We start from the raw sequence: 57,671 nt of genomic DNA, 5'->3' as shown, positions 1-57,671 counted from the left end.
CACGTGCTTTTTCATCTAACATAAGAACGCGAGAAGATTGTTGTGCATTTGATTTAGATGCACCGTGTTCAATCTTACCAATTCCGTTAAAGATAGATGTTGCACTATCTTTTTGTACACCGTGTTTTAAAATCCAACCTTCAGAGTGTTTACCGAAGTGAACAACTTTAGTTGTAAAGTTTTGTGTTTGGTTACCACGGCCAATTGTTACTGTTTTCGTATCAGCATATGAACCGTCGCCCATTAAGTTCGTAACGTTCTCTGAAATTGTGTTTCCATCATTCATAAGGCCTAGAGCCCAATCAATACGGCCGTCGCGTCCTACAACGCCGCGGCGGTTAACGTAAGTTGTTACGTCTTTTGCTAATAGATCAACCGCACCGAATTTCACTTGTGCGCCTTGTTCCACGATTACTTCTGCCACGATATTTGCAATACCTTTAGCATTTTCATTTGCAACGTAGTTTTCTACATAAGTTGCAGTACTGTTCGCATCAGCTACGAATAGTACGTGATTATATACGTTAGCTTCTTCGCCATCTACTAAGAATACAGCTTGAAGTGGAGTTTCAAGAACAACGTTTTTCGGAACATATACGAATGCACCGCCGTTGATTAATGCAGCATGAAGTGCAGTTAGACGATGCTCGTCTACCTTCACGCCGTCTTTCATTAAGTACTTTTGTACTAGTTCAGCGTGCTCAGTTGCTGCTGTTACGATGTCTGTAAAAATAACACCTTTTTCTTTTGCTTCGTCTGCTAAAGAAACGAATGCAGTTGTACCAGTACGTTGCACTAATACGCTGTTATTTTCATCGATTAAGTTTTTCACTGCTTCTGGAAGTTCAGTTAAAGAACTTACAGGCTCTTGCTTAGCAGCGTCGCCTTTTCCGATAAAGTCCCATTTGTCAATTTTCGTTTTATCAGGCGTTGGCATTGGAAGTTCAGTTGCTTGTGCAAGAGCTTGTAAGCGGAACTCAGTCAACCAAGCTGCTTCGTTTACTTCGCTTGCGCGTTGACGGATTGTTTCTTGATCGAAAGGTAATGTACCGATTGTCATGTTTATGCTCCTCTCTTACGCTTCTTGCTCTGTTGTTTCGTCTTCAATACCTAATTCTTTTTTAATCCAGTCGTAACCTTCAGCTTCTAGACGTTGTGCAAGCTCAGGGCCACCAGATTTAACGATACGACCGTTCATCATAACGTGAACGAAGTCTGGAGTGATGTAGTTTAATAAACGTTGGTAATGCGTAATCATTAGGCAACCGAACTCTTCGCCGCGCATTTCGTTAATACCTTTAGATACAACTTTTAATGCATCGATATCAAGACCTGAGTCGATTTCATCTAAGATTGCGATTTTTGGCTCAATCATCATTAATTGAAGAATTTCGTTACGTTTTTTCTCTCCACCAGAGAAACCTTCGTTTAAGTAACGTTGTGCCATTTCTGGATCCATTTCTAGGAATTCCATGTTTTTATCTAATGTACGGATAAATTTCATAAGAGAAATTTCATCGCCTTCTTCACGACGTGCATTAATTGCAGAACGTAAGAAGTCAGCGTTTGTTACTCCGCTAATTTCGCTTGGATATTGCATTGCTAGGAATAGACCCGCTTGTGCGCGCTCGTCTACTTCCATTTCTAATACATCTTCACCGTCGATGATGATGCTACCTTCTGTTACTTCATACTTTGGGTGACCCATAATTGCAGAAGATAAAGTTGATTTACCTGTTCCGTTAGGTCCCATAATTGCGTGGATTTCTCCACCTTTTACTTCAAGGTTTACACCCTTTAAAATTTCTTTGCCATCAATTGATACGTGTAAGTCTTTAACCGTTAATGTAGAACCAGCCATCTCAATACCTCCATTAATCCTATATATACATTTTAAAAATTCCTAAAACGTTCATATTCTCATTTTATTCTCATTCTAATTTTATATCAAATAAAATGATATCGCAAACGACGAAAAAAAGTAACCGTTTTTTCACAAATGTATATAAGTATTTCCTTCACATCTTTCTATGATACACCTTTCTTCTTATTTATATAAAGAAAAAAGGACTGGTAATTTTCCAGCCCTTTCCTTATATTTATTCACTTACCGGAAGTACAGCACCTTTATATTCTTTATTAATAAAATCTTGAATTTCTTTTGAATGTAGCACTTCTACTAGCTCTTTAATTTCTTTTTTCTTCTCATCACCTTTACGAACTGCAATGATGTTTGCATACGGAGAGTCTGATCCTTCAATCGCAATTGCATCCTTTGTTGGATTTAATTTTGCATCAATTGCATAGTTTGAATTAATAAATAAAGCATCTCCCTCATTATTTTCATACAATTTCGGTGAAAGTCCAGGTTCAACATCTGTTTTAAATTTTAAGTTTTTCGGGTTTTCTACAACATCTTTTACTGTTGCTTTAACAACATCTACTCCGTCTTTTAATTTAATAACGCCACCTTTTTGTAACAGCGCTAGCATGCGGCCACGCTCCGCTACGTTATTACTCATAATCACTGTTCCGCCATCTGGTAGGTCTTTTAAGCTTTTATATTTCTTAGAATAAATGCCCATAGGTTCTAAATGGATTTTTCCTGCGTTTACAATTTTATATCCCTTTTCTTGAATTTCTTTATCTAAGTAAGGAATGTGCTGGAAGTAGTTCGCATCAATTTCTTTATCCGCTAAAGCCTTATTCGGCAACACATAATCTTGGAATTTTTTAATTTCTAATTTAATACCCTTTTTCTCTAAAATCGGCTGTGCCTTTTCTAAAATAACAGCGTGTGGCACGTTAGAAGCTCCCACAACAAGCTTATTCTCCTCTTTTCCTCCGCAAGCAGCTAATGTAAATACAGACAACGCTGTAACAATTGACAGTAGAACCTTTTTCATATGCTTTCCCCTTCTCCCCAATAGTTATGTAGTTATAAAAAGAGCCGGCATACACCAGCCCTTTTCAGCAATTATTCTTTTACAGGAACAACCGCCCCTTTATATTCTTTATTAATGAAGTCTTCAATTTCTTTAGAATGCAATACTTCTACAAGAGCTTTAATCTCTTTCTTATCTTTATCGCCTTTACGAACAGCTACTATGTTTGCGTATGGTGAATCATTTCCTTCAATTGCAATTGCATCTTTTTCCGGATTTAACTTTGCATCAATTGCATAGTTAGAATTAATTAAAACAGCGTCGCCTTCTTTATTGTTATACACTTGTGGCAATAAACCAGGCTCGATATCCGTTTTGAATTTTAGATTTTTCGGATTATCTGCAATATCTTTTGGAGTTGCTTTAACTGGATCTATTCCGTCTTTAATTTTTAAAATACCTTCTTTTTGTAAAATTGCTAAACCACGTCCGTGGTCAGCAACTGAATTACTCATAATAATTGTCGCACCATCTGGAAGCTCTTTTAAACTCTTATACTTTTGAGAGTACACACCAATTGGTTCTAAATGAATCTTTCCTGCTACTTCAAAGTCATACTTTTTATCTTTAATTTCTTTTTCTAAATACGGAATATGCTGGAAGTAGTTTGCATCTAATTCCTTATCCGCTAACGATTTATTTGGTAATACGTAGTCTTGGAATTTTTTAATTTCTAATTCAATTCCTTTTTTCTCAAGTAACGGTTTTGCCTTTTCTAAAATAACAGCGTGCGGTACGTTAGAAGCACCAACAACAAGTTTCTTTTCATCTTTATCTTTCCCGCCACAAGCAGCTAATCCAAAAATTGAAGTTGAAATAAGTGCCGTAAGTAATAATTTTTTCATTTGAAACATCCTCCCGTTTTTCATTATCGTTTATCTATTCGAGTCGTTAAACTATCACCAATCCACTGAATTAAAAATACAACTAGTAATACACAAATTGTCGCAACGATTGTTACATCGTTATTCCCTCTTTGGAATCCTTCTAAGTAAGCAAGTGTTCCAAGGCCACCAGCACCAACAACTCCTGCCATTGCTGTATAGCCTACTAAAGCAATTGTCGTAACCGTAATACCAGATACTAATGCTGGTAACGATTCTGGAATTAACACCTTCAAAATAATTGTGCTTGTTTTTGCTCCCATCGCTTTTGAAGCTTCAATTACACCTTTATCAATTTCGCGAAGTGCGATTTCAACCATTCTCGCGTAGAATGGTGCTGCTCCAATAATTAAAGCCGGCAAAGCTGCACTTGCTCCAAGAATTGTTCCAAGAAGAATCTTTGTGAATGGGATTAACAAAATAATTAAAATGATGAACGGTATAGAACGGAATATATTTACGAATGCTCCAATCACCGTATTAATTGATTTGTTTTCCCATAAATTATCTTTCGCTGTCATGAAGAGTAACAATCCTAAAATGAGTCCTAAAACAAATGTCGCAAGAGCTGCGATTGCCGTCATATATAACGTTTCACCAGTTGCTTCTAGCATTTGATTCCAATCAACATTTGCGAGTAACTTATCCATGTGCAATCACCTCCAGCTCTACTTGATCTTGATGAATTCCTTCTATTGCTTGCTGGATCGCTGTTTCCTCACCATTTAAATGAACAACTAAGCTACCGTAAGAACCGTTATTCGTTTGTGCGATATTTCCTTGCAAAATGCTAACTTCTATATCACTGCGTTGCATTAATCGTTGAAGCACTGGTCTTTCTACAGCCTCACCGATAAACTGCAAACGAATTACTTTTCCATCTGGATATTTTTCAATTAAATTTTCAATCGTTTCATTTGTATCTTCAGAATCTGTTAACTGCTGTACAAATCGTTTCGTAATATCTTGCTTCGGATTACGGAATACATCAAGTACTGGACCCGTTTCTACAATCTTTCCTCTCTCCATTACCGCCACACGGTTACAAATCTTTCGAATCACGTGCATCTCATGTGTAATGAGTACAATTGTTAAACCAAGGCGCTTATTAATGTCTAATAGTAAATCCAAAATTTGATCTGTCGTTTCTGGATCAAGAGCTGACGTTGCTTCATCACATAAAAGCACTTGTGGATTGTTAGCCAATGCTCTTGCAATCCCAACGCGTTGCTTTTGTCCTCCACTCAGCTGAGACGGGTACGCGTCTCCTCTTCCTTCTAATCCAACAAGATGAATTAATTCATCAACACGTTTTCTTCTCTTCGCTTTATCAACACCTGCAATTTCAAGTGGAAACTCTATATTTTCACGTACAGTTCGTGACCAAAGTAAGTTGAAGTGTTGAAAAATCATTCCGATTTCTTGCCTTGCCTTACGAAGTTCACTTCCTGTAATTGCTGATATAACACGATTCGCAATTGTAATTTGACCAGAAGTCGGTTTCTCTAACTGATTAAACAATCTGATTAAAGAACTTTTCCCAGCGCCGCTATATCCAATAACACCAAATATTTCACCTTTTTCTATTTTTAAATTGGCGTTATCTACAGCAGTGACATCACCGCTTTTCGCCTTATATATTTTCTTTACGTTCTCTAATAGAATCATGATGTTCACCCCTTTTTTAAATAAAAAGCGCAAGCGGATCGTTTAGAACAAGAGGGCGTTTGAATCCCTGACGTAGAGGCGCTTTTTGCCTCATAGGAAGGGATGACACGACCGACTGTTCTAGCCGCTGGAGCTAGATTTCATAAAGATTTTAGGTCGACTCCGCAATTTTTTATTTTTAATGCGTGTAGTCCACTATTATCATTACTTTTATTATTTGAATGTCCTCCACATTCAAACAATAAAAAAACCTTTCTGCTTTAGAGAAGCAGAAAGGTTTTTATGCGTATATAACAACATTATCCCTCTCTCTCATCTCTCAAAGCATTTGCTTTGCAGGAATTGGCACCATTTCAACATAAGTTGACGGTTGCCGGGCTTCACAGGGCACAGTCCCTCCACCTCTCTTGATAAGAGAAATCAGATTCAATTTTCGTCTGATTTGAAATTTATGAAATTGTCTATATTTTATGACTTGAATTGTATCAATATACACTCACCATGTCAACAGAAATTTTCGCAAAAAATGAAACTTCAGAATTTTAAGCACCTACTGACATCGGTTTACATATATGAAACATCGATTCCACTAATAACATCGTTCGGTACGTTCCCGAATATTGTACACGTCCATCATTCATTAGCATTTGCAATCGTACATTTCCATTCACCAATTGTTCTATATCCTTTTCATCTAAGCAAATGATTTGTTCCGTTCCTCTTTCTTCATGTACCAGCTCTATATAATCTCTTGAAATTTGTAACGAACAACTTTCATCTCCAAAACGAAAATTAACAGTTTTTTCTTCTTGTCTTAAAAGCGGTTCTAAATGATATTGAGCATTAGCGTAATTTACAAATGATTGAAGCAAAGAATATAATCTCACCCTAAATCACATCCTTCATATCACTTTCTATTACATACCATTCCCTCTCACTAAAGAGCAATCCTGTTATTTTCGCTCGACAAATACTGTATCCACCCTGCATCTCGACATATTTCCCAAGAAATATGTCGAGGCGGCAAAAATTTTGCCGCCTACTTTAATTCCGTATATAAATATTCAACCGAATGAAATGCGTATATCTTCTTCATCAGTGTCCCATTTTCAAAAACAAGTAAACAAGGTACACTTTCAATCCCATACTCTTTCGCTAAATGCGGAGCATAATTTAAATCTAACATCCCAATTTTGAGGCCTTCAATTGTCATCTCAACGACTGTTAACATCTTTTTTGCTAATTGGCATGTTCCACACATTGGAGTATATACATATAATACTGTTTTTTCTTCGTTCTCTATTAGGGCTGTAGCTTCGGCTCCTGTCCAATCAATCACTTCTATCATTCCTTACCGTAAATATTCTGTATAAACGTCAATGTCGGCTCCCCATAATACATTTGCTAAGTGTGTAGATGGCGCAGTTGCCACTTCTCGGTACGAGCGATCAATATAGATATGCTCGGCTTGCGGAAATTCTTTTCGAAATTGTTTCCTTAACTTTTCTCCAGCATCATCAGCATCCACTAGCACATACACTTCCTTATCAAAAAACTGATCAACGAGCTCATCCATTTTCGACAAACCAATTGTACCATTTGTACAAACAATTTCCACCGGTTCACGAATAATAGATTCAATCTTTCTTCTATCTGATGTACCTTCTACAATAATGACTTTTTCTACATAAATCATATGCCATCACCCGATCACCATATACTATACAACCTTGAACTTAGTATATAGTATATTCGTTATTTTCATGTTGTTTCCTGTTTATTTTTGCAAAAGAAAAGCGGAACCGACTGCTTAGCCCTGTTGGCTAAGGTTCTTTCGTACAGAAGACGCTTTTTGTCTTCTCGTGCGGAAGGTTCTTAGACATGAAGGGCTAGGAGGTGGAGCTAGACAACGAAAAGCGCAAGCGGCTCGTTTAGATTGTGAAGACTTATGAAACCTTACCACAAAACAGTTTTTCTCATAATAGCTTATTTATTTACATATAACTTAAATTTCATTATTTCACAAAAAATAAAAAAGGACAGCACAAAGGCTGTCCTTTAGTCGACTATAATTAGTCTTGGTTTGTCATTTCTGCATATTTTTCTGCAGTTAATAACTTCTCAACTTGGCTTGCATCAGAAAGTTCAACTTTAACCATCCATGCACCCTCGTATGGAGATTCGTTAACAAGTTCTGGTTGGTCACTTAATTCTTCGTTTACTGCTACAACTTTACCGCTTACAGGTGCGTATAACTCAGAAACTGTTTTAACAGATTCTACGCTTCCGAATGGCTCGTTAGCTTCGATTGTTGCACCTACTTCAGGAAGTTCAACGAATACGATATCGCCTAGCTCACCTTGTGCAAAGTGAGTGATACCGATAACAACTTCATTACCTTCAGTTTTTACCCATTCGTGTTCTTCAGAGTAACGTAAATTATTTGGAATGCTCATGACTGTACCTCCAGTGAATGTATTAATTATGTAAAAATACCTTATTGGTACTTTTTCCACACACTTTCAAACTGCTCTTCGTTAAAACCAAGTGTTACATTCGTTCCATCTGTTACAATTGGACGTTTAATCAACATGCCATCAGATGCTAAAAGCTCATACATTTCGTCTTCGCTTGCATCTTTCAACTTATCTTTTAGACCAAGTTCACGGTAACGCATTCCACTTGTATTAAAGAATTTTTTTAATGGTAATTCACTTTTTTCATGTAAATTACGTAAATCTTCTTTTGATGGTGGATTTTCAACAATATGAATCATCTCATATGCTACATCGTTTGCCTCAAACCATTTCTTTGCCTTTTGACATGTGCCACACTTTGGATATGAATAAAATGTTACTGTCATAAATTCACCTACTTTTTTACTAACCTTTACCTTTATCATATAGAAAACGTTTTATTATTTCAAACCATTATTCGCTAAACTTTTACTTATTTCGTGATAATTTTTAATAATCCTGCGAATTTTTCTTATTTTTCCGCCATTTGTTAAGAAAAAATAAATATATAAATTTTTTAGATTCTGCACCAAACATATATTTTAAACAAGCGTTTGATTAATTCTCCATTTTCTTTCTTAACCTTTGAACTACAGGAGTTTCTTTCTACCGAACATACAGCTTAAACAAACGTTTGATTAATTCTCTATTTTTCTTTGTTAACCCTTGAGTTACATCGGTTTCTTCCTACCGAACATACAGCTTAAACAAACGTTTGATTAAAAAAATAAGAAGCCTCTTTTGTAGGCTCCTTCATTATCTATTTAAATAATCTGCAATTGTTTGAAATACGACGATATACATATTATGAATACTTTCTTCTGTATTTCCACCATTCGATAAACCAATTGCCCATTGTTGTCCTTCACCACTTCCGATATTCGCAAACCCTTGCGTATACATAGCATTTACATCTTTTCGGGCACTGTTATACTCTATCCCTTTTGTAATAAAAATCGAATATGATTTATCTTGTAAACCGATAAAAAACACTGGTTTCTTTAGTGATGAAAATACATTTTTATATTGCTCTGTTGAGGCTTCTTGAAAGTGATCTTTCATTATTAGAAAACCATCTACTTCCTTAGATTTCTTTTCCAGTTCCTCTAACTTCATTTCCTCAAACTTTACATTCCTAAACGTATCTTTCGGCTTTTCTCCAACAACTCCAATTACGAGTGCTCTTCCGTTATATTCTAATTTTTCTCCTTCGTTATTCTTTGCACACCCAGCACCTACTAGGCATAACAATATAAAAACTAAAAAATATGATAAACGCTTCATTTAGCACCCTCCCCCTTCTTTTTAGTCAAGTGACAAAAACGTAAGGTTAATTCAAGAAAATGTAAGTAAAATCGATAGCCCAATTCACGTTTCTATATTATAATCAATTGAATTTACTTACATTACTAAACATAGGAGATCAACATGAAGAAATTTAAACTTTCATCTTTTCTTCCGTTAAGTTATATACTTCTACTCGTACTCGTAAGTCCCCTTTACGACGTATTAAATAAATCGACTGTTCACGCAGTAGACGTTACAACTGTAGTAGATGATTGGATTCCATTTGTAAAAGCATTTATTATTCCTTATTTACTTTGGTTTCCATACTTATACGGCGCACTTATTTATTACTGCTTCGCTGACCGAAAGCAATATTATGTCACTTTAAGTAGTGTTATTTTTGGAAAGCTTGCTTGTTTTTCTATTTATTATTTTTGGCAAACAACTGTACCGCGTCCGACTGTCGTTGGAACAGATGTATTTTCTGAACTAGTTCGCTATATTTATAGTATCGACCAGCCAGTAAACTGTTTCCCTAGCATTCACGTTCTTACTACATTTGTAATTATGTTAGCTGCCTTTAAGCGTAGAGAACAACATGCTTTTGAATATTACATCCTTACTTTCTTCGGTACACTTATTATTTTATCAACGCTATTTACGAAGCAACATGCCTTTGTAGATGCCGTCTCTGGAATGACACTTGCAAGCATACTTTACTTCGGCGTTCAACTCTTATTGGCCAAAGAACCAATAAGAGTTCCAGTAAAACAAAATCATAGAATGTAACATGACAAAAAAGCAGACTGTGGCTTCTCAGTCTGCTTTTATCTATTATTAAGGAGATTTTCAATTTAAGATTGCGGTACAGTCATATCACCAGAATGAATACGACCTGCTTTTTTAAGAGCAATGTAAAGTATATAAGAAACAGCTACTGGAATGACGATATAAGTAATTACCATCGCCGGGAGAACTTCCCATCCTTGGCTGGAAATTAAATTAATTGGTGCGATAAGAGAACTTAATCCAAGACCTGCAATTTCTTTTCCTGCTTCCAGTTGGAAAATTAATGCGGATACCGGACCGACTATAGCACTGGCGACGACAGTTGGGACGAGAATCATTGGATTTTTAGTGATATTTGGCAACTGTACTTTCGGAGTACAAAGAGCTTGAGCTAATATGCCACCTAAATTGTTTTCTTTTGCTGAGATGACAGAGAATCCGATAAATTGAGCGACGCATCCGGCAAGAGCTGCCCCACCTGCAACACCGTCTAAGCTAAGTGCGATCGCTAACGCAGCTGATGAAGCTGGAGAGATAAGTAATAGTCCCCAAACTACTGCAATGACGATAGAAGCGATAAACGGGCTACCAGCTGAGCTATCTTTAATGAACGCTCCAACTGCATTTAAAACAGGAGTAATATTATGAGATAACCAAATACCAACTAAACCAGAACCTAATATGGCCGCAAATGGAACGAGCATCATATCTAAAGCAGTTTTTCCGCTTAAACGTTTACCAATATATACAGCTAAAGTTGCTGTTAATAATGCACCGATTGGCTCACCTGTTTTAATAATTAGACCAGCTTCAGTAATTGAAATGGATCCGGCACCAATCGCTCCGGCTACCATCGCCGAGAAGATTACAAGACCGTTTGCACCGAGCATAAAAGCAATGCCGGCACCAATTGCCGGTGCCATTAGTGATTTTGCAACAACTCCGATTGTAATAAGTAATGGTATATCAACAATTCTTCCTATATTTTCGATCAGTAAACCAATTCCGAGGGATACGAAAATACCTTGTGCGATTCCAGCAGATGCTTTAAATACACGAGACATTATATATTCCTTCATTTGTTTCACCTTCTTCTATAAGTTAGTAACCAATTGTTTTCATATAATCACGTAAAATATCGTTTGATTTTGCGAATCGAGATTCTTCATCCTCTGTTAAATTGAGTTCTACAACTTCTCTTATACCGTCTCTAGTAATAATAGCTGGTACTCCTGTACAAATATCATATTCACCATACTCACCATCTAAAATGGCTGATACAGCAATGACACGGTGATCATCATTAAAGATTGAACTCGCAATATATGCTAGAGAATTTCCAATCCCGTAATAAGTAGTTCCTTTACGTTTATAAATTTCCCAGCCAGCTTTTGCAGTCTTCTCAACAATTTCATCTAAATCTATTTCACCAAATCGTTCTTTTTGTTCTTCTAAAATTTGCAGAATTGGCTTTCCACCAACAGTTACATGAGACCAAGCAACCATTTGAGAATCACCATGTTCTCCTAATGAATACCCATGAATACTACGAGGATCTACATGTAGCATTTCAGATAAAATTGTTCTTAAGCGAGAAGAATCTAGTGATGTACCAGTACCGATTACGCGATTTCTAGGTAATCCAGATAATTTCCACACTTGATATGTAATAATATCAACTGGGTTCGATGCAAGTAAGAAAATACCATCAAATCCACTTGCCATTACACCACCAACAACACTTTCCATAATCTTCGCACTCGCTCCTAAAGTATCTAAGCGACTTTGTCCAGGTTTTGGTGCTGGCCCTGCTGTAATAATAACAATGTCCATATCTTTGCAGTCTTCATAGCTTCCTGCATATACTTTTGTTCTTGTATTTGTAAAGTTAATGCAATGTGATAAATCCATTGCTTCCCCAACTGCACGTTCATGATTTATATCAATTAATAATAGCTCTTCGCAAATACCTTGATTCACAATAGAATACGCACAACTTGATCCAACTAATCCAGTACCGATAATTGCAATTTTTCTTGTATGTCTTTTCATAGCAATCTCTCCTAATTGATCATATAATCTATTTCTTTTGTTCTTTACAATCCTAATTATAGAGGTTCTCACGATAGAAACCATGGATACTTTGTGAAATATTGAACAAAGTTTTTGTCCTTTTTGTGAATTGTTATATTCCATTTTCGTCATATTTGTTACAACTGGAAAAATATTTATTATGTATTTATTGACATATACAAAAAGAAAACGAGCGAATAAATTCGCTCGTCTTCTTTTTCCTGTTATTCCGCACTTAATTGACTTTTTAATTGCTGTACAATCATTGGATTAGCAGGTGCTGCCGGTTTGTAATAACTCTTTTGCTTTGCATACTCATACATATTACGTTGGCGCGCCTCGTCTTGATTACGAATTTGAATTAACGTTTGATGTAACTGTTCATTATCAGACTGAGCAATATAATTTGCATAGCTTGTTAAACTTGCATTCAATCCTGCTAAATAATCATTTACCATATCTTTTTCATTCATTTTCCGCTTCCTCCTATCCTAGGAAAGTCATTAATTGCTGTTTCGTATTTCGTGCATCTTGCGCATCTTTTTGTAGCATTTGTTTCAGTTGTGGATCTGTACAAGCCTGTGCATACTGGTCTAACTTGTTAATAATGGTTGCGTGTCCACCAATCAAATGACGTAAATTTTCTACTTCAAGCTCTGTTAAGTTTTGCATATAACATACCCGCCTTTCTTTGTTCATTCATCATTAGTATTTGGTTCTTTTTGGATTGTATTCATCAACTTTTCCCACATATAAACAAAATAAAAGATGAATAGCTAGGCCATTCATCTTTTATGCTGGTTATGTATTTATTTTTATAGAGATACAATCATACTTATACTCACAAGTAAGTTCCATATAATGTGTAAAATAATACTAGGTATAATAGATTGCGTCTTTTTGTATAACATAGCAAATACAATCCCCATAATCATTGCCGTAACCGGAAAACCACCATGAAGAATCCCAAAGATAAAGGAAGAAATAATGATACCAACTAGAAAACTATATTTCTTTTCAAAAAATCGATACAAAATACCTCTATATAAAATTTCTTCTTTAATTGGTGTAATTATAGCAACACTTAACACATATATAATACTTTGTAGACTATTTTGAAGTCCTAAGCTCCCTAATTGATCTCGTTGCTGCTCTGCACTTTCAAAGCTAAACAACTCTAACATTACATACTGAGTTAATGCAATGATGATAAAACCTATTAATAAATACAAGTAGGTTTTCCCATTTTTTAAAATAGATACATCCCATATGTTCTTAATAAAATGAAGCACTGGTTTATACGCAAATAAAACAATAGTAACAACAGCTGCATCAAATAGAAGTAAATAATAGCCCTCTAAATTAGCACGTAATACCTCTTCTCCAAAAATTCCAAGGGCTAAAGCAAGGAATAATCCCCCTAAGAGTGAGAACCCTAGAATGCTTGCAATCGTTACAACTAGATTTTTATATGTTATGTTATCTACTTCTCTTTCTGCATTATACGCGTCTAATACTGTTTTTCTCATACTATTCCTCCATTTGTTTTCATTACCTTAACAAAAACCCTTTAATACAAATATATAGATAATATAACAAATTTTTCAAAAAGAATAATATGCAATTTTACATATCATGAAAGCTTTGTATTATATAGTTTTTGGAATTAGATTACTATAGAATAATTATTAGATGAAATTCCAAAAATTTCTTATCTATCCACCATAACCCTCGCATCATATAAATTTTATTAGTTAAAGGAGCAATGAACATGAAAACACATGACTTCCTTACAGAAATCCAGAAGGGCTCTGAGCCTAGTCCATATCAAGATCCTACCGTATTCAGTTTCGTTTGCTTTTTCTTAGCCATATACACATTTTTCAAACCTGCTAAATAATATCATGTAATGAGAAAAAGCCTACCGCTCTTTTCGAATTATATGCACTAAAAAACCTTAGAATCACTTCTAAGGTTTTTGTTTGCCTCGCTTCTTATTCACGTAACCCTTTAATAAACGTTTCCAACAATACATGTAAACTTATATCTAAATCTAACGGCAAACCAAATCCGCCCTGTTGTTCAATCGAAGCAAATCCATGACAAATACTTCTGAATCCGCGTGTCGCATGAAGTGCATTCTCTCCTTCTAAGCCATACTGTTGTAAAACCTGAAGACAAAGCTTTACAATTCCGTCACCTGCTTTTCTTACTTCTTCATCTCGTAAAAAAGTTGCTTCATATAGTCCAGGATGTTTTCGGACAAATGCTACATATGCTTCTCCTAATGCATGAATTGCTTCATCCATACGTTTATCCTCGGCTGCTTCTTCCAGTTTGTTATGCAGATGTTTTATTCCGTAAATACCAAGATGTTTCCGTACATCTTGTAACCCTTTTACATGATTATATAGTGAGGGCGAACGTATCCCTAATCTTTGCGCTAATGAAGCTAACGTTACTTCTTGTATTCCATTTGTATCTGCAATTTCTGCAGCTGTTTCTACAATTTTCTGTAATGTAAGTCCGATTCTCGGTGACATAAATTAACCCTCTTTCTTACTTTCTATATTCCGCTTCGCTTCCTTAATAGCAAGCTCTATGACAGCCCCTGGATCCTTTATCATTTTTCCGTGCCCTGCTGCAAGCAAGGAAGGCTCATATTCGCTTAGCTTCTGTGCACTTTGTAATGATATTTCTTTGCTCCACGTTGCCATCGCCGGAAACGGAAACCAAAATTTTATTTGTCCCGAAACGGCCATACCTCCTCTTGTTTGGAATGCATCCCCAACAATAAGAGCTTTATTTCTTACATCAAGAAACGACATGGAGCCCGGCGTATGTCCCGGTGTCATAATCGCAAGAAGCGATCCAACTCGGTCGCCATCTTCCAATAAAACATCAGGTACCGTTTTTAATTTTTTAGGTACACCGCCTTTTATCGGTATATTCGGTTCATCCTTTTGTAACGTCGTATCTCCTTCTAACAGCTTTGCGTCCCGCTTAGAAATATGGACTGGAACTTGAGGAAGTACTTCCTTTAATGCATCTAATGCACCAATGTGATCATCATGCGCATGTGTTAATACAATTTTAGTAATTGGTTTTCCTATTTTCTCAGCCGCCTGTAAAATACCTTTTGCGCTATATGGCAAAGCCGCATCAATTAAAGTTAAACCATCTTCTTCCTCTACAAAGTAACAATTTACAGGAAACGCTCTTGGCAAAAATGACAATTGATATACCGTTTGTTCATGTATCATTCTCATATTTCCATCTCCCTTTTCACGAAAACTAATACTATTAGTTTTATTATACTAACGGTATTAGTTTTGTGTCACTAAAAATTTCTTTTTTTCAAAAAAAATAACAGTAGTCGTTTATACGACTACTGTTATTTAAAGATATTAAACTGTGTAACGCTCATCTTCTAAAATTTTCGCAGCGATTTCACGTTTCTTCGGAATTACGTTAAGTGGTGTGTGGCGAGTTAATTTACGTAATGATGATAACATCATGCGCAGCATGTCGCCGTTTTCAACTGCGATAAGTGTTTCTTTCGCATCTGCTTCGATTTCGTTAAATGCTTCTTGGCAGAATACTTCAGTGTATAACACTTTTTGTTTATTCTTTTCAAGACCAGTTGTTTTGATTGCTTTTTCTGTACGAAGAACAGCTGATTCCATTGCGTATAGATTGCTTACGATGTCAGCGATATTCACAAGAATTTCTTGCTCTTTATCTAATGCTTTACCGTATTTTTGAGCCGCTAATCCAGCTACCATTAAGCCGATTTTCTTCGCATTAGTTACTAAATACTTTTGAAGTGCTAATGGCTCATCGCCTACTTCTTCTGGCATCATCATCATTAACTCTTCTTGTAATTTTTGTGCTTTTTGAAGAAGTGGTAATTCACCTTTCATCGCTTTACGTAAGAACGTACCTGGTACGATTAGGCGGTTAATTTCGTTCGTTCCTTCGAAAATACGGTTAATACGAGAATCACGGTACATTCTTTCAATCTCGTACTCTGCCATAAATCCGTAACCACCGTGAATTTGAACACCTTCATCTACTGTATAGTCTAATACTTCAGAACCGAATACTTTGTTTAAAGAGCACTCGATTGCATATTCAGCGATAGAAGCTGCTACTGCTTTACCATCTTTTACTTCTTCTTCAGATAATGTGCTCATGCGGCTTTCGAATAAACCTACTGTACGATATACAGAGCTTTCAGCTGCATATGTTTTTGCTGCCATATTCGCAAGTTTCTCTTGAATTAATGGGAAGCGAGCGATTGGTTGTTTGAACTGTTGACGTTGGTTTGCATATTGTGCTGAAATTTCTACTGCACGTTTCGCAGATCCAACTGTACCAACACCTAATTTATAACGACCAATATTTAAAATGTTGAATGCGATAATATGACCTTTACCGATTTCACCAAGTAAGTTTTCTTTCGGTACTAACGCATCTTCTAAAATTAACGTACGAGTTGAAGAACATTTAATACCCATTTTCTTTTCTTCTGGGCTTGTAGATACGCCAGCGTAGTCTTTCTCTACGATAAATGCTGAGAAGTGCTCTCCATCGATTTTTGCATATACAATAAATACGTCAGCGAATGCAGAGTTTGTAATCCACTGTTTTTCACCGTTTAATACGTAATGTGTACCTTCTGCATTTAAACGTGCAGTTGTTTTTGCACCTAATGCGTCAGATCCTGAACCTGGCTCTGTTAATGCGTATGCAGCTAATTTTTCACCAGTTGCAAGTAATGGTAAATACTTTTTCTTTTGCTCTTCGTTACCGAATAATACGATTGGTAAAGATCCGATACCTACGTGAGCACCGTGAGTAATTGCAAAGCCACCAGCGCGAGAGAATTTCTCTGCGATTAACGCTGAGCTTACTTTATCAAGACCAATTCCGCCGTACTCTTCTGGTACGTCAGCGCCTAATAAACCAAGTTCCCCAGCTTCTTTTAAAAGACGAACTGAACGATCAAATTCATGTTGCTCTAAATATTCAAGCTCTGGAAGAACTTCATTTACGATAAAGTCCTCTGTCGTTTTTGCAATCATTTTATGCTCAGATGAAAAATCTTCTGGCGTAAACACTTGATCAATCGTAATCTCATCTACTAAAAAGCTACCGCCTTTAACCGCATTTCCTACTGTTTTTTCCATGAAAATTTCCTCCTTCATATTTTCATGAGCCGCTTCTCTCTTTTTGAAAGAAGCTGGCTCTCCCTTTTTTTATAAACCTTTGTTGCTTCCATTCTTTGCTTTAGCGTCGTCTCGTTCTGAGCGAACCGCTTCCACTTTTTTTATAATCCAGTTCCAGTGGCTAAAACAGTCGGTCGTTTCACCCCTTCCTTTGAGGCAAAAAGCGCCTCTTCGTCAGGGCTTCCAACGCCCTCCTGTTCTAAACGAGCCACCTGCACTTTTTTTATAATTCAGTTCCAGCGGCTAGAATGTTCGGTGGCTTCGCTTCTTCCTGCGAGGCAAAGAACGCCTCTACGTCTGAAGCTCCATCCCCCTCACATTCTGAACAAGCCGCTTCCACTTTTTTTATAGTAATTCAAATACTCCCGCTGCTCCCATTCCGCCGCCGATACACATTGTTACGATACCGAATTGTTCGTTGCGGCGTTTCATTTCGTGAATAAGAGATAGTGTTAGTTTTGCTCCTGTACAGCCAAGTGGATGTCCAAGTGCGATTGCACCACCGTTTACGTTTACTTTTTCTTCATCTAAACCAAGTTCACGAATAACTTGAATTGATTGAGAAGCGAATGCTTCATTTAGTTCAAATAAGCCAATATCAGATAGCTCTAAGCCAGCTAGTTTTAGCGCTTTTGGAATTGCAGCGATTGGGCCGATTCCCATTACTTCTGGTGGTACGCCAGCTACTGCAAATGAACGGAATTTCGCAAGTGGCTTCATGCCATCGCTCACTGCTTTTTCGCGATCCATTAATAGTACAGATGCTGCACCGTCACTCATTTGTGAAGAGTTACCAGCTGTTACAGAACCGCGAACGTTAAATGCTGGACGTAATTTCCCTAAAATGTCTAGCGTCGTCTCTGCTCTTACACCTTCGTCTTGTGCGAAAGTGATTGTTTCTTCTTGCAGTTTATTATTTGATCCAACAGTACGTAACGTTACATCTACAGATACTGTTTCATCAGCAAAGTTTCCTGCAGCTAATGCTTTCGCAGCACGTTGATGACTTCTTACTGCAAATGCATCTTGCTCTTCACGAGAAATTCCATATTTCACAGCAACTTGCTCTGCTGTATGTCCCATACCCATATAATATTCTGGAGCCGCTTCTACAAGGCGACTATTCGGACGAACAACGTGTCCCATCATTGGAACTAAACTCATTGATTCTGCTCCACCTGATAATACAGCTTCAGAGTGACCAAGCATAATACGCTCTGCTCCGTAAGCGATACTTTGTAAACCTGAAGAACAGTAACGGTTAATCGTAATAGCTGGAACATCGTAAGAAAGTCCTGCTAATCCGCCGATATTACGAGCCATATTTAAACCTTGCTCTGCTTCTGGCATCGCACAACCGAAAATTAAATCATCGATTGGTCCTTCATAATTCGCACGCTTTAACGTTTCCTTTACTACTAACGCCCCTAGATCGTCAGGACGAACTGTTTTTAATGAACCCCTCTTTGCTTTTCCAATTGGTGTTCTTGCTCCCGCAACAATGACAGCTTCTCTCATGAACGATATCTCCCCTCGTTATTAGTTACGTAATGGCTTTCCTTTTACAAGCATGTGCTGCATTCTTGCTTGTGATTTCATCTCACTTACTAAGCTAATAAATGCTTCACGTTCTACATCTAATAAATATTGCTCATCAACTTCTGTTCCGTACGGTACTTTTCCGCCCGCAATGACATATGCAAGTTTCTTAGCAATGTGAAGATCGTACTCTGAAATGTAACCAGATAAATGCATTGCTTCCGCACCAAGTGCAAGAGTTGCATATCCTGTTTCCCCAACAACTGGTATCTTTTTGCGGATCGGCGCTTTATAACCAGCTTCATATAAAGCAAGTGCTTTCTGTTTCGCATCGTATAGTAAGTGATCACCATTCACACTAATACCATCTTTATCACCTAAGAAGTTATGAGAAACTGCTTCTTGTCCTGAAGTTGAAACTTTCGCCATTGCGACTGTTTCGAACACTTTATTTGCAACTTTTTGCAGATCAAACTCTACACCGTTTGCCATTTTGTTTAAGTGTTTAATGTATAGCTCTTTATTACCGCCTCCGCCAGGGATTAAGCCAACACCAACTTCTACTAAGCCCATATACGTTTCACTAGAAGCTTGAATGCTCGCTGCTGGTAAGCAAACTTCTGTACCTCCGCCAAGCGTCATACCATATGGTGCTGCTACAACTGGCTTAGAAGAGTACTTAATTTTCGTCATTGCATCTTGGAAGTTTTTCACAACCCACTCAATTTCAAAGTAGTTGTCGTCTTGTGCTTCCATTAAGATCATTGCTAGGTTCGCACCAACGCAGAAGTTCTTCGATTGGTTACCGATAACAAGACCTTTATAATTCTTTTCTACTTCATCAACAGCGTAGTTAATCATTTGCGTAATATCCATACCGATTGCATTGCTCTTCGAATGGAACTCTAAGCAAAGGATACCGTCGCCTAAATCAATTAAGCTCGCTCCGCTATTTTTCTTTAATACACCATTTTTCGCTTTTAATTGCTTAAGAGAAATTGCTTTTTTATTACGCTCGATTAGCTTATATTCGCCATTATCGTAATAGTAGCTATCGCCGTTATCATGTTTATAGAAAGTAGTGAAACCTTTCTCTAACATTTCTTTCACCCAAGTAGGAACAACTACGCCGTTTTCTTCCATCTTTTGAACAGATTTTTCAACGCCGATTGCATCCCACACTTCAAATGGCCCTTGCTCCCAGCCGAAGCCCCACTTCATCGCTTGGTCAATTGCAACGATATCGTCAGCAATTTCTTTATGAAGTTTTGCAGAGTATAAAAGAGTTGGTGTAATGATGTTCCATAATAACTCTCCTGCGCGGTCTTTTGCGTATACAAGCGCTTTCAATTTATTCGCTAATCCTTTTTCTTGTTTACTTAACTCTACGGATGCAGCTTTTAATTTTTTACGCGCTTCATATTCCATCGTTTCAGGATTTAGTTCTAAAATTTCTTTTCCTTGTTTTAAGAAGAAGCCTTGCCCCGTTTTACTTCCAAGCCATTTTTTCTCCAGCATGTCATGCATGAAAGCTGGTACTTTAAATACATCACGCTCTTCTTCTTGCACATTTTCATATACGTTATTTGCAACGTGTACGAATGTATCTAAACCGACAACATCTAATGTGCGGAACGTTGCGCTCTTCGGACGACCAATAAGTGGGCCTGTTACAGAATCAACTTCCCCAATGCTATAGCCGCGTTTTACCATCTCTTGAAGAGTAACAAGTAAACCGTACGTACCGATGCGATTTCCAATAAAGTTTGGTGTATCTTTTGCGATAACAACGCCTTTTCCAAGAACGTCTTCGCCAAATAGTTTCATGAAGCTTAATACTTGTGGATCTGTTTCTTTCGTCGGTATTACCTCTAGAAGTTTTAAATATCGTGGTGGGTTAAAAAAGTGTGTGCCTAAGAAGTGTTTCTGGAAGTCGTCTGAACGACCTTCTGCCATTTTTTCAACTGAAATACCTGATGTATTCGAGCTTACGATAGAACACGGTTTACGAACCGCATCTACTTTTTCAAATAGTTTCTTTTTAATATCTAAGTTTTCAACTACTACTTCAATAATCCAATCTACATCAGCTAGACGCTCAAGGTCATCTTCTAAGTTACCTGCTTCAATCAGTGCTAAATTTCCTTTCACTGTCAGAGGAGCTGGTTTTTGCTTTAATAGTTTTTGCACAGCCGTATTACTAAAACGATTTCTCACACTTTTATGTTCTAATGTAAGTCCCTTCGCTTCTTCTTCTTTCGTAAGCGCAGGTGGTACAATATCAAGCAATAATGTCGGAATACCAATATTAGCTAAGTGTGCCGCAATTCCCGAACCCATTACGCCTGAACCTAGAACAGCAGCCTTTTTAATTTGGAACATCCAATTCTCCCCCTATTCTTGAATGAATGCTCATTCAATTTTTCGACATAAGTCGCAATCAATGAGTGAGCCTCTACTAATAAATATATGATACTGTTTAAATTTTCGCAATATATTTATTGATAAAATTTTCTGAAATAAATATTTTTCTTTTATTTGCCCATGCTATATATGTATTTTCTTCACTAAAATACACTTTCCCTTTTTATAATCTGACGAAACTGGAGGAATATATATGGCAAAACTTAAGAAGAACCCTTCAAAGGCTGGAATTAGTGCAGCTAGTGTAACTGGAAACGCAGGTCCGCATAACCACGGCGTGGAAAAAGGACGTCAAGGTAATAACCAACAATATAAAAAGCATAATATGGGCGAAAAATAACGCTATATTTTTGGGCAGAGAACGTGGCATAATGATTAATGGCTGCTTTTTCTGCCCAATTTATTTGTAACAAATGAGGGAATTATAATGAAACGAACAATAGTTATGATTGTAATGATTGCCACACTATTTACAGGGATGATTTTCTTCTCTTATGCACAAAGGCAACAAGCTGTAAGAGCTGATCAACCTAATATTACTGGGCAATATGGAGTTACAATCGATGCAGACACAGGTGAAGTTTTGTATGGAAAACGCAAAGACGAACGCTCTTATCCGGCTAGTATAGCCAAAATGATGACAACCCTTCTTTTACTAGAGAATGTAAAAGAGGATGAAGAAATTACAGTTACAGAAAACGCAATTAAAACAGAAAGTCAAAGCAAGAAAATTAAACTTCGTGCTGGGGAAAAGTTAAAACGTGATGAGGCATTAAAACTGATGCTTATCATTAGTGCAGATCCAATAGCTGAATCCATCGCAGAACATATTGCAGGATCAAAAAATGAATTTGTAAAAATGATGAATGCTAGAGCGAAGGAACTCGGTACAAAGCATGCGACTTTCAAGAACGCAAGTGGTGCTGATGCACTTGGAAATAAAGTATCGCCATATGACATTGCTATTATTACGAAAGAAGCATTAAAGTATCCAGTTGTTTTAGAATATATGAATTCAACACGTACAACTCTACATACTTCAGAACGCTCTCCAAACATCGCAAACTACGGACGAGAAGAACTATATGACGATCCATATGCGATTGGAAGTAAAAGCGGTCTATCAGCACTTGGCAAATATACAGTCGTAACAGTGGATGAAAAAGACGGTAAACGCGTCATTAACGTCGTATTATCTTCTACTCGCGCGCAACTATATCCTGATACGAAAAAAATGGCACATTACGCATTTCAGCAATTAAAATAACCAAGGAGTATTTTCTCCTTGGTTATTTTTTAACCATACCTTTTAATACGAACGCAACGTTTGCTGGACGCTCTGCTAGACGACGCATGAAATATCCATACCAGTCGTTTCCATAAGGTACGTAAACACGCATTTTGTAGCCTTCTTTTACTAGCTCAAGTTGACGCTCATTACGAATACCATATAACATCTGGAATTCAAATTGATCCCTTGGAATATTGTGTTCTTCAGCAAGTTTTTTTGTATATTCAATAATCGCTTCGTCATGTGAAGCAATTGCAGTATAATTTCCATTTAATAAGTGCATTTTAATAATCTTTTTATAATTGTCATCTACATCTTTCTTGTCTGGGAATGCCACTTCTTCAGGTTCTTTATAAGCACCTTTTACAAGACGTAAATTAGGATTATAAGCATTTAAATCTTCAATATCTTTTTCTGTACGATATAGGTAAGCTTGAATAACAGTACCAATATTATCGTATTCAGATTTTAATTGTTTAAAGATATCAATTGTTTTACCACAGCGTGTATAGTCTTCCATATCAATGGTAACGAACACACCATTTTCTTTTGCAGCTTCTAAAATACGGCGCATATTGTTCATTACGATTTCATCAGAGATATCTAATCCCATAGAAGTCATCTTTAAAGAAAGCTGCGAATCAAGACCTTCTCTTCCAATTGCACGGATCGCTTCAATCGATTGGTTAGCCATTTCATTTGCTTCCGCTTCATTATCAACGAATTCACCTAAATAATCGATTGTTACACAAAGTCCTTGCTTGTTCAATTGCTTAATAGCAGCTGTCGCTAATTCAATCGTCTCCCCTGCGACGAAGCGACCTGCCCCAAAGCGTAAACCGTACTTTTTAGCCAGTTTTGTTAGCGCTTTATTTTTAGATAAGAAAAGAAACGAATTTCGCATTAATTGTTCCATGTAATTCACCCCTATGACTGTAATTTATCTGTTTTTTACCCCTCTTCAAAATTATATCATTGTTTAAAATTATTGGATACAAATAATTATTTAGATAATTTATAAAATACTATAAAAACATTTAAAAACCTATATTTCTGCTTATAAATATACCCGAAATATTTTTCGACATTTAGAAAAATGGAGTTTACTAGGCATAAAATAGGCATGTCGAAAATATTCGACATGCCTATAAAATCCTTTATATTCCATGTAAATTATATAAGGATATTAATACAGAAAACTTGCGATTATATTTACCTCAAGTTTTTTTATTGCTCATTTCGCTTCTCTTCATTCAGCCTTTTAATATCTGTAATTAACTGTACCATCTCTTCTTTCGCATCTGGATAAGTTTCATTCCAATGCTTTACTAAAGCTGGCATCGTCTTAGCTATGTAAGAATACAGTGCCCACTTCTGTACCTGTTCTTTTCTCTCTTCATTGCTCTCTCCAAGTAACAGCTCAGTATATTTCTCCAGTAAACCATCAAACTGCTCGTTAAACTTTTCACTCATTTTATTTACCTCCTATATGAAAAAAGCAGCGAAGATCGCTGCTTTTTCTTATAATTTTGATCGAACAGAGTTTAATTTTTTCTCCATTGTGCTTACTTTATCACGACGATCATCAATACGAATAGTTGTTGCAACACGCTGTGCACCTTTCGTATATGGAACTTCATGCATTTGTTGTATTACTTCTAGAATGACAGGAAGATCTCCTTCAATAATTGTATTCATCGGTGTTAATTGATACTTCACGCGATCCGCATTTTTCTCTAGCACCTTTTGTACTTCTGCTACATATTCACTAACACTTGGATTACCTGTTCCTACTGGAATAATCGATACATCAACAATTGCCATAGTAGTCTTCCTCCTATAATCGTTTCTTATATATCCATTGTCTATTTTACCGAAATCCTCATCATTTTACTAATATGTTACTCTTCCACTTTAAACTGCTCGACTAATCTTTCTAAATCTCTCATATGTTCTGTCAAACTTTCCATCGTGTGAGCTACCTTTTCTAAATGATTCACCTGTGATTCCGTTGCAGCATGTACCTCTTCAGAAACAGCTGCACTTTCTTGACTCGTACCAGCAATTGTATGCATTACCGCTGTAATTTCCCCTTGCTCATAACCTATGTTATGTACCTCTTCTACAATTTTTTCAACTGAAGTACTAATCGTATTTACAACTGACATAATTGTACGGAACTCCATTTCCGCCTCTGTCGTCACTTTATTTTGCACATCTGCAATGTCTTTCAATTTACTTACAACTTCTACAACCCTTTTTACTTCTAATTGTACATCACCAATCATCATTGTGATTTCTCCGGTTGCCTCTTTTGATTGTTCCGCTAATTTCCGAACCTCTTCAGCAACAACCGCAAATCCCTTACCTTGCTCACCTGCACGGGCAGCTTCAATCGATGCATTTAAAGCAAGTAAATTTGTTTGATCCGAAATACCTTTTATAAGCTCAACAACATTTTGAATCGATCCAACTCTTTGTTCTAACTTATCCGATGCTTCTTCTGTATGAACAACAATCGAAGATGATTGTCCCCTCGTACGGATTAAATTCCTCATTGTATTTAATCCTTGCTTAGATGCCTCTTCCGCTTTGCCAGCCACACCTTTTATTTCACCAACGGAGCTATTCATTTGTTCCACTGACTCCGCCATATTCTCGAGCTGAGCTGAAACTTCATCCACACTATTCGCAAGAGTAGAAGCTCCTCCGCTCACATCATCCATCGCTCCTGAAACTTCTCTACTAGCCGCTACTGTTTCGTTCGTTAAATAATGTAAACTATTCGTTGATTGTTGCACCGTTGATACGCTGTTTTTAATTTTACTTACCATTTCATTCATTTGTTCAACCATATCATTAAAGTGCTTCGTCAACTCTCCAACTTCATCTTCACTTGTCACTTTCATTCGCAGCGTTAAATCGCCTTCTGCTACTTTTTGCACGTGATTTTTTAATAGTTGCAGTGGTCTTGCTAATCTTCTTGAGAACAAGTAGGAAGCTACAATTCCAACTAATAAACTAATACATGCCATTATAATAACTGTATTTCTCGTACTATTTAATAGCCCATCAATCGTTTCTTTCGGATAAAAGATTCCTATCGTCCATTTCATCGTATCAAATGATTGACTGTAAACAACTACATCTTCACCTTTTATTGTAGTGACCGCATATTTTGTTCCCTCTTTATTTAAGCTCTTTATAAGCGGCTCTTTAGAAACATCTTTCCCTATCTTTTCTGGATAAACAAGAGCCATATTTTTATCATTTATAATAAACATTTCTCCGTCATTATTGTATTGAATATTGTGAAGCAACTTCTGAATCGTCCCAAGCGATACATCCATCGCAACAACGCCTAATACAGATCCATCTTGAGCTGTAATTGCTTTAGAAACACCTACACTTAACTTTCCTGTTGCAATTTCATAAGAAGGTTGTCCCCAATGGACCTTTTTTACATCAGCCTCTGAATCTTTATACCATGGTCTTGTCGTTGGATCATATCCTTCTGGCACTTGCCCACCTTCAGCAAGATTGGCACTTAATGTTTTTTTATCTTTCGTACCAATATATAAATCTAAAATACCAGGATGATTCTTTTTATACTCCGCAAACTCTTTCGTTAAAAACGCTTCCTCTTCCGGAGTAACCCCACCTTGAAGCATATTACGAATCATCTCACTGTTCGCGTAATACCCCATATCTTCATCCGTTCTTTGAACAAATGTCGTAAGTTGCTCTGTCACAAGATCCATCGCATTTTGAGAATACTCGTCTAAGGAACGCACTTCCTTTTCTTTCTGTAATTGATACACAGCTGTACCCAATATTACGAACATCATAGAAATAAGTACTGAAAACACTACCGCAATTTTTAAACGTAAACTTCTTAACATTTTCCCCCAAGCATCCCCTTCGTATTAAATTAAAATCTTATTAATCATTATATTAAGTATAATAGATAAAATTAAAAAATTGAAATTAATTCTCACCTTAATACAATTAGAAAAAGGACTACCACTTGTGCAAAAACAAATAGTTCATTATCCTTAAAATATAATCTCATTCGTTCGGAGGGAACTATGTTACAAAAATTCGGTTTCTCACAATATGAAAGCCAGGCTTATGAAGTTGTCGTATCAAGCAATGAACCATTAGATGCTACAACAATTGTGAAGCATTCAGGTGTTCCAAAAGCAAAAATATATGAAGTACTAGCACGCCTAATCGATAAAGGAATGGTAATGGATTCTGTTTCAGAAAAGAAAAAATTGTATACAGCATTACCACTAAAACTAGCAATTGAAAAATTAACGACTGAATTCCAATCAAATATTAAAGAACTGGAAACAAATATATCAAAAAAATCATTTACAGATGACCGTGTGTGGAGCTTAAAAATGCAATCTTCTATTCGAGTTCAAAGTAAAGAACTCATTGAAAGTGCACAAGAATCAATCCGTATTTCAGCTTGGAATGATACTCTTTTAGAATATCTCCCTTTACTAGAACAAAAAGCAAAACAAGGTGTTCAAATTGAATCCCTTATTGTTGGAGAAGTAGAAACAGACTTAGAAAACATGCATTTTCTAATCCCAGCTGAAGAACCTAATGCATTAGAGCGCTACTTGCTACTTATCGTTGACGATCGTGAAATTTTATTTGCTGGCGTAGAACAAGAGTCATGGCAAGCGATGAAAACAATGTCACAACCTTTCGTAAAGTTCTTTACAGAATTTTTCTATCACGACGTTGCACTTGCAAAGATTACCCAGAAGCACCACGATCTCTTTATGAAAGATGATGAAATTAAGAGTTTGTTAATGAAATTAAGATACTAATTAAATAATAAAAAGGAGTCTAGTTTTTCACTTAGACTCCTTTTTATTTTGTTCCTTTATCTCCATCAACAGCTCAATGATTTTCTCATTTTGCTCTACCTGTTTCTCTGAATTTTGATAGATGAAACGAACCCATCTAAGTGCAAGAATAATAAGAAACAACGGAAGCATTGAAATTAGAAGACCAATAATTGAAAAATTCGTATACATATACCTCACCTCGCTATATACACCTTCTCCATCCTTCTACTAAAACCTGCAATTTTTTACAAATAAAAGAAGAATCTATCAAATGATAGATTCTTCTTTTGCGAACTCATTAGAACGTCCTCTCGTAATCGAGAAAATCGCACAAAGCAACGCTAATATAATAAAGCCGCCGCCTACCCAAGCATTATATATAACAGATGATTTCTCAATAACAACTCCGCCTACTGTTGAACCGAGTGCAATTCCTAAATGAAGCGCAGAGTTATTTAAACCTTGCTGAATACCAGCTGATTCCGGTGCAATTTCAATTAAATAATTTTGCTGTGCTGGTGAAATCGCCCAGCTCAGCATACTCCAAAGTCCCATCATAATGATGAAGAGCGGGAATGAGAATGTCATTAATGGCAGTATGAAGATTGCACACGCAAATACGATAATGATAGAAATAATACTTTTCTTCGATCCCCATTTATCAGCAAGCCAGCCACCGAATCCGCCACCAATTACTGCTGCGATTCCGAAAATAAAGTAAAACACACTAATCCAGTTTGCTTCCACATGCATGACATCTTTTAAAAACGGTGTTAAATATGCATACAATGTTAAATGCCCCGTTAAAAACAAAAATGATGTTAACTGTGCACTTACAATTTTTTTATCTTTTAAAGTAGCAAGTTGTTCTTTTATTGATAATACCGATGTCGGTGGTACTTTCGTTAAGAACAATGAAATACAAGCTATTGCCATAACTGTTAATACAGAAATTAATACAAATGGTGCACGCCATCCGTATGCATTTCCGAGCACAAGACCGAGCGGTACTCCAAGTACGAGTGATCCGCTAATTCCCATGAAAATGATTCCAATTGCACGCGCACGAAAATGCGGTTCTACAACACTAGAAGCAAGTGTTACCGATAGTGCAATAATTAATGAACCACTCGCCGCACAAATAACCCTTGAGAACATTAGCATTCCGTAATTCACACTAAATGCCGAAATAATATTTCCGATTAAGAAAATCGATAATGCTCCAACATACAATGTTTTTCTTTCAAACTTCCCTGTCACAGCTAATAAAACTGGACCTGACAAAGCAAATACTACCGAAAATATTGTTATAAGCTGACCAGCTGCGCTAATAGATACTCCTAAATCATTGGCAACTAAATCGAGCGTTCCTCCTATAATTAACTCAACCGTTCCGACTACGAAAGCCGCGATAGCTAAAATATAAACACGAAAATTCAAGTCTTTCCCCACGCTTTCTATTTTGGTTACTACGACTATAGTAACCAAAACAGAAAGTGGACGCAAGTATAATTTTTTTACAGTAAAAAAGGTAGGCGTATTATACGCCTACCCTTCCATCATTCTGTTTCTTTCTTCTTATTTAAATACCAATACACCGGAAGTCCCGTAAAGACAATTCCAATTGATAAGAAACAACTTACCGGATCATTGATAATTGCACTACCAATTACAAAGAACGAACCTAAAATCGCTACGATTGGTACGATTGGGAATAACGGCACACTATATGCACGCTCTTTATTCTTATTACGTTTTCTTAAAATGAAGACACCAATAAACGTCATTACATAGAAAATATAAATAATGAATACGGAAATCTCAGATAGCTTATTCGGATCACTAATAATCATTAAAATAATTCCTAAAATGATTTCAACAGTAATCGCATTTGCTGGTGTTTTAAATCTTGGACTTTCCTTTGCAATAAACTTAGCAAATGGAAGTTGTCCACGTTCTGCCATCGACATCGGGATACGTGGGAATGTTAAAATCTTTCCATTTAAACAACCGAAAATAGAAACGATAATACCGATACTAATAATTTTCCCGCCATATTCTCCAAGTAGCATTCCTGCAGCTGTCGCTGTTGCATTTTCTCCAAGTTCTACAATTTGCGTTGCTGGTAATACATTCAATAACGCCAAATTAATTAATACGTAAGCAGCTGTTACAATTAAAATCCCAACTGTCATTGCTTTCGGTAATAGCTTTGTTGGATTCTTCATTTCTCCACCAATTGACGCAAGTAGAATCCAGCCGTCATAAGCAAATAATGTTGCTAAAATTGCCATACCGATACTTTGATTTTCCGATATCGGCACAACTACGTTAAAGATATCGCTATTCCCTTTCCAGAAACCTAGCACAACAATTAACACAATCGGAATCATCTTCCCAATTGTCGTGATTGTTTGAACGATACCTCCGTATTTTGTTCCCATACTATTTACAACGCCAAGGAACACAACCGTTCCAATTGCGATTGGTAAATTCCACACTTTATCTAAATAGAAAAAATTAATCATTAAAGAACTAAAGTATAAACCTAATGTTCCGATAATAGCAGGTCCATAAACAATTGTTTGCATCCAACCTGATAAATATCCCCAAAAACTTCCGTAAATCTCCTCTAAATACGTATACAACCCACCATTTTTCGGGATTTGCGCTCCAATTTCAGCTACTGTTAAACCACTTGCTAACGTCAACAGACCACCAATTACCCAAGCAAGAATGGCCATATTAGAACTCCCCGAGTAATCTAATACGCTCCCTGGTTTCATAAACACACCAGATCCAATAATCGTTCCTACTACGATAGAAAGTGCTACCGTTAAACCAATTTTGTTCTTCTCATCATGATGCATGCTGCGTATCCTGGTTTAAAATTCTTATAAAAATCTATAAATTGTTGGCGAACCAAGTCAAATGCCAACTACCGAAAAGGAATCTCACCTTTTTCCTGTCCGTAAGGGTTGTGACCTTTTCATCCACCTATTGTGAAAGAATGACGGCAGGTTCCTGTTAGGAACGATCTGTCCTTGCATACTACCATTCATCCAAGTCAGTAGTATGCAAGAGGTTATAAGAAATAAACCAGTACCCCCCCTTCTCATTTAAATTTTAAATACGAATTGTTGATTGCTCATATAAACAGTTTTATGAAGAATGCTCCACAATTTCCAATTGTGATATTCTTTCCACGTTTGAATTGTTTGTAACCATTTTTTATATACTTTTTGCGTATTCTTTTTACTTTCTTCCATGGAAGCAACAAGAATACGCAGTTTTGTTGTAATTTGGTTTTTTAATAATAATATAATCTCTTGTGGTACTTGTTCTTGCAATTCTAATCCACGTCTTGCGATCGCGAATGCGGCTGCTTCATGAACGCTAATACCGAAATTTTTACTGTATTTTAATTTTCCAATCACACTTGTATAAGCGGGGTTTACTGTTTTAACAGAAAATCCGTTACGAAGAGACATACGAATTAAACTGTTCAACATCTTTTTATACGTAAATTGATGGAAATTACGATTACTGTATTTATCAGTATCATGAGATTGTTGAAACTTTAAATCTTCTAAAACAATTCCACCTACATTGTTTTCCAATAACCATGTTTTAATTTGTTGTACGATTTGTCCAATTATCGTTGCGCGTTTGTTTGTCGAAAACGCATTCAGATTGTGTAGATAAAAAATTTTTGAACCTTTAAAATTACCTTGTTTTGTACATAAACTAACTGCAATACGGTCCGGATTTACATCAATTCCTGCAATTACATCTGATTGTGGTGTTTCCTTGAAATCTAGTACACGACCTATTTCTGTTTCATCAAACGTAATATTTACATAAAATTCATTTTGTTTACGAATGATTTCTACACTATATTTTTGATGCTCTATAATCGGTTTTCCTTTTGGATTTACACCGATTTGCTTTCCCATAACGACATTTGTGATTTGATGATAAAAATGATATGGAATGATAATCGGAACTTTGATTCGTGGGCTTTTTGTTTTTCCATTTGTTCGTCCTAATGGATTTGCAATTTCTAACCATCCTTGCCCACAATCATCAACTGTAATGCGCATGTTCAAATTCCCTTTTTTGCTTTTATCTCCGCGAGAATATAATTGTCGTGTCCGCAAATCTTTCCATTCTTGATTGGATATCTTATCTTTCATTCTTTCATAGAAATTTTTCCGCCCACCAAAAATAATAGGAGGTAATGTTTTATTTTTAATATGTTTTGCATACGTTTCAATTTTTTGTTCTAATTTTTGTTTTCGTTTTCTTAATCCAATTAGACAAGTTTCTAATGCAACTTGTTTAGGTCTTTTTTTGCCGCGTTCATAATCATCTATTTTTTGTAACGTCTTTTCTAACTTTTTTTGATTGTTTTCTAGGTAAACAGGAAGAAGTTCTTTTTGAGAGAAAAGGATCGTTTGCGCTTGTAAAATTGCATCTTCACAAAAACGTTTATTTAACAAATATTTAGGTTGTAGTTTTTTTATCAATTCTTTCTCGTTTTCGCCCTCAATCAAACGATTAAAACTATATCGTTTTGCACTTTCGAACGTACGGATCAAAGTAATTAAATCTTCCGTTTGTTCTTTTGTAATAGAATTGATTTTACAAGTACGTGTTGTTTTCATCCTTTTCCCCCCTTTTCATCACCTGAAAATATTATAGGTTGAATTCTGTAAAATATAAAACCTGTAATTGTAAATTTTTATAGTTTTTTATAGATTCTTATTTACTGTTATTACCTCCTTCCAATCCTAGTGTGATGCAAAAATGAAATAAAAAAACACTCCTCCCTAAAAAAGGGACGAGTGTTGTATTCGTGGTTCCACCCTTGTTTCAATTCGTAAAGTAACACACTTCACCAATTTCTCAAGTCTAAATAACGGTTTTTGCCGGCAAGCAATTACTAGATGCTCGTTCACTGCTGCAGTTCAGAGGTGGTAATCCATTTTTTCGTATTAGGAAGCTCACAGCCAAAGGCTTCCCTCTCTGAGAATCGTAAAAAATTGATCGTGTCCTCATCATCACTTCTTGATGTCGAATTTTGTAGTTATTGTTCATTATATTGAATTGTTAGAAAAAATCAATATATTTTTTATATAACATAGGAAATATTTCTCTTCTTATATTATAACAGAAGGTACGACACTTCTCCATTTCCCTAAAAATGGTATAATCTATTTAGGAGGTGCACCAATAATGATTGCTGTCTTTTGTATCATTGCTACGTTTCTCTCTATTCTATTCGCTATCATGCATCGGCACAAGTATCCTGGTTATAGCATTTTAGCGGTAGCTATTATACCAGCTGTTTCCTTCTACGTATTGGGTAAATATCAATATACGGAAGTGTTTATCAGTTTTGCAATCTTCTACTGCATCTTCGGATACATACTAACAATGAAAAGAATTTTATTGAATCATTAAAAGGGACCGATTTCTGCTGACAGAAATCGGTCCTCGCACGTACCTTCCGGTTGCCCACACGAAAGATACATAAATCAATTATTTATCTTCTTTTTTCATAAAAAACTTATGGTGCGGTAAATCAACATTCAATGCCTCTAATTGTTTCTTTTCGTTGTCTAAAATCGCTTTTGCTTTTGTTTTTGTTGCTTCATCTAATCCAGCAAAGATGTCTTCATGCTTCTCTTTCTCTGGAAGTTTCACACCTAATTTTGCTAATTCTTCTTTTGCTTGCTCATGCGTTAATTTTCCGGATTTCTTTTGCTCTAAAATTGACTTCGCTTTCTCTTTTGTCTGTTCATCTAAGTTAGCAAACATATCTCCATGCTTACCTTTCTCCGGCATTTTCACGCCTAGCTTTGTTAATTCCTCTTTTGCTTGTTCTCGTGTTAATTTTCCGGACTTTTCTTGCTCTAAAATGGACTTCGCTTTTTCTTTCGCCTGTTCATCTAATCCCGCAAACATTTCTTTGTGCTTACCCTTTTCCGGGAACTTCACGCCTAATTTTGTTAATTCTTCTTTTGCTTGTTCTCGTGTTAATTTACCAGACTTCTCTTGCTCTAAAATTGACTTCGCTTTTTCTTTCGCCTGTTCATCTAATCCCGCAAACATTTCTTTACGTTTTTCTTTTTCTGGAAGCTTTACACCTAGCTCCTGTAACTGTTTCTTTGTATCGTCCATAATCGTTTTTACTTTTTGTTTTGTAGCGGCATCTAAATCTTTTTTCGCTGTTTTTGTCGCTTGCTCAGCTGTTGGAGTATTCGTTGCCGCGAATGCCGGAATGCCGACTCCTCCAATGATTCCGAATGATAACGCACCTGCAATCGCTAAATACCCAACTGTTTTCTTCTTCATAGGAAATTTCCTCCTTCATATTTCTAATGCATGTACACTTTCGTATACAATGCCTATAGTAATGTCGGTTTCTTAACATTTCCTTAACGACTTAACAAAAAAAAACACCGCTCGTAATGAGCGGTGTTTCACTAAGCCTTTTGTAATTGTAATTCTTCACGTTCCATTATTTTTCTTAATACAATTGTTTGTGTCATTGTAAATAAGTTACCTGTTATCCAATACAACACAAGTCCTGATGGCGCCGCAAACCCCATAAATAGAATCATTGCTGGCATCATAATTTGCTGCATTTTCAGCATCTGCACTTGTTCTCCAGGTGTAATATTCGATTGGAAAACTTTCATCTGAATAAATGTCGTTAACGCTGCAATAATCGGTAATATATGATATGGATCTGCATGTCCTAGGTTCACCCATAAAAACGAAGATGTGCGAATCTCTTCAGTTCTACTAATCGCATAATACAAAGCAGAGAAAATCGGCATTTGTATAAAAATTGGCCAGCAACCAGCAAGTGGATTCCAACCGCCTGATTTCATTAGTTCTGACATTTCTTTTTGATACTGCTTTTGTTTTTCAAGGTCTTTGCTTACATCACCGTACTTTTTCTTTAGCTTCTGCAATTCAGGTTGCATTTTCTTCATTTTCGCTTGGCTGCGATATTGCGAAACAGCTAATGGAATCATCGCTGAACGAATAACGAGCGTCATAATAATGATAGCAATCCCAAAGCTAGCTCCAGGTATATGATGAGCAACAAATTGAATCATAAAAGAGATTGGATATACAAAATAATGATCCCAAATCCCAGTACTATGTGCATCAATTGGGGCCGCATTACTGCAACCAGATAAAACAAAAACAAATAATAATGATAAACTAACGAGCACAGCTCGGTATGATTTTAACATGTTCATTCCTCCAATGTTTCGTAATTATTTAGCGAAACATTGGCGTATACGGACCGACCTCGTCATTCTCTTCACTTGATTCTTGTCTGCGTACAGAACGAATCATTCCATATTTATAAAAAATAGAAAATAGCGGTACATTTCCCGCACTATCTTCACATGTATCAACTAACGCAAAAGCTCTTTGTCTACCGCTTGATGCTTGTTGACGCACAAAGCGAGAAACATTAGCAAGGAAGAAAACTTCTAATAAACAAAGTGCCGTCGTTACAAACGATATATATAGAATTGCATCCTGCAATAAAAATTCCATCGCTTCACATCCTTAATAAGGTCATTTTAGCACATCGGGCAAATATTCTCTATTTCCTTTTATTTTCAAAAAAAGTATTTTGCATATTTTCTCAAGAAAACAATAATTAAGAAACGTTGTATTCGCTTTCTTTAGCATATTCACACACATCAATGAATAGGCTTGATTTATTAGAAATTTATAAAATTTTTGCATTATAATAAAACTATTGCCAGTTTTTGAAAAAACCTTTATTCTCTTCTTGTAATCAAAAATGAATATGGAGATGAAACATACTATGGGTCAACTAGGAGACGCCGATTACGTTCCCGACACCGCCTTTTTATCCTTCCCAGCAGCTAAAACATTTCACTTAGAATTTATGATACAGTTGGTTGTTATTTTTATAGCTTCTATTTTGTATGCAATTTCTATGAATATGTTTTTTATCCCGCATAATATGATTAGCGGTGGATTCGCTGGTGTAGGGATGATTATCGGTTATTTAATGCACTACAATATCGGTGCACTTATCTTTTTACTAAACATTCCTCTTCTTATTTTAAGTCACTTTTACTTAGGCAAGAAGACAACCTTTTTAACAGCTTACTTTGTAGCTGTGTCATCGTTAGCGATGAACATTATCCCGGTACACCAAGTTTCAGACGATATTTTACTTTCTTCTGTATTCGGTGGTGTTATCTGCGGAGCAGCTTCAGGAATTATATTCCGATTTGCTTCTTCAACAGGTGGTTTTGATGTTGTTGGATTGATTGTAGCGAAATATCGAGATGTTTCAATTGGAGCAATCATATTTGTATTCAACTTAATCTTACTTGTAGCAGCAGGTTTTATTTTCGGATGGGATATTACACTTTATACGTTAATTAGTCGATTTGTAGTCAGCAAAGTTATCGACGCTGTGCATACGAAACATATTAAATTAACGATAATGACTATTACAGAAAAAGGCGAGGAAATAAAAAGCGCACTACTACATCACGGCATACGCGGGGTGACAATGGTAGACGCTGTCGGCGGCTATACAAACCATAAGAAAAAAATGATTTACACTGTCGTGACTCGCTATGAGTTAGGCGAAATGAAACGTATTATCCGTCAAGTGGATAACAAAGCATTTATGAACATTACTGAAACAGTTGAAATTGTCGGCCGTTTCAAACGCATATAAAAAGGTTAATAAATTAAAGGGCATAACATATTAGTCATATATAATATGTTATGCCCTTTGTTATTCAACTAACGTACCTTTTAGCATAATAAAATCACTAAGTTTATTACTACAAATCGGAGGATAGCATTCCATATACAATACTGTCTGTCCATTCATCTTTATTCCAAAAATCTTGTATGAAATGGGCTTCCTTTCTCATGCCTATTCGTTCACACAATTTTTGTGAAGCTGTATTACGTGCATCAAGATTAGCCTGTATACGATGTACATTGAATTCATTAAATAATTTCAATACCAAACTACTTACTGCTTCTGTCGCCAAACCTCTCCCAGCTACTTCATTTGAAAAACTATAACCAATCTCAACAGTGTCTTTCATATTTGTGTACCATACGGATAAATCACCAACTACTTTATTTTTGTATATAACTGCCAAACTTAATATTGTTTCTTTAGTAAGTACATGATTTGCTATCTTCTTATTAAATCTTTTCTGCATGTCTTCATGAGTCCACTTGTTATGTAATAGGAACTTACATGTATCATCACTATTATAAATAGCAAATACATCCTGTAAATCAGTACTCTTAAAAGGTCTAATTATTAATCTTTCTGTTGTGAACTCCAAGTTAGCTCTCCTCCCTTACATTCATGCTATAAAACATTTTTTATAGTATTTAGGCCTCATTCTTAGATCTCACCTTGATTACATATTTCATCATAATAAATTAAAATCCTTCTTCCACTAAACTGCACCGTTAATGGTATTTCCTTGCGCTTTTTATTTTTTACACTTATTACAAAATCAGATAATTCTATTATTATGTCCCTAAATGTGTTATAATGAAAGCAGACTCACAAAAAAAGAGTATATAGACTTGGAAGTTTCTCTTATTTTACAAGCAAAAAGAAACGAGCAGTCGGGTATATTTCAGACACCATACACGTAACGGTTTAAACAACCGATCATCTTAGTTACTCTTCAATGATCTTTTTATAAAAAGATACGTACAATTAAAACTCACTTCAATATACTATACCTACCTTTTTGACTTCCAAATCATCTTATTACATAGGGAGATGAACATATGAATCAATATATACGATATACAATAGCTGTCCTGTTTGCTATTATCGGCGGAACAATCTGCTTCTGGACAAACACTCAGCTTGGAGAGAATATCATCTTTAATGGAATCGAAACACTTGTAAGCGCTTCAATTTTAGGCGGATACATTTACTTCCTCTTCAATCCAGAAGAAAACGCTCAAAAAACAATGTTATTAACAATGATCGGAATCGTTGGTGGATGTATTTCCTACTCAATGACAAACTATACATTACCACTTCAATTAAGCTCAGCTTTCTTCCACGGTCTATGGACTTGGTTCATTGCATTCTGCTTAGCAGACGTATTCAACCTATTACAAGACAATGAAGAAGATAGCGGTCGCCAAATTGAAAGTAACTCTTAAGCTGGAAGATACTCTTCCAGCTTTTTTATGTTGGTTTGCATACCCCGCATCACGATAAAAAGAAGTTGCCCTCACGGCAACTTCTTTTCCATATACCCCACTTCGTATTCACTAAAATATATCAACGATTTTTCAAATATATCGATCGTTTCTCCACTTATATCAACGATTTTTTCATTATATCGACGGTTCAACACAAGATATCGATTTACCGACAACCTTCGACACTCAAAACCCACAACATACCCTATCCACCAAGCAATTTACTGCCGAACTCTACAATTAAAAAGATAATTAATAAGATCGCGAGTATCTTTAATGCTACATATGCCACTTTAAAAACAGCATAAATGAGCAAGACGATTAAAATAATCGTTAAAATTTCCATCTAGAATTCCTCCAAGCTTTGCTCTTCTTATCTCATTTTACTCGTCCTAGGCTGTTTATGGAACGGCATAAGATGACATATAAAAAAGAGGATACCTCACCCATCGTAAGATACCCTCTCTTTCAGCTGCTCAAACCATTCTCTTTCTAATTGTAAATATCCCATCTCACTCTTCTCGGCGCTCTTTAATTCTTGATCGGCTTTCTTCATATAAGTACGGGACGCTTCCATATTCCCCTCTACATATCTAATAATTCCTTGTGTACGGTAATATCCACTTAGGTCCATTTTTGTAATAGCCTTTGCATGTTCCTTTGCTTCTTGCAAAGAAAGACTATCCATCTGATAAAGGGCTTTATATAAAAGGTACCAACTATGAAAACTACTAACGAAAAACTTATTTTCTTTCGTTACAGGTAGTTGAACAATTCGTTCTATATACGGTATCGCTCTTTCCATTCCCTCTTGATCTGCACGAGCAAAAAAGACGAGCATAAGTCTACTCATTATCTCTCTTATCCCTTTATTCTCTTTTATTTTCCCCTCACTCAATTCTACTAACCTTTCATCCCAATCTTTCGGTCTTTTATAACTAAATAACTCACTCGATATTTGAATCTCATATAAGTGATTTCTAGCTCTTTCATCATCTTTAATTAAAATAAGAAATTGCATCCCATCACTCATAAGCATTCCTTTTATCGGCACAATTGTAACCGCAAAGATTGCAAAATGGAAAAAGGAAAAATATAAAAGATATTGATAATAACTCACCATATATATGTAACCGGAAGTAATACCAAATAGTAAACTCGTAATCGGTCCACCTAAAGTGAGCCACGCCCACTTTTTCGAAAGATTCGGTGTCTCTATAGAAGGTGGTACTAGTGTTGCAACGCCTCCAAAGTACGCCCACAATTTATTTTCTCGAATGCGTAATTTTCCCTTTTCTTTTTGAATAGTAATGGGTCCTACTGTCATAAATTTAAATGTCAAACCACCTATTACACCAAATACTACATGTCCTAGCTCATGAATGGCTAACACTAGCAATGAAATTCCAACTATTGCCCATAAGTTCAAAATTACTTCTAATTTCCCAGTTCGGATTACTCCGTATAAAATGGACAGAATTAGCGCCACTGTCATTGAGCCAGCTGGCCTTCTTAAAATATCCACCTTTTTCTCCCCTTAATAAATCATTTTTCTTTGCATTTCGTACATGAACTTCCCGAGATGCAATATCCAAATAAATGAGATTAAGCCAATTAATACAAAATCGATATCACTAGCAGCTGTATATATAACGGCAGCCCACCATACATATGCCAATATTGTATTCGTAAATTCATACGCTTTATATCCAGCCTCATGCACAATGTGCTTTAATCCTTCATCTGCGTTTTTCGTCCACATTTTCATAGATTCCATATACGTTACACCTTGTTCAGGATATAGCTTATTATAACGATTTTTTGTTATAAGTCCGATAATTACTACAGTAGTTAAACAAACAATAGAAGCTACTAAATTCCACACCGCAAATGAAACATTTGTATCCTGCAACAGTGCACGTCTACATGTAATAACTGCATATACAAACCATGCCTGCGTAACTATATCGCCTACACGTAAATATATACTTATAATGCCTAATTTTCTGCCTTGTACGCTCTCTTCTTCATCGCGTGCCTCTGCTAACATACGTGTATTCTTCCAAGTATAGTACATCATTAAGATTCCAAAAATAGTACATATACCTATAAATGTATTGGATGATAATTTTCTCGGTTCATCCGAGAGTAAATTTAAAGCTATATAAGACGTTAAAAAGCCACCCATCATACTTAATGCTATTTTCCCCACAGAATCAAATTGTTTTTTTCGTTTACTCTTCATCGTCCTCTTCCCCCTCTACTAACGTAAATATTTCCTCCACCGGTACATTGAAAATTTGTGCGATTTTTAACGACAATACGATAGATGGTGCATAATCCCCGCGCTCAATTAAACTAATCGTTTGCCGTGATGATCCAATCGCTTTCCCTAAATCCCCTTGTGATAAACGATGCTTTGCTCGCAATTCCCTCACTCGATTTTGAAGCTTCATGTCTTCCCTCTTTTTCATTTATTTAATTAAAATTGTAAATAATATCCTTATCTTTGTCAATTATAATTGTCATTACGACTATAATAATTGACAAGATACTTATTTCTTATCCTGTATCAAATTCCTATAAAGAATGTAAAATGTGCATTAAACATAGTCTTAAAAATAAAAAAGTCAGTGCTTTTGCACTGACTTCCTAAATTCTGACATAGAATGGATTTCATATTAACTTGCGTTTTGTAGTAATACTCGTTTTAACTGCTTACGGAAACGAATACCTAACGTAACCGCTACAATCACAATAACTCCAAAAATGATTTTACCGATATGACCTTCTAGCACTCCAAAGATATCATGTAAGTTTCCACCTAACCAGTAACCACCGATTAAGAAGAATGATACCCAAAATAGAGCTCCTGAATAAATTGTAATGGCAAAACGACGGAATGGTAAATTAATAATTCCTGCAAAGTATCCTGTGAAATGACGTACACCAGGAATAAAGAAACCAATAAAAATCAGGAAGTACCCATACTTATCAAACCACATTCTCGTTAAGTCAATTTTTCTTTGCGTTAAAAATACGTATTTCCCATACTTTTGAATGAAAGGCATACCTAATTTATTTCCTAAAAAGTATTGAATCGTCATTCCTACACTTGTCCCAATAAAGGATAGAATAATTAAAATCGGTAAACTTAAATCACCCTTATGTGCTAAAAATCCCGCATATGCTAACGTTGGCTCTCCCGGAAACGGAAGTGCAATATATTCTAACAGCAAGCCGACAAGTACAACATAGTACCCGTATTGCTGAAATAATTCATGAATCCATTCCATGTCATCTCTCCTTTCAATCACGTACAACTTCTTACTATTATTGTATAAAAAAATTGTCGAAATAACTATCACAATAGCTTACATTTTTATTACATTTTTGTAAGGGTCACACTAATGATTTTCGTTCTTTATTAAATAGTAAAAATCATTTTTCAAGTCGAAATAGCGAAAAGGCGCATTAATAACATGCAAATTTTATCCATTTTTTAGCATTAAAAAACCTCTCTTATTTTGTTCTCAATAAAAAACCATCACAAACTCATGCTAACTTCATATTAGCTTCATATACGTATTGTAAGATTATATCGGAATTTGTTGAAAAATTTAACCAATATATGACTAAGCATTAATTTGAATAAATATAAGTCGTTTTTCGAAATTGAAAAAAGGGTGAATACGAAATGGAAGCATATAAAATGCACGATTTTATTAATACAAATGTTGAATCTCATCAAAATGAAACCGTTTTTAATTTGCAAATATGTGAAACAAGTGAATTTGACGTAAGTTTAACAAAATCTACAACACTATCTTTTATCGTTTCAAAAAAGAATATTAAAATTGTCACGAAAAAATGGATTAATTCAAATCAAGAAAGCATGATTGGCAAAAGCTACATCATTCCAACAAAAGCTTTTCATTATTTCTTACCAATCATCTCTGAAAATGAAGATGAGCTAAATATTCAAGTTCAAAGTTTTGGACTACGTGGCGAGCTTTTATTAAATGAAAGATTACTTATTGATAACAACAACAAACACAACAGCAAAATCACTACATTCTTTGAAACATTAGATGAAAATGTAAATAAAGCATTACGAGGATTACAACTTCATTGTATGTAAGACTATTACGATAGTAAAAGGAGAATAACAATGAAAAAATTATTATTAAGCGCACTATTATCATTAGGATTTTTAACCCTTCCATTCGCTAGTGCAGAGGCAGCTACAACGAAAGATCAATTAATTGTAGACACTCAGTTAAATAAAATGGATTATTATCAGGATGGAAAATTTATAAAAAGTTTTACTGTCGCTACTGGAAAAGCTGCAACACCTACACCTAAAGGCACTTTTCAAATCGTAAATAAAATTAAAAACCGCCCTTATTATACAGGCAAAATTAAAGGCGGCGATCCACGTAATCCACTTGGTGACCGTTGGCTCGGATTAAATATGGCAGGAACTTACGGAACAACTTATGCTATTCACGGAACTAACAATAATCAAGCAATCGGCAAATGGACAACACTTGGTTGTATTCGTATGTATAACAATGATATACACTGGTTATTTGAGCGCATTCAGCAGCAAGCTACTGTCACTGTAAAATAGCCTAAAAACAAGATTTATGTGTAGCCAAGAATTTTATGTCTTGGCTTATTTTATTTATTCATTTACAGTAGCAAAACAACTGTATTTACATATATAATAGGAATAGATTTGATTAGCTAATATTTAAACATTGATAAACGTAGATATTAAAATTATACAGTTATAATGTTTTATAAATTTTATAATACATACTATAATAGAACTACTGTAATTCTGAACTATTCAGTAACACTAAACTATTCCCCTTGCTACCATCATGATTATTTTATAGCGGGGGCTTATTATATGTATAAACAATCTGAGTCACTCGAAAAATGATGAATTCGAATATTGCAGTAAAAAGCGTTATTTAGGAGGTGTTACTATGACGCATATACTGGTGATTGAAGACAACCCAGATATACAAGAACTTATTCGTGAATTTCTAATGGCACAAAACTTTACCGTTGATGTAGTTGGTGCTGGAACAGAAGGTATTCTTCTTTTCCAAAAAAATTCATACGATCTTGTCCTCCTCGATGTAATGTTACCAGATATAGATGGCTATAGTATTTGTAAAATTATGCGAGGACAATCTGATGTACCAATCATTATGTTAACAGGCTTACATAATGAAGAAAGTGAAATTAAAGGATTTGAGTTAGGTATTGATGACTATATTACGAAACCGTTCCATTACACTGTATTTATTAAGCGTGTAGAGGCTGTATTAAGAAGGGCAGCAACGAAGGAAGCAGAAGCTGCAACTATACTACAATTCCATGAATTGATGTTAAACTCTACAGCATATGCAGCTTATGTTCATGGTAATCAAATTGAATTGACAACAAAAGAATTTGAAATTATATATACTTTACTGCAAAATCGAGGAAAAGTATTATCAAGAAGTGATTTGTTGAATAAGGTATGGGGCTATGAACATTATGGTGATGTAAGAGTTATAGATACACATATTAAAAACTTAAGAAAAAAATTAGGAATTCCTTATATTAAAACGGTGAAAGGCATTGGCTACAAAATCGAATCGTAGCAAAGACAACATCACCAAAAATATTTTCATCAAAACCTTATTATTTTGTATTCTTTTATCACTTTGCCTTTATCAAATTATTTACTTTCTAGCTTCAAACTACGATAAAGAACGTTTTGCGAAAGAAAATGGAACGCCGACTACAGAACAGGCCGATTCAGATAAGCAAAACGACGGAAGTAAAACGAAGCAAAATAAAGCTGTGTCAGAGGGGAGCATTTCTAATTTCCAATCTTCTATTATAGATTATAAATCTCTTTCTACAGCTATCAATCACCTTTTGCAGCCTAGCCAAACTGCAAAGGCAAAAGAACATACACAAAATCTTTCGGGGAAAAATAGCACTTCTAATCCGCCTACAGAAGCAGAAAAGAAAGCCGCTAATAATGATGCCTTACATACACAAAATGCAGCAAGTAAAACAAATGATACAAATGATAATCCAAAGTTAGCAGATGCGTTACAGCAATTAGCTCCACATATTGGCGCGACAATGCTTGCATTATCACTACTCGGATCATTAATTTATACAAAACTAATTGCCAAACCTTTTCAATATATGAGTGATGCTTTAAAAGATATTATGAATCTTGATTTCTCAGATAAAAAGCTACTTAACAAAAATACAGATCAAACAGATTTTAATTTGCAAGTAGCTGCTTCACAAGTACCAAATATTGTGAAGAATTTACATGCAAGCAATCAAGATTTAAGAAACGAGCTCAAGAAGGAACAACAATTAGAACAATCTCGTAAAGAATTTATGTCTATGGTATCCCATGAATTAAAAACACCAATCGCAGCCGTTATGGGACAACTAGATGGCATGATTCACGGAATTGGAGCTTATAAAGATAGAGATAAGTATTTGAAACGTTCCTACGAGATGATGCAAGACATTAACATATTAACGGAAAAAATGTCGGAATTATCCAAAATACAAAACCCTCAATTTAAACCGAATTTAGAAGTCATTTCTTTATCTAATATTATTGAGGATGTTATGAAGAAAGTAGATTACTTTGTATCTGTAAAACAATTAAATGTACAATCTAATATTAAACACGACGTACAAATTTTAGCTGATCCTAAATTTATTCAAACTGCTATTTTTAACATTATTTCAAATGCAATTCATTATACAATTGACCATCAGCACGTATATATAAAGCTTTATGAAAAACCAAATGGTTACGCATTAGAAGTATTAAATACAGGTTCACAAATTGATGAAGATAAACTTGCTCATTTATTTGAGCCTTTCTATCGCGCAAACCCTGATAAACACGGTTTAGTACAAGGTAGTGGTCTTGGATTATATATCGTGAAACAAATATTAGATAAACATCAGTTTCCTTACGGGATACAAAACACGCCTCAAGGTGTAAAATGTTCTATTGTATTCCCAAAAGCAATGTAACATTTACTATAATTACATACCCCAAACTTATACTTCATGTGTGAGTGGCGGAATTTTGTAGAGTGTCTTACTCTGTTTCGTTCGCCCGTTATCCTTATTTGGATAGCGGGCGTTTTTTATTACTTAAAAGGAGGATTTTTTATGGAGAAGTTTAAATATTCATTGCTCGTTTTATTCGGTGCTTGCAGCTATGGCATACTTTCAACTATTTTCAAACTCGGATTCATAAATGGATTTTCAGCACATCAACTATTAGGAGGACAATATGTCTTCGGATGGATTGGACTATTTCTACTCGTTCTTTTCTTTTCACGTCATAAAGTAACAAAAAAACAATTTTTTTCATTACTAACCGTCGGAACAACAATGAGTATGACTGGGATTTTCTACGCTATTTCTGTAGAAGAACTACCCGCATCTATCGCTGTCGTCCTACTCTTTCAGTTCACTTGGATTGGTGTCATTATCGAAGCGATTGCAAATCGAACATTTCCAAACCGCGATAAGATCATATCTATCCTTATTTTATTTGCTGGTACATTGTTTGCAGGTGGTGTATTTGAAGGCCTCGGACAAAGTTTTTCTACGAAAGGGATTATCTTTGGACTATTAGCTGCAGTCTCTTTTTCATTCTATGTTTTTGCAAGCGGACGCGTCGCTACAGATGTTCCGCCTTATACGAAAAGCTTTCTTATGACAACAAGTGCTACTCTTATCGTATGCCTATTCTTTCCGCCAACCTTTTTAACAGACGGTGCTTTGCAAGCTGGCCTATGGAAATATGCTTTCTTCCTCGGCTTGTTCGGTGTTGTCGTACCTGTCATTTGTTTTTCAATCGGTGTACCAAAGGTTGGAACAGGGCTTAGTACGATATTAGGTGCAGCTGAATTACCAACTGCTATTATTGCTTCTATTACACTTGTACATGAAGTCGTAACGTTCATGCAGTGGATTGGAATTATTTTCATATTGGTTGGGATCTTCACTCCTCAGCTGCTTACGGCTAGGAAAGAAAGGAAACAAAATCGCGTGCATAGCGCTTGAAAAAATACAGAATTTATATAAAAGATATAACTGCAATTAAAATAAGTAAATTTATCTGGAGGTATAAATGACTATTTTAAGCATCGTATTTTTTGCTATTATGTGTATCTTCTTCCTAATAAGATATATGAAAGAAAAGAAATTTTACGATTTACTTCTCATTCCCGTTTGTATATATGCAGGAGCAGTGAAAACTCCTTTCGTAGAGTACTTAAACTTTAATACTACATTTAAAATAACGTATGATATTGCAGCTATTATTCTTGTAATCCTTGCTGTACTTTTCTTTTTGAAAGATAAGAAAGAGAATCATACTGCATAACAAAAGACCTTTCATTTACTTGAAAGGTCTTTTTCTCTATCTCATTTTACTGCTCCATACAGCTTCTCTATCTCATGCTCAATTTGTTTTACATCGATTCGCTCAAATAATGGCTGTACGCTATCAATTCTACTTGGCAACGTATTTTGCGGTTCCCAATTTCGTTTCACAATCGACAATGTGTTTCTAACCCTTTCACTTGAAAATGGTAAAAACGGTTCAAGGAGATTTGCAAAATTAGCAATAAGATACACACAGTTATAAATCATTTCTTCACACGAAACTGGATCATCTTCTCTTTGTTTCCAAGGCTGCTTTTCATCAAAGTATTTATTTGCAAAACGTACTGCATCAAATATTGTTTCTAGCGCCACCTTAAATTTAGTTTGCTCAATCGCCTCTCCTACATGTTTATATAATCCTTCTACTTTATCTTTCAGCTCTACCTCAATACTTCGCTTCGGCACGATACCACCATAATATTTTTCAATAAACTTTAATGTCCGGTTCACAAAGTTCCCGTATGCACCTAATAATTCACTATTATGACTGTAAATAAATTCCCGCCATGAAAAATCAGTATCGCGATTTTCTGGTGCATTGACGGTTAAAAAGTAGCGAATAGAATCTGGATCATAGCGTTCTAATATGTCAGGCACCCATACTGCCCAGTTTTTACTTGTAGATAATTTTCTTTTTTCAACTGTTAAATATTCATTCGAAACGATATGACGCGGGATTGCTCCTTCCCCTATTCCAAGTAATACCGCTGGCCAAATGACGGAATGAAACGGAATATTATCCTTTCCGTGCACATAATATGTTTTTGCTTCGCTATCCCAAAACTCTTGATCATCTTTCCCTGTTTCTTCAGCCCAATGTTTACTCGCTGAATAATAGCCTGTCACTGCTTCAATCCATACGTAAATTTTCTTATCTTCATACCCATCTACTGGAATTGGTACCCCAATTGGTAAATCACGTGATACGGCCCTATCTAGTAATCCTTCCTTTACATATCTCTCTGTTAGTTGAATCGCATTGTCGCGCCATGTCCCTGTTTGTTTGGCAATTTCTACAGCCCTTTTAATTTGCTCCTGAAATGTATGCAATGCGAAATAGAAATGCTCTGTTTCCTGTACAGATGGTGTACTACCACATAACTTACATTTCTTTTCTAACAAATCGAGTGGATCTAAAATAGCAGAACACGCATCGCATTGATCTCCTCTTGCTGCTTCATGGCAATGTGGACATATTCCTTCTACATAACGATCCGGTAAAAACTGCGTACACGTTTCACAATACGCTTGTTCCACTATTTTTTTATAAATATGTCCTTCTTCTAATAAAAGTAAAAAAACATTTTGAACCGTTTCATGATGGTGCTCACTATCTGTACGTGTATAGCAATCATAAGTAAAACCAAGGCTACGAAAACATCGCTGGAACTCTTCATGATACTGATCAGCAATTTCCTTCGCTGTCACACCTTCTTGTTTTGCTCTAATTGCAATCGGTGTTCCATTACAATCACTTCCCGAAACATACAACACATTCTCACCTTTTGACCGGTAATAACGTGCTAAAATATCTCCAGGTAATAAACTCGCAATATGGCCAAGATGTAATGAACCATTCGCATACGGCCAAGCGCCCCCAATAAAAATACTCATCTTACATTCCTCCTTTAAAATATAAAAAGCCCCACCCCTATCTTAAAAAAGATAAGGGCGGGGCTGTATAAACAGTCGCGGTACCACCTTATTTCGCCAATTACTCACATAATTAGCCTTAACAAGTACGGAGCTATATGCTCTTATACTGTGGTTTTGATAACGAGTACCAACTCTCGTCGCCGCCTACTATTATCATTTGATAAGTTCAGGACGAAGCTCAAAGGCCATTGTTCAAATGAATATTCTTGCTTCTTCTCAGCTACCGAAGCTCTCTGGAAAGAATGTGTTCATCCTACTTTTCCTTTTCAACGCTTTTACGTATAACAAGTATTGTACGACTTAATCACAGAAAAATCAAACTTTTATCCGGAAAGAAAAGGAAATTACATCCCCCTGCCGAATACCTATACGTTCACAAAAGGAGTGATAACATTGAACCAAAAACAACTAAGCACTATAAATGAAAAAAGCTGGAATACAGCTGCTTATGAAGCTTGGACGAATCGCCATGGGGCGCCAGAGGATTATGCGAAAAAAATTATGGAAGATCCCACACGCGAAGTAGCACATTATTTACCTTACATACAATCTCCAAAAGGAAAACGCATTATTAACTTACTCGGCTCAAAAGGAAATAAAGGTGTTGCTCTCGCTCTTTTAGGCTCTGACGTAACAGTTGTTGATATTTCAGCAAGTAATGCAAAATATGCAAATGAACTTGCGGACGCAGCAGGTGTCTCTATCCAGTATGTCGTTTCTGATGTATTAAATGTGCAGCTCTCCAAATCATTTGATATCGTATTGCTGGAACTTGGTGTACTCCATTACTTTCTAGATTTAAAACCACTCTTTCAAAAAATTGCTACTTTACTTAAGCGAGATGGAATGCTTATCCTTCGTGACTATCATCCTGTTTACACGAAATTATTAGGAGTCGACCACCCATCATTTCAGGCCAATGGAAATTATTTCGATGAAGAATTAATTGAAGATGATGTTGCTTATAGCATCCTTCTTACAGAAGCACAGAAAGAATCGCTACCTAAAACAACCATCCGTCGCTGGACGCTAGGAGAAATCATTACAACACTTGCGGAAGAACGTTTTAAAATCGAAAAACTAGTTGAAGAACATGGATCTCATCAAAGATGGGTCTTCCCTTCTACTGCACCAGAAGGAATCGAAGAACGTATCCCTGGTCTATATACAATAATTGCGACAGCATGCAAAAAAGGATCCCTTCACGGATAGGATCCTTTTTGCATGCTCACGCATATAAGTTGAGGTTGGAGATTACCATAATTCTGTAGAATAGGACACAAGATATTTCAACATTTCGTCTCTGACTTACGTCGTCAAAAAGGGGTATGACCAACATAACGAAGAGTAATGTTTTTAGTTGATACTGATAATCGTTATCAACTAATTAGAAGTATACATGATGTCATTTCAAATTTCAATAGCATTTCTAATATTTATTTATGAATTTTATGATATGCAAATGTATACATTTTAAGAACTTTTTCTAATACCAATCTGACTCCTTCCATTATCTGCTATAATTTTTATTGAACAGATTAATAACTTCATAATAATGTTTTTATTAATTTCGTTTTAAATATCTATAAATCATAATAAATAGTTTAAATGAGGGTAGGGGTAACGATGAAATATGTTAGTATTCGAAAAAAACTACTGTTCACACTCTTAAGCATTTCTTCTTTATTTAGCATTGCTCTTATTGTTATTCTTTCATTCGCCATGAATCAAGCAAGTGAAATCGAAACGTTAAAAAATGATGTATCGAAAAGAGCGACGATTTTAAAAGAACGTGGCGATTGGTTCCAAGGACAAGTTGCTGGTTTACAAGAATATTTGCTATCACATGATCAAAAAGGATTAGATAAGTTCAACCGAGAAGGGAAAAAATTAGCTGATACTAGAGAGAAAGTAACAAGTGACAAAAAGCTCCCAGAAGGAATGAAAGAAGCCATTTTAATGGGAGGAAAATGGCGTAGCGTCATAGATAATGAGGTACTCCCTCTTGCGCGTGAAGGAAAATGGGACGAAGCATCTAGAATTGCTTTAGCACAAACAGATTATGTAAATGATCTTTTAGGTCGTTTTAATAAATATACAAATGAAGAAAATGAGAAACGTGACGCATTAATTGCTGATGTCGAGTCTTCTTCATCACTTATTCAATATATTATTTTCTTCTCACTCATTACATGTACATTAACGTCTATTTTATTAGCATGGTGGTTCTCTGGTAAACTCGTTAAACCAATTCGACAAATTGATGAGAAGTTAAAAGAATTAGCTTCTCAAGATGGAGATTTAACGGCTAGATTACACGTAACGAGTAAAGATGAAATTGGTGACATTGCAAATTCCTTTAATCAAATGCTCACTAACTTACAGCATATAATAAAACAAGTTCAACAAACATCAACAAGTGTAAAAGAAGCTTCCGAAAATGTATTTATCGAAACAACCGCTTCTATGGAAAATACCGCAAGGACCCAAGAAACTATGAATGCTCTTGAACACAATATTCGTTCACAAGTTTCTAGCATTGAAGAAAGTTCAACCGCAATGGATGACATGACAACGAGTGTTCAGCGTATCGCTGAGTCCGCCTCTTCTGTTACTAGTTTAGCTGTCACAACTTCAGAAAAAGCAGATAATGGGAATAAAGTCATTGAGAAATCTATTACACAAATGCATACAATTAACGAAGCCGTTAACGCTACATCACAAGTAGTTGAGCGACTCATTACACATACAAATCATATCGATACTGCACTTCAATCTATTTCGAATATCGCCGAGCAAACAAATTTACTCGCTTTAAATGCTTCTATTGAAGCAGCTCGTGCTGGTGAACACGGCAAAGGATTCGCTGTTGTTGCCGATGAAGTTAGAAAACTTGCTGAACAATCTCAACTAGCCGCAACTGACATTAACCATTTACTTCATCAAATTCAAGCTGATACAAAAATAGCAAATGACATGATGGCACAAGGTCAAGCAGAAGCTTCTGAAGGAATTACGGTTATTCGTACCGCCGGATCTTCATTCTCAGAAATTGTTAACCACATTAACAAAGTCTCTACACAAATGCAAGAAATGTCTGCAACTGCTGAAGAGATGGCTGCAAGCTCTGAAGAAATGAACGCAGCTTTAAATAATATCGCTTCTATTTCAAACGAAGTTGCTGCAGAAACATCACAAACAGCACATTCGGCTGGTGATCAAGTAAACAAAATGAGTATCGTGGCTAAAAAATCATCTGAAATGAAAACAATCGTACAAGAACTTGAAGTTCTCGTCTCTCATTTCAAAACAAACATTTAACGCGAAACTTTCATTTATACTTCTATGAGCTCCAAATTGTTAGAAAGAGGCTGTCTCAAAAGGTCACTAAAAACTACCTTTTGTAGACAACCTCTTTGTTTTTCCTTTATATGGGTAAAAAATACTTTAAGGGAAAGGAACACTGTTGATTCCCTCCTAAAATTTCGAATTTTCTCCTTTTAGTTGAGCCGTTGTTGCCTACTTCCGTAAATTATGAGCAACACAAATAAGACCGCATTTCAATCTATTTTTGGATGGTAAGGTGGTCTACCACCATCTGGATAACGAGATAAGAGGAGAGAGATCCATAGTTTCTACAGCTGCATGAACCACCCGTGAAAGATAATGTTCAGGAATACGAACCTCAACATCCAATGGAAAAGTAGAAATGTATACTTTTCTACTCTTTCTTAGTTTATTCAAAACCCTTTACCAGAGATACCGCCAGCATTCGAGAAAACCACGCTAAGCAAAATATATAATAAGCTGACTATATTGGCAGGTGTAACGATTGTACTAAAAAGATTTTAGACAGGTTCTAAAATAACCATTCACTTTACCAAGTAAATATTTAACAATATGTAATTATATTACCTTTAATTACATATTTTAACATAAAAATTCATTAGTAAACAGTCTTTTATTTTCTATTAATAATATTTAAAATTTTCTAAGTAGGGTGATATCAAGATATATAAAAAACACAATAGCGTGGGGGTAAATGAATTTGAAGCTTAAGAAAACAGTATTCGGAATCCTATCTGGTATCTTATTAACGATGACAGTAGGTAATAACGCAGCAGCAGAAACTGCTCCAGTTAATGAACAAGCGTATATGGCTGCTTTTGAACAGTTGGTTGTAGAAATGGAGAACGGTCAGATTCAAAATGAAGAAGAAGGTAATGAAAGATTTGATGAGTTAGTAAATGAAAAGGAAAACAATCCTAAAACAAGAGTACAACGTAGTGCTAGCATTGCAAATGCTTTAGGAAAAAGTGAAGAAATGCAAGCGTGTCTGAGATCAATAGGTGCATATAAATGTGGTCAAGCTAGACTAAATGCTAACGCAGCAATTAATATGGCTACAGCATATTATCCAAAAGCTAGTCTAAATAACGGAAAAGGTGATGCATTTAGACATGGATATTGGAATGCACTTATGTGTAAAAGTATAGGATGTTCGAATGCTAAAATTGTAGCAGATAATCATGAAAGATATAATATGACAGAAAAGAAATTACATGATATGGATTATTATAATAATGAACGAGGTCGAATTATGTATAATTGGCGGGCAGCTAATGGTTACGCTTTAACGCCGCAAGGTTTGGCAGATAATCTTAATCAGGATATAAGAAATGGTTTACTAAAATATATAAGACAACCCGAAGGCTGGTTATTATGGACTAACCAATAAATAACAGATTAGGAATAGGTACATCATGAAAAAAATTAATATTTTAATTTCAATATTAATAATTTTATTTTTATGTTTAGTCGGATTTATATTTTTTAATGATACTACCAAAAATGAAAGATATATTATTTGGGAGAAAAATGTACAAGAAAATAATAGTTTACTAAAAAAGCTACAAAATAATGATATCCCTTACAAAATTGATAAAAAAGGCAATTTAGAAATTCGTGAAAAAGATATTAATAAAGCTACACTTTGTTGCACTTAATCCGTGCTCAACCGTGTAAAAAGACGAGAGAATTCTCGTCTTTTTATGTTGTATAAACATTCCTATCAGGTTTACTTAACGTCTCACTATCGATAGCAATCAAAAAGCGAATCCCAGCTCTCATAAGGAATCCACTCTTTCTTTTTCTACGACGCTATTTTTATATGTTCCTATCACCGGCCAATAGTTCCTCTACTTTCTCTCACCAGAACCTCCACCATCTATTGTGACGAAATGATGCAAGACATGTCCATAAATGTATTGTATATTGAGTCGCGGACTTTTTTTACCTTAAAATATCTCTTTCTATCTCTCATTCCGTCTGCTATAATTCCTAAAGGAAATAAGAAAGCTTTATTCCAACTGGAGTAAAGCTTTCTTTCAATTTTTTACATTTATTAATTCTAATACTAAGATTTCACAAAGGAGGCTTTTAATTATATGAATTTTGTAAGTATCAGAAAAAAACTTATATTCATGATGGGAACGATTTGCGCTTTATTTGGCATCGCCTTAGCTTTTATTTTATTTTTTGCTATTGACCAATCTCGTAAAGCTGAAACATTACAAAAAGAAATTTCTCCACTGGCAACAGAATTGAAAGAACGTGGAGACGCTTATCAAGTACAGCTATCTGCTTTAAGAGGTTATTTACTACAACATGATCAAGTCGAATTAGACAAGTTTAATGAGATGAGTAAACGTCTTGAGGATTCAAAAGATAAACTTCTTTCTAATCCAAATCTTTCTTCATCCGTAAAAAGTACAATGGAATTAGGGTCTACTTGGAGAAAGTTCGTTGAAGAAAAAGTATTCACTCTTGCAAAAGAACAAAAATGGGAAGAAGCTTTACAAGTAGCTTCTTCAGAAAACGGAACGGTCTATAAAGTAATTGGTGACTTCACAAATTACAGTAATGAACAAGCTAAATTACGTGAACAATCTATTGAACAAATTGATCAATCTTCACTAGGAATTGAATATGCAGTCTTTCTATCACTTGTTATTTGTATTGTCGTTGCAATTATTCTTGCATGGTGGTTCTCTGGTAAACTTGTGAAACCAATTCAACAAATTGATACAAAACTAAAAGAATTAGCCTCTGAAGAAGGTGACTTAACGGCACGTCTACAAGTAAATAGCAACGATGAAATAGGTGCTATCGCAGCATCATTTAATAAAATGTTAGAAAACCTACAACATATCATTAATCGTGTTCAAAAAACATCAGTGGAAGTACAAACCGCTTCTGAAAATATGCTGGAAAAAACGAATACATCACGTGAGGCGACATTAAGAGTCCAAAGCTCGATGTCCAACTTAAATGCAAGTATTCAATCACAAACTTCTAGTATGGAAGAAAGTTCAACTGCAATGGACGATATGGCAGTAAGTGTTCAGCGTATCGCTGAATCTGCTTCATCTGTAGCGGAACTTGCTGTTGCCACATCTGAACATGCTAGCGATGGAAGTACCGTTATCCAAAAATCTGTTTCACAAATGACAACGATACACGAAGCTGTAAATGCTACATCAGAAGTGGTTGAACGTCTAATCACTCATACGAAATATATTGATACTGCTGTACAATCTATTTCTAATATTGCTGAGCAAACAAACTTACTTGCTTTAAATGCTTCTATTGAGGCTGCTCGTGCTGGCGAGCAAGGAAAAGGATTTGCTGTCGTAGCTGACGAAGTTCGAAAACTTGCTGAACAATCTAAAACAGCTGCAACAGACATTAATCAATTACTACATCAAATTCAAAATGATACAGAAACTGCTAGCTCTATGATGTCTCAAGGCCGTTCTGAAGCATTTGAAGGTATCAATGTTATTCGTGAAGCTGGTACTTCTTTCACAACAATTGTGGAACAAGTAAATAAAGTATCTACTCAAATGCAAGATATATCAGCAACTGCTGAAGAAATGGCTGCAAGTGCTGAAGAAATGAATGCTTCACTTAATAACATCGCTTCTATCTCTATTGAAGTATCCAGCGAAACTGCCGCAACGGCACAATCTGCTGAACAGAAAGTTATTGTTATGAATGAAATGACAGTAACTGCTAGAAAAATGAAACAAACAGTTGAAGAGTTAGATCAACTCGTATCTCATTTTAAAACAGAATAGATGTTCAAAAAATATCCCTTCTTTGAAAGAGGGATATTTTTTTGAGCTCATTTCCTGCACATTATGCTCATTTCCGTTATAATGAGAATCGATATCATTAAAGTGTAGGAGGGGCTGCTTATGTCACAAGAAGCATTTGAAAATAAATTACTTGCCAATTTAGAGGCTGTTATTGACCCTGAACTAGGTGTTGATATCGTTAATCTTGGATTAGTTTATGATGTTACAGCAGATGAAAATAATAATGCTGTCATTACGATGACTATGACTTCTATCGGTTGTCCAATGGCTGGGCAAATCGTATCAGACGTTAAAAAAGTATTATCAACAAACGTACCTGAAGTTAATGAAATAGAAGTAAATGTCGTTTGGAATCCACCGTGGTCGAAAGAACGTATGTCACGTATGGCGAAAATCGCATTAGGTATTCGCGACTAAATAAAGTGGAAATTTCATCATTTGCGGATAGCGGGATAAAGAAAAGACCTGACTAGGATGTCAGGTCTTTTCTCTTATTATTTTACACCTACTGCATCATAAGCTTTCGTTACAGCTTGTACAGCTTTAGAGTTTTTACCATATAAATCTTCAGCTGACTGAAGAGCAGCTTGACGCATCATTTTGAAGTCAGAGTTTGCAGTTAAATATTTCGTAAGAGCACGGTAATAAATTTTTTCTGTCGCTTCACGGCCCACTCCAGTTACTTTCACGCCGTAATGATCTCCGCCTTCAGATACTAAATATGCAGCTTTATTGTTAATACTGCTGTTAATATGAACACCACCATTATCAGCTGTTCCAGTATAACGTTTACTATAGTGATCTGGGTAACCTTCACTTGGTTTTAATGGATTTGGAATAGACGCTGGATCTTTAAGAGAGCGAAGTGCATCACCAGGTTTATCAGGTGTATAAATATCAGCACCTAAATCCCAGCTCTTCTTCTCAACCATAACACCCATAATATCAGATAACGATTCATTTAACGCCCCTGACTCATTTTTGTAAACAAGGTTTGCTGTATGTTCAGTTACAGCATGCGTTAATTCGTGACCGATAACATCAAGTCCGGCAGATAATGGAATGAACGTTTTTCCATCGCCATCACCGTACATCATTTGCACACCATTCCAAGCTGCGTTATTCCAGCTCTCCCCTACGTGAACAGTTGAAATAAGCTTCGCACCTTTATCATCGAAAGAGTTACGATTAAATGTCTTTTTGTAGTAATCATATACTTTTCCTGCATTTACATGCGCATCAACTGCAGCTTTATCTTCGAAGAACTTAGATTTACTTTCAACTTCTTCTCCTGTATATCCAAGCCATTGTGAGAATAAATTAAACCAGTTCTCGTCCATATTTTCTGCATCAAATGTATGAACACCTTGTCCTCGTTTACCATCAAACAAGTTGAATTGTCCTGTTTTCGTATCTTGAGCAATTTCAAATGATTGTCTAGCACCTAATACTCCGTAACCAAATCCAGTAATGTTATCTACAGCGTTATATTTCTCAATAACATTTCCATTCGTTGCATCAACAAAATAATGCCAATATCCTGGAGCTGGTTTTGAAATCGATGCCTTAACTAAGTATGCAAGGTAGTAATTACCGTCCTTTTCATACACAAATAAATCTTTTTTCACACCGTCATAACTCTTTACTTTACCAATTTCTTTCTCAATATCTGCCTTTGCAATTGTTTCTGCTTGTTCCGCAGTAATGCTTGCAGCTGCAGGAATATTTTTATCATCTAAATTCGGAATAACTTGTCCGAAGAATGCTTTTACATTATTCTCTTTATCAAGTGTAACAGTTTGATCAGAACCGTACACAGGAATGTTATTATGTTTCTCAACTAGCTTCACATGTGTCGTATCAGATTCAGCGTCTTTTTCTTCCCCAACGATATTAAAATGCTTTTCAATATTTCCTGCTAATTTAAACATATCTTTCTTACTCTCTAAGTATTGAAAGACTGTCTCTTTTTTATCTAGTCCTTCCGGTGCTTTCCATTCTTCACCTATGTATGCAGGTGTTTTAAATTCTTGATGATATTGAATTTTTTGTTCTTCCGCTTTCGTTGTCGTTGCCCCAAACGCTCCAAATCCCCCGGCGATAACAGTTAACGCTAATGCTGATGAAATGACTTGCTTTTTCACTATAACATTCCCCATTCCCATAAAGATTTTTGACACTTTTATACAATTCTTATTTTCCCAGCCGATACCTCTACCAAAAATTTGAGAAACATTTTTCAGACAATTCCAATCAAAAAAGAGGACATCTATCGGATGTCCTCTTTTCTATAAACCTTTTATTGTTTTTTTAATTCAATTGCTAAATAGTGTGATTGCTCTTTCGCTTGAATGTGAATATCTTCTTCTACAGATTCTGCTGCATCCCGCATAACAAACGTTTCACCATTTATTACACTGCTTCCTTCAATTTGTACAAGGTACAATTGACGGCCTTCTTTCACTGGAAAATGAATTTCTTTTCCAGCCTCTAATGATAAAGAATATAAATTCGCATCTTGGTGAATTTGAATTGGTGCATTTCCTTCTAC

Annotated in this window: 61 protein-coding genes, 1 riboswitch and 2 other annotated features (2 of these 64 only partly in view); of the genes, 19 read left to right on the top strand and 42 right to left on the bottom strand. The window is 35.7% G+C overall.

Annotation, left to right across the window (positions count from 1 at the left end; genetic code table 11):
- From sufD to MKY38_RS24710, 12 genes are all read right to left on the bottom strand, one after another.
- Window positions 1-1,060 carry the 5' portion of a Fe-S cluster assembly protein SufD gene (sufD, locus tag MKY38_RS24765; protein ID WP_000152167.1) on the bottom strand. The gene continues 233 nt to the left of window position 1, outside the view, so 1,060 of the gene's 1,293 nt are visible here — the first part of the coding sequence; its start codon is at window positions 1,058-1,060; its stop codon lies beyond the left edge, outside the window.
- A 15-nt stretch (window positions 1,061-1,075) separates the two neighbouring features.
- Window positions 1,076-1,861 carry a Fe-S cluster assembly ATPase SufC gene (gene sufC, locus MKY38_RS24760; RefSeq protein ID WP_000929160.1) on the bottom strand — a complete coding sequence of 262 codons (786 nt, stop codon included), beginning with the start codon at window positions 1,859-1,861 and terminating at the stop codon, window positions 1,076-1,078.
- Window positions 1,862-2,099: 238 nt separating this feature from the next.
- Window positions 2,100-2,906 carry a methionine ABC transporter substrate-binding lipoprotein MetQ gene (gene metQ, locus MKY38_RS24755; RefSeq protein WP_000757005.1) on the bottom strand — a complete coding sequence of 269 codons (807 nt, stop codon included), beginning with the start codon at window positions 2,904-2,906 and terminating at the stop codon, window positions 2,100-2,102.
- Between the two features lie 71 nt (window positions 2,907-2,977).
- Complete coding sequence (gene metQ, locus MKY38_RS24750) at window positions 2,978-3,790, bottom strand: methionine ABC transporter substrate-binding lipoprotein MetQ (protein WP_063537946.1); 813 nt, start codon at window positions 3,788-3,790, stop codon at window positions 2,978-2,980.
- 23 nt (window positions 3,791-3,813) lie between these two features.
- A complete protein-coding gene (locus MKY38_RS24745) occupies window positions 3,814-4,479 on the bottom strand; it encodes a methionine ABC transporter permease (protein WP_000359401.1) in 666 nt (221 codons plus the stop codon).
- Window positions 4,472-5,497 carry a methionine ABC transporter ATP-binding protein gene (locus MKY38_RS24740; RefSeq protein ID WP_000601778.1) on the bottom strand — a complete coding sequence of 342 codons (1,026 nt, stop codon included), beginning with the start codon at window positions 5,495-5,497 and terminating at the stop codon, window positions 4,472-4,474. Before MKY38_RS24740 ends, MKY38_RS24745 begins: the two co-directional genes overlap by 8 nt.
- A 309-nt stretch (window positions 5,498-5,806) precedes the next feature.
- A riboswitch (SAM riboswitch) is annotated at window positions 5,807-5,914 on the bottom strand.
- 125 nt (window positions 5,915-6,039) lie between these two features.
- Window positions 6,040-6,384 carry a hypothetical protein gene (locus tag MKY38_RS24735; RefSeq protein WP_001242136.1) on the bottom strand — a complete coding sequence of 115 codons (345 nt, stop codon included), beginning with the start codon at window positions 6,382-6,384 and terminating at the stop codon, window positions 6,040-6,042.
- A gap of 152 nt (window positions 6,385-6,536) precedes the next feature.
- On the bottom strand, window positions 6,537-6,845 hold the full coding sequence (locus tag MKY38_RS24730; protein WP_002025020.1) for a thioredoxin family protein: 309 nt from the start codon (window positions 6,843-6,845) through the stop codon (window positions 6,537-6,539).
- A gap of 3 nt (window positions 6,846-6,848) precedes the next feature.
- A complete protein-coding gene (locus tag MKY38_RS24725) occupies window positions 6,849-7,193 on the bottom strand; it encodes a toprim domain-containing protein (RefSeq protein ID WP_000640870.1) in 345 nt (114 codons plus the stop codon).
- 376 nt (window positions 7,194-7,569) lie between these two features.
- Window positions 7,570-7,953, bottom strand: a complete 384-nt coding sequence (gcvH, locus tag MKY38_RS24720; RefSeq protein WP_000026897.1) for a glycine cleavage system protein GcvH — start codon at window positions 7,951-7,953, stop codon at window positions 7,570-7,572.
- Window positions 7,954-7,994: 41 nt separating this feature from the next.
- Entirely contained in the window at window positions 7,995-8,360 is a 366-nt protein-coding gene (locus MKY38_RS24715) for an arsenate reductase family protein (protein WP_000218968.1), read from the bottom strand.
- A 409-nt stretch (window positions 8,361-8,769) separates the two neighbouring features.
- Window positions 8,770-9,297 (bottom strand): hypothetical protein, encoded by a 528-nt coding sequence (locus tag MKY38_RS24710; RefSeq protein WP_063537953.1) that lies wholly within the window; start codon window positions 9,295-9,297, stop codon window positions 8,770-8,772.
- A gap of 144 nt (window positions 9,298-9,441) precedes the next feature.
- Here MKY38_RS24710 and MKY38_RS24705 point away from each other — a divergent pair, with 144 nt between their 5' ends.
- On the top strand, window positions 9,442-10,089 hold the full coding sequence (locus MKY38_RS24705) for a phosphatase PAP2 family protein (RefSeq protein WP_000713772.1): 648 nt from the start codon (window positions 9,442-9,444) through the stop codon (window positions 10,087-10,089).
- A gap of 65 nt (window positions 10,090-10,154) precedes the next feature.
- Here the strand turns inward: MKY38_RS24705 and MKY38_RS24700 are convergent, their stop codons facing one another.
- The 10 genes from MKY38_RS24700 to MKY38_RS24655 form a co-directional block, all read right to left on the bottom strand.
- On the bottom strand, window positions 10,155-11,168 hold the full coding sequence (locus MKY38_RS24700) for a PTS transporter subunit IIC (RefSeq protein WP_000666172.1): 1,014 nt from the start codon (window positions 11,166-11,168) through the stop codon (window positions 10,155-10,157).
- A gap of 22 nt (window positions 11,169-11,190) precedes the next feature.
- Complete coding sequence (locus MKY38_RS24695) at window positions 11,191-12,141, bottom strand: L-lactate dehydrogenase (protein ID WP_000820649.1); 951 nt, start codon at window positions 12,139-12,141, stop codon at window positions 11,191-11,193.
- 245 nt (window positions 12,142-12,386) lie between these two features.
- Window positions 12,387-12,635 (bottom strand): spore coat protein, encoded by a 249-nt coding sequence (locus MKY38_RS24690; protein WP_001002981.1) that lies wholly within the window; start codon window positions 12,633-12,635, stop codon window positions 12,387-12,389.
- A gap of 13 nt (window positions 12,636-12,648) precedes the next feature.
- Window positions 12,649-12,834: a hypothetical protein gene (locus MKY38_RS24685; RefSeq protein WP_001180550.1), complete on the bottom strand. Its 186-nt coding sequence runs from the start codon at window positions 12,832-12,834 to the stop codon at window positions 12,649-12,651.
- 143 nt (window positions 12,835-12,977) lie between these two features.
- Window positions 12,978-13,691, bottom strand: coding sequence for a CPBP family intramembrane glutamic endopeptidase (locus MKY38_RS24680; protein ID WP_065224353.1), 714 nt, complete (start codon window positions 13,689-13,691; stop codon window positions 12,978-12,980).
- Window positions 13,692-14,156: 465 nt separating this feature from the next.
- Window positions 14,157-14,705 carry a TetR/AcrR family transcriptional regulator gene (locus tag MKY38_RS24675; RefSeq protein ID WP_000074933.1) on the bottom strand — a complete coding sequence of 183 codons (549 nt, stop codon included), beginning with the start codon at window positions 14,703-14,705 and terminating at the stop codon, window positions 14,157-14,159.
- A 3-nt stretch (window positions 14,706-14,708) separates the two neighbouring features.
- Window positions 14,709-15,431: an MBL fold metallo-hydrolase gene (locus MKY38_RS24670; RefSeq protein WP_065224354.1), complete on the bottom strand. Its 723-nt coding sequence runs from the start codon at window positions 15,429-15,431 to the stop codon at window positions 14,709-14,711.
- A gap of 138 nt (window positions 15,432-15,569) precedes the next feature.
- Complete coding sequence (locus MKY38_RS24665) at window positions 15,570-17,354, bottom strand: acyl-CoA dehydrogenase family protein (RefSeq protein WP_000416282.1); 1,785 nt, start codon at window positions 17,352-17,354, stop codon at window positions 15,570-15,572.
- 384 nt (window positions 17,355-17,738) lie between these two features.
- Window positions 17,739-18,911: an acetyl-CoA C-acetyltransferase gene (locus tag MKY38_RS24660; protein ID WP_001206345.1), complete on the bottom strand. Its 1,173-nt coding sequence runs from the start codon at window positions 18,909-18,911 to the stop codon at window positions 17,739-17,741.
- A gap of 21 nt (window positions 18,912-18,932) precedes the next feature.
- Window positions 18,933-21,314 (bottom strand): 3-hydroxyacyl-CoA dehydrogenase/enoyl-CoA hydratase family protein, encoded by a 2,382-nt coding sequence (locus MKY38_RS24655; RefSeq protein ID WP_070180649.1) that lies wholly within the window; start codon window positions 21,312-21,314, stop codon window positions 18,933-18,935.
- Between the two features lie 235 nt (window positions 21,315-21,549).
- Here MKY38_RS24655 and MKY38_RS24650 point away from each other — a divergent pair, with 235 nt between their 5' ends.
- Window positions 21,550-21,696, top strand: a complete 147-nt coding sequence (locus MKY38_RS24650) for a YuzL family protein (RefSeq protein WP_001096344.1) — start codon at window positions 21,550-21,552, stop codon at window positions 21,694-21,696.
- A gap of 87 nt (window positions 21,697-21,783) precedes the next feature.
- Window positions 21,784-22,623, top strand: a complete 840-nt coding sequence (locus tag MKY38_RS24645) for a D-alanyl-D-alanine carboxypeptidase family protein (RefSeq protein WP_341050010.1) — start codon at window positions 21,784-21,786, stop codon at window positions 22,621-22,623.
- 22 nt (window positions 22,624-22,645) lie between these two features.
- Here the strand turns inward: MKY38_RS24645 and MKY38_RS24640 are convergent, their stop codons facing one another.
- The 4 genes from MKY38_RS24640 to MKY38_RS24625 all read right to left on the bottom strand — a co-directional run bounded on the left by MKY38_RS24640 (window position 22,646) and on the right by MKY38_RS24625 (window position 26,549).
- On the bottom strand, window positions 22,646-23,563 hold the full coding sequence (locus MKY38_RS24640; RefSeq protein WP_000436772.1) for a proline dehydrogenase family protein: 918 nt from the start codon (window positions 23,561-23,563) through the stop codon (window positions 22,646-22,648).
- A 311-nt stretch (window positions 23,564-23,874) separates the two neighbouring features.
- A complete protein-coding gene (locus tag MKY38_RS24635) occupies window positions 23,875-24,120 on the bottom strand; it encodes a YusU family protein (RefSeq protein ID WP_001290594.1) in 246 nt (81 codons plus the stop codon).
- A 48-nt stretch (window positions 24,121-24,168) separates the two neighbouring features.
- A complete protein-coding gene (locus MKY38_RS24630) occupies window positions 24,169-24,471 on the bottom strand; it encodes an MTH1187 family thiamine-binding protein (protein WP_001018860.1) in 303 nt (100 codons plus the stop codon).
- A 77-nt stretch (window positions 24,472-24,548) separates the two neighbouring features.
- Window positions 24,549-26,549 carry a methyl-accepting chemotaxis protein gene (locus tag MKY38_RS24625; RefSeq protein WP_065224356.1) on the bottom strand — a complete coding sequence of 667 codons (2,001 nt, stop codon included), beginning with the start codon at window positions 26,547-26,549 and terminating at the stop codon, window positions 24,549-24,551.
- A 186-nt stretch (window positions 26,550-26,735) separates the two neighbouring features.
- On the opposite strand from MKY38_RS24625, the gene MKY38_RS24620 reads away from it, so the two are divergent.
- Window positions 26,736-27,494 (top strand): TrmB family transcriptional regulator, encoded by a 759-nt coding sequence (locus MKY38_RS24620; RefSeq protein ID WP_000939482.1) that lies wholly within the window; start codon window positions 26,736-26,738, stop codon window positions 27,492-27,494.
- Between the two features lie 27 nt (window positions 27,495-27,521).
- On the opposite strand, the gene MKY38_RS24615 is transcribed toward MKY38_RS24620, so the two are convergent.
- The 4 genes from MKY38_RS24615 to MKY38_RS24600 form a co-directional block, all read right to left on the bottom strand.
- Window positions 27,522-27,704, bottom strand: coding sequence for a hypothetical protein (locus tag MKY38_RS24615; RefSeq protein WP_070180651.1), 183 nt, complete (start codon window positions 27,702-27,704; stop codon window positions 27,522-27,524).
- A gap of 78 nt (window positions 27,705-27,782) precedes the next feature.
- Window positions 27,783-28,967, bottom strand: coding sequence for an MFS transporter (locus MKY38_RS24610; RefSeq protein ID WP_137050290.1), 1,185 nt, complete (start codon window positions 28,965-28,967; stop codon window positions 27,783-27,785).
- A gap of 107 nt (window positions 28,968-29,074) precedes the next feature.
- On the bottom strand, window positions 29,075-30,385 hold the full coding sequence (locus MKY38_RS24605; RefSeq protein ID WP_065224358.1) for an APC family permease: 1,311 nt from the start codon (window positions 30,383-30,385) through the stop codon (window positions 29,075-29,077).
- Window positions 30,386-30,634: 249 nt separating this feature from the next.
- On the bottom strand, window positions 30,635-32,182 hold the full coding sequence (locus MKY38_RS24600; protein ID WP_000859091.1) for an IS200/IS605 family accessory protein TnpB-related protein: 1,548 nt from the start codon (window positions 32,180-32,182) through the stop codon (window positions 30,635-30,637).
- Between the two features lie 169 nt (window positions 32,183-32,351).
- Window positions 32,352-32,588 (bottom strand) — a binding site (T-box leader).
- Between the two features lie 165 nt (window positions 32,589-32,753).
- On the opposite strand from MKY38_RS24600, the gene MKY38_RS24595 reads away from it, so the two are divergent.
- Window positions 32,754-32,981, top strand: coding sequence for a hypothetical protein (locus MKY38_RS24595; protein WP_025709833.1), 228 nt, complete (start codon window positions 32,754-32,756; stop codon window positions 32,979-32,981).
- Window positions 32,982-33,059: 78 nt separating this feature from the next.
- Here the strand turns inward: MKY38_RS24595 and MKY38_RS24590 are convergent, their stop codons facing one another.
- From MKY38_RS24590 to MKY38_RS24580, 3 genes are all read right to left on the bottom strand, one after another.
- Complete coding sequence (locus MKY38_RS24590; protein ID WP_016123710.1) at window positions 33,060-33,875, bottom strand: hypothetical protein; 816 nt, start codon at window positions 33,873-33,875, stop codon at window positions 33,060-33,062.
- Between the two features lie 131 nt (window positions 33,876-34,006).
- Window positions 34,007-34,789, bottom strand: a complete 783-nt coding sequence (gene yidC, locus MKY38_RS24585) for a membrane protein insertase YidC (RefSeq protein WP_000920522.1) — start codon at window positions 34,787-34,789, stop codon at window positions 34,007-34,009.
- Between the two features lie 28 nt (window positions 34,790-34,817).
- Window positions 34,818-35,102, bottom strand: a complete 285-nt coding sequence (locus MKY38_RS24580; protein ID WP_000394930.1) for a hypothetical protein — start codon at window positions 35,100-35,102, stop codon at window positions 34,818-34,820.
- A gap of 277 nt (window positions 35,103-35,379) precedes the next feature.
- Between MKY38_RS24580 and MKY38_RS24575 the strand changes: the two genes are divergently transcribed.
- Window positions 35,380-36,273 carry a YitT family protein gene (locus MKY38_RS24575; protein WP_000530044.1) on the top strand — a complete coding sequence of 298 codons (894 nt, stop codon included), beginning with the start codon at window positions 35,380-35,382 and terminating at the stop codon, window positions 36,271-36,273.
- A 109-nt stretch (window positions 36,274-36,382) separates the two neighbouring features.
- Here the strand turns inward: MKY38_RS24575 and MKY38_RS24570 are convergent, their stop codons facing one another.
- Window positions 36,383-36,904 carry a GNAT family N-acetyltransferase gene (locus MKY38_RS24570; RefSeq protein WP_006918810.1) on the bottom strand — a complete coding sequence of 174 codons (522 nt, stop codon included), beginning with the start codon at window positions 36,902-36,904 and terminating at the stop codon, window positions 36,383-36,385.
- A gap of 460 nt (window positions 36,905-37,364) precedes the next feature.
- Here MKY38_RS24570 and MKY38_RS24565 point away from each other — a divergent pair, with 460 nt between their 5' ends.
- Complete coding sequence (locus MKY38_RS24565) at window positions 37,365-37,751, top strand: DUF3938 domain-containing protein (RefSeq protein WP_001077773.1); 387 nt, start codon at window positions 37,365-37,367, stop codon at window positions 37,749-37,751.
- A gap of 247 nt (window positions 37,752-37,998) precedes the next feature.
- Here MKY38_RS24565 and MKY38_RS24560 read toward each other — a convergent pair whose 3' ends face one another.
- The 5 genes from MKY38_RS24560 to MKY38_RS24540 all read right to left on the bottom strand — a co-directional run bounded on the left by MKY38_RS24560 (window position 37,999) and on the right by MKY38_RS24540 (window position 41,089).
- The gene (locus MKY38_RS24560) at window positions 37,999-38,139 is read right to left on the bottom strand and encodes a DUF3985 family protein (RefSeq protein WP_000404782.1); all 141 of its coding nucleotides are present in this window, start codon (window positions 38,137-38,139) and stop codon (window positions 37,999-38,001) included.
- A 96-nt stretch (window positions 38,140-38,235) separates the two neighbouring features.
- Entirely contained in the window at window positions 38,236-39,288 is a 1,053-nt protein-coding gene (locus MKY38_RS24555; RefSeq protein ID WP_065224470.1) for a hypothetical protein, read from the bottom strand.
- Between the two features lie 42 nt (window positions 39,289-39,330).
- Window positions 39,331-40,038 carry a DUF3169 family protein gene (locus MKY38_RS24550; RefSeq protein WP_000837717.1) on the bottom strand — a complete coding sequence of 236 codons (708 nt, stop codon included), beginning with the start codon at window positions 40,036-40,038 and terminating at the stop codon, window positions 39,331-39,333.
- The gene (locus MKY38_RS24545) at window positions 40,028-40,249 is read right to left on the bottom strand and encodes a helix-turn-helix transcriptional regulator (protein WP_000776168.1); all 222 of its coding nucleotides are present in this window, start codon (window positions 40,247-40,249) and stop codon (window positions 40,028-40,030) included. The genes MKY38_RS24550 and MKY38_RS24545 overlap by 11 nt, the downstream gene beginning before the upstream one ends.
- A gap of 225 nt (window positions 40,250-40,474) precedes the next feature.
- Window positions 40,475-41,089, bottom strand: coding sequence for a DedA family protein (locus tag MKY38_RS24540; protein WP_000454754.1), 615 nt, complete (start codon window positions 41,087-41,089; stop codon window positions 40,475-40,477).
- A 401-nt stretch (window positions 41,090-41,490) separates the two neighbouring features.
- Here MKY38_RS24540 and MKY38_RS24535 point away from each other — a divergent pair, with 401 nt between their 5' ends.
- The 6 genes from MKY38_RS24535 to MKY38_RS24510 all read left to right on the top strand — a co-directional run bounded on the left by MKY38_RS24535 (window position 41,491) and on the right by MKY38_RS24510 (window position 46,242).
- The gene (locus MKY38_RS24535) at window positions 41,491-41,934 is read left to right on the top strand and encodes a DUF3978 family protein (RefSeq protein WP_000388769.1); all 444 of its coding nucleotides are present in this window, start codon (window positions 41,491-41,493) and stop codon (window positions 41,932-41,934) included.
- Between the two features lie 30 nt (window positions 41,935-41,964).
- The gene (locus MKY38_RS24530; protein ID WP_065224360.1) at window positions 41,965-42,426 is read left to right on the top strand and encodes a L,D-transpeptidase; all 462 of its coding nucleotides are present in this window, start codon (window positions 41,965-41,967) and stop codon (window positions 42,424-42,426) included.
- A 364-nt stretch (window positions 42,427-42,790) separates the two neighbouring features.
- Window positions 42,791-43,456: a response regulator transcription factor gene (locus MKY38_RS24525; RefSeq protein WP_000148833.1), complete on the top strand. Its 666-nt coding sequence runs from the start codon at window positions 42,791-42,793 to the stop codon at window positions 43,454-43,456.
- Window positions 43,434-44,876, top strand: a complete 1,443-nt coding sequence (locus tag MKY38_RS24520) for a sensor histidine kinase (protein WP_000201956.1) — start codon at window positions 43,434-43,436, stop codon at window positions 44,874-44,876. The genes MKY38_RS24525 and MKY38_RS24520 overlap by 23 nt, the downstream gene beginning before the upstream one ends.
- A 141-nt stretch (window positions 44,877-45,017) precedes the next feature.
- Window positions 45,018-45,920, top strand: a complete 903-nt coding sequence (locus tag MKY38_RS24515) for an EamA family transporter (protein ID WP_065224361.1) — start codon at window positions 45,018-45,020, stop codon at window positions 45,918-45,920.
- A gap of 67 nt (window positions 45,921-45,987) precedes the next feature.
- A complete protein-coding gene (locus MKY38_RS24510; protein ID WP_000154129.1) occupies window positions 45,988-46,242 on the top strand; it encodes a hypothetical protein in 255 nt (84 codons plus the stop codon).
- A 41-nt stretch (window positions 46,243-46,283) separates the two neighbouring features.
- On the opposite strand, the gene metG is transcribed toward MKY38_RS24510, so the two are convergent.
- Window positions 46,284-47,918 (bottom strand): methionine--tRNA ligase, encoded by a 1,635-nt coding sequence (gene metG / locus MKY38_RS24505; RefSeq protein ID WP_065224362.1) that lies wholly within the window; start codon window positions 47,916-47,918, stop codon window positions 46,284-46,286.
- Between the two features lie 50 nt (window positions 47,919-47,968).
- Window positions 47,969-48,239: a binding site (T-box leader), on the bottom strand.
- A 114-nt stretch (window positions 48,240-48,353) separates the two neighbouring features.
- On the opposite strand from metG, the gene MKY38_RS24500 reads away from it, so the two are divergent.
- From MKY38_RS24500 to MKY38_RS24475, 6 genes are all read left to right on the top strand, one after another.
- A complete protein-coding gene (locus tag MKY38_RS24500; RefSeq protein ID WP_070180654.1) occupies window positions 48,354-49,172 on the top strand; it encodes a class I SAM-dependent methyltransferase in 819 nt (272 codons plus the stop codon).
- Window positions 49,173-49,586: 414 nt separating this feature from the next.
- On the top strand, window positions 49,587-51,281 hold the full coding sequence (locus MKY38_RS24495) for a methyl-accepting chemotaxis protein (RefSeq protein WP_065224364.1): 1,695 nt from the start codon (window positions 49,587-49,589) through the stop codon (window positions 51,279-51,281).
- 721 nt (window positions 51,282-52,002) lie between these two features.
- Window positions 52,003-52,698, top strand: coding sequence for a DUF6973 domain-containing protein (locus tag MKY38_RS24490; RefSeq protein ID WP_223840583.1), 696 nt, complete (start codon window positions 52,003-52,005; stop codon window positions 52,696-52,698).
- Between the two features lie 25 nt (window positions 52,699-52,723).
- Window positions 52,724-52,966: a hypothetical protein gene (locus tag MKY38_RS24485; RefSeq protein ID WP_000723536.1), complete on the top strand. Its 243-nt coding sequence runs from the start codon at window positions 52,724-52,726 to the stop codon at window positions 52,964-52,966.
- A gap of 441 nt (window positions 52,967-53,407) precedes the next feature.
- Window positions 53,408-55,099, top strand: coding sequence for a methyl-accepting chemotaxis protein (locus MKY38_RS24480; protein WP_065224365.1), 1,692 nt, complete (start codon window positions 53,408-53,410; stop codon window positions 55,097-55,099).
- Between the two features lie 120 nt (window positions 55,100-55,219).
- Entirely contained in the window at window positions 55,220-55,537 is a 318-nt protein-coding gene (locus MKY38_RS24475; protein WP_000076422.1) for a metal-sulfur cluster assembly factor, read from the top strand.
- Window positions 55,538-55,614: 77 nt separating this feature from the next.
- Here the strand turns inward: MKY38_RS24475 and nprB are convergent, their stop codons facing one another.
- Together nprB and MKY38_RS24465 are read right to left on the bottom strand one after the other, a co-directional pair.
- On the bottom strand, window positions 55,615-57,264 hold the full coding sequence (nprB, locus tag MKY38_RS24470; RefSeq protein ID WP_000745123.1) for a neutral protease NprB: 1,650 nt from the start codon (window positions 57,262-57,264) through the stop codon (window positions 55,615-55,617).
- Window positions 57,265-57,419: 155 nt separating this feature from the next.
- On the bottom strand, window positions 57,420-57,671 hold the 3' portion of the coding sequence (locus MKY38_RS24465; RefSeq protein WP_000488927.1) for a pirin family protein. The gene runs 447 nt beyond the window's last position; only the last 252 of its 699 coding nucleotides appear in the window; its start codon lies off the right edge, out of view — the gene reads right to left on this strand; its stop codon occupies window positions 57,420-57,422.

It is taken from the genome of Bacillus sp. FSL R5-0585, from assembly GCF_038004545.1.
Lineage (GTDB): Bacteria > Bacillota > Bacilli > Bacillales > Bacillaceae_G > Bacillus_A > Bacillus_A cereus.
This window is presented reverse-complemented; position numbering and strand designations above follow the sequence as displayed.

Excerpts from the sequence above, each read along its gene's own strand:
- sufC (WP_000929160.1), bottom strand. The coding sequence starts at position 1,861 with ATGGCTGGTTCTACATTAACGGTTAAAGACTTACACGTATCAATTGAT.
- metQ (WP_000757005.1), bottom strand. The coding sequence starts at position 2,906 with ATGAAAAAGGTTCTACTGTCAATTGTTACAGCGTTGTCTGTATTTACA.
- metQ (WP_063537946.1), bottom strand. The coding sequence starts at position 3,790 with ATGAAAAAATTATTACTTACGGCACTTATTTCAACTTCAATTTTTGGA.
- MKY38_RS24745 (WP_000359401.1), bottom strand. The coding sequence starts at position 4,479 with ATGGATAAGTTACTCGCAAATGTTGATTGGAATCAAATGCTAGAAGCA.
- MKY38_RS24740 (WP_000601778.1), bottom strand. The coding sequence starts at position 5,497 with ATGATTCTATTAGAGAACGTAAAGAAAATATATAAGGCGAAAAGCGGT.
- MKY38_RS24730 (WP_002025020.1), bottom strand. The coding sequence starts at position 6,845 with ATGATAGAAGTGATTGATTGGACAGGAGCCGAAGCTACAGCCCTAATA.
- MKY38_RS24725 (WP_000640870.1), bottom strand. The coding sequence starts at position 7,193 with ATGATTTATGTAGAAAAAGTCATTATTGTAGAAGGTACATCAGATAGA.
- gcvH (WP_000026897.1), bottom strand. The coding sequence starts at position 7,953 with ATGAGCATTCCAAATAATTTACGTTACTCTGAAGAACACGAATGGGTA.
- MKY38_RS24715 (WP_000218968.1), bottom strand. The coding sequence starts at position 8,360 with ATGACAGTAACATTTTATTCATATCCAAAGTGTGGCACATGTCAAAAG.
- MKY38_RS24710 (WP_063537953.1), bottom strand. The coding sequence starts at position 9,297 with ATGAAGCGTTTATCATATTTTTTAGTTTTTATATTGTTATGCCTAGTA.
- MKY38_RS24705 (WP_000713772.1), top strand. The coding sequence starts at position 9,442 with ATGAAGAAATTTAAACTTTCATCTTTTCTTCCGTTAAGTTATATACTT.
- MKY38_RS24700 (WP_000666172.1), bottom strand. The coding sequence starts at position 11,168 with ATGAAGGAATATATAATGTCTCGTGTATTTAAAGCATCTGCTGGAATC.
- MKY38_RS24695 (WP_000820649.1), bottom strand. The coding sequence starts at position 12,141 with ATGAAAAGACATACAAGAAAAATTGCAATTATCGGTACTGGATTAGTT.
- MKY38_RS24690 (WP_001002981.1), bottom strand. The coding sequence starts at position 12,635 with ATGAATGAAAAAGATATGGTAAATGATTATTTAGCAGGATTGAATGCA.
- MKY38_RS24685 (WP_001180550.1), bottom strand. The coding sequence starts at position 12,834 with ATGCAAAACTTAACAGAGCTTGAAGTAGAAAATTTACGTCATTTGATT.
- MKY38_RS24680 (WP_065224353.1), bottom strand. The coding sequence starts at position 13,691 with ATGAGAAAAACAGTATTAGACGCGTATAATGCAGAAAGAGAAGTAGAT.
- MKY38_RS24675 (WP_000074933.1), bottom strand. The coding sequence starts at position 14,705 with ATGTCACCGAGAATCGGACTTACATTACAGAAAATTGTAGAAACAGCT.
- MKY38_RS24670 (WP_065224354.1), bottom strand. The coding sequence starts at position 15,431 with ATGAGAATGATACATGAACAAACGGTATATCAATTGTCATTTTTGCCA.
- MKY38_RS24665 (WP_000416282.1), bottom strand. The coding sequence starts at position 17,354 with ATGGAAAAAACAGTAGGAAATGCGGTTAAAGGCGGTAGCTTTTTAGTA.
- MKY38_RS24660 (WP_001206345.1), bottom strand. The coding sequence starts at position 18,911 with ATGAGAGAAGCTGTCATTGTTGCGGGAGCAAGAACACCAATTGGAAAA.
- MKY38_RS24655 (WP_070180649.1), bottom strand. The coding sequence starts at position 21,314 with ATGTTCCAAATTAAAAAGGCTGCTGTTCTAGGTTCAGGCGTAATGGGT.
- MKY38_RS24650 (WP_001096344.1), top strand. The coding sequence starts at position 21,550 with ATGGCAAAACTTAAGAAGAACCCTTCAAAGGCTGGAATTAGTGCAGCT.
- MKY38_RS24645 (WP_341050010.1), top strand. The coding sequence starts at position 21,784 with ATGAAACGAACAATAGTTATGATTGTAATGATTGCCACACTATTTACA.
- MKY38_RS24640 (WP_000436772.1), bottom strand. The coding sequence starts at position 23,563 with ATGGAACAATTAATGCGAAATTCGTTTCTTTTCTTATCTAAAAATAAA.
- MKY38_RS24635 (WP_001290594.1), bottom strand. The coding sequence starts at position 24,120 with ATGAGTGAAAAGTTTAACGAGCAGTTTGATGGTTTACTGGAGAAATAT.
- MKY38_RS24630 (WP_001018860.1), bottom strand. The coding sequence starts at position 24,471 with ATGGCAATTGTTGATGTATCGATTATTCCAGTAGGAACAGGTAATCCA.
- MKY38_RS24625 (WP_065224356.1), bottom strand. The coding sequence starts at position 26,549 with ATGTTAAGAAGTTTACGTTTAAAAATTGCGGTAGTGTTTTCAGTACTT.
- MKY38_RS24620 (WP_000939482.1), top strand. The coding sequence starts at position 26,736 with ATGTTACAAAAATTCGGTTTCTCACAATATGAAAGCCAGGCTTATGAA.
- MKY38_RS24615 (WP_070180651.1), bottom strand. The coding sequence starts at position 27,704 with ATGTATACGAATTTTTCAATTATTGGTCTTCTAATTTCAATGCTTCCG.
- MKY38_RS24605 (WP_065224358.1), bottom strand. The coding sequence starts at position 30,385 with ATGCATCATGATGAGAAGAACAAAATTGGTTTAACGGTAGCACTTTCT.
- MKY38_RS24600 (WP_000859091.1), bottom strand. The coding sequence starts at position 32,182 with ATGAAAACAACACGTACTTGTAAAATCAATTCTATTACAAAAGAACAA.
- MKY38_RS24595 (WP_025709833.1), top strand. The coding sequence starts at position 32,754 with ATGATTGCTGTCTTTTGTATCATTGCTACGTTTCTCTCTATTCTATTC.
- MKY38_RS24590 (WP_016123710.1), bottom strand. The coding sequence starts at position 33,875 with ATGAAGAAGAAAACAGTTGGGTATTTAGCGATTGCAGGTGCGTTATCA.
- yidC (WP_000920522.1), bottom strand. The coding sequence starts at position 34,789 with ATGTTAAAATCATACCGAGCTGTGCTCGTTAGTTTATCATTATTATTT.
- MKY38_RS24580 (WP_000394930.1), bottom strand. The coding sequence starts at position 35,102 with ATGGAATTTTTATTGCAGGATGCAATTCTATATATATCGTTTGTAACG.
- MKY38_RS24575 (WP_000530044.1), top strand. The coding sequence starts at position 35,380 with ATGGGTCAACTAGGAGACGCCGATTACGTTCCCGACACCGCCTTTTTA.
- MKY38_RS24565 (WP_001077773.1), top strand. The coding sequence starts at position 37,365 with ATGAATCAATATATACGATATACAATAGCTGTCCTGTTTGCTATTATC.
- MKY38_RS24560 (WP_000404782.1), bottom strand. The coding sequence starts at position 38,139 with ATGGAAATTTTAACGATTATTTTAATCGTCTTGCTCATTTATGCTGTT.
- MKY38_RS24555 (WP_065224470.1), bottom strand. The coding sequence starts at position 39,288 with ATGACAGTGGCGCTAATTCTGTCCATTTTATACGGAGTAATCCGAACT.
- MKY38_RS24550 (WP_000837717.1), bottom strand. The coding sequence starts at position 40,038 with ATGAAGAGTAAACGAAAAAAACAATTTGATTCTGTGGGGAAAATAGCA.
- MKY38_RS24545 (WP_000776168.1), bottom strand. The coding sequence starts at position 40,249 with ATGAAGCTTCAAAATCGAGTGAGGGAATTGCGAGCAAAGCATCGTTTA.
- MKY38_RS24540 (WP_000454754.1), bottom strand. The coding sequence starts at position 41,089 with ATGGAATGGATTCATGAATTATTTCAGCAATACGGGTACTATGTTGTA.
- MKY38_RS24535 (WP_000388769.1), top strand. The coding sequence starts at position 41,491 with ATGGAAGCATATAAAATGCACGATTTTATTAATACAAATGTTGAATCT.
- MKY38_RS24530 (WP_065224360.1), top strand. The coding sequence starts at position 41,965 with ATGAAAAAATTATTATTAAGCGCACTATTATCATTAGGATTTTTAACC.
- MKY38_RS24525 (WP_000148833.1), top strand. The coding sequence starts at position 42,791 with ATGACGCATATACTGGTGATTGAAGACAACCCAGATATACAAGAACTT.
- MKY38_RS24515 (WP_065224361.1), top strand. The coding sequence starts at position 45,018 with ATGGAGAAGTTTAAATATTCATTGCTCGTTTTATTCGGTGCTTGCAGC.
- MKY38_RS24510 (WP_000154129.1), top strand. The coding sequence starts at position 45,988 with ATGACTATTTTAAGCATCGTATTTTTTGCTATTATGTGTATCTTCTTC.
- metG (WP_065224362.1), bottom strand. The coding sequence starts at position 47,918 with ATGAGTATTTTTATTGGGGGCGCTTGGCCGTATGCGAATGGTTCATTA.
- MKY38_RS24495 (WP_065224364.1), top strand. The coding sequence starts at position 49,587 with ATGAAATATGTTAGTATTCGAAAAAAACTACTGTTCACACTCTTAAGC.
- MKY38_RS24490 (WP_223840583.1), top strand. The coding sequence starts at position 52,003 with ATGAATTTGAAGCTTAAGAAAACAGTATTCGGAATCCTATCTGGTATC.
- MKY38_RS24485 (WP_000723536.1), top strand. The coding sequence starts at position 52,724 with ATGAAAAAAATTAATATTTTAATTTCAATATTAATAATTTTATTTTTA.
- MKY38_RS24480 (WP_065224365.1), top strand. The coding sequence starts at position 53,408 with ATGAATTTTGTAAGTATCAGAAAAAAACTTATATTCATGATGGGAACG.
- MKY38_RS24475 (WP_000076422.1), top strand. The coding sequence starts at position 55,220 with ATGTCACAAGAAGCATTTGAAAATAAATTACTTGCCAATTTAGAGGCT.